Raw genomic sequence first — 57,671 nt, 5'->3', positions numbered from 1 at the left:
TCAACATTTTTAAACGATGTCTTTTTTAGATCCTGGTTTATTTGCTGTCGGACTTGATGGACAAGTCAGTATTGAGTTTTTAGGTGATGGTGGCAGTTATCATGGAGAACTCGGCCTCTTCAGTTTGAAGGGGATGGAAAATTTACAACTTGGTTCGGTTGAATTTATTCAAGAATCTGCTCGTCGGATTCTGAGCAATTCTGATGCTGGTTATCTCGCTATTTCCGATCCAACTGAGGGAGCTAAATTTAGCGGTAACTTAGGGGAAGGTGAGAAAAATGATGGTGGCTTCTTAGGCGAAAAAAGCTTTGCTTTAACTCCTGGAGAGCAGTTTGCTTTCCTGCTATTACCTGATGGAAAAATCCGAGAACTTGTCGATTCTCCTAATCAGCAAAAAAGTGCAATCTTTTCCCTATCTACTGCTAATTCCGACAAATCTGTTCATTTTTCCCAACTAGGACAGGGAACTGCAAAAGGTGCAACTTTTGGCGTAGAAGATGTACTCGCCGATCAAGGTTCCGACTGGGATTACAACGATATCATCTTTCAAATCAAGGGAGCTACGGGGAAAACATCTCCGATAGACGCATTGATTAACTCAAAAAAAGAGTGGCGGAATACAGAATTAGGAAAACAATTAATCGATTACGCGCAACAAGTTAGCCAATTTATCTCTTTGGCTGCTCCTTTTAATACTGCTTACACTGTAACTAGTCTTGGGGAAGTACCAGGACTACCAACTCCTTATGTGGGATTGGCTTTCAAAGCAGATGATCCAAATACCTTGTTTATTGGTTCTACACCCCAAGGAGAAAACAGCCAAATATTTGCGATCGCACTCAAAAGAGATGCCAATAATCACATTATCGGATTCACTGGCACAGCCACCTTGCTGGCTGACGCACCTGGGTTAAATGGCGGATTGATTGATGCAGGCTTGGACTTTGGCCCTGAAAATGTCTTGTTTTATACAACATGGAATGATAACACCGTCGGGCAAATCAAACCTGGTAGTTCTAGCCCTGATAAGCAAATCGATTTAACTTCCCTTGGTTTTGCGGCTTCATCTGGTGGGTTGACTTTTGTACCTCAAGGCTTTCCTGGTGCTGGGCGGTTAAAAATTACTTCCTACGACACTAGTAATTTTTACGACACAACGGTGACTGCTGATGGCACAGGTACTTGGAATATAGCACCTGCAAGTAAATCAGTTGCACTCAGTGGCGGTACTGATGCCTTTGTTTACGTATCTGCTTTCATGCCAGAATTTAAGAGCGATCGCTCCGCCAACGCCAAAGGCGATCGCATCTTAATGACAGAGCAAGATGCTGATAAAGTCGCCATCTACAGCATTGATGAGAATGGCGATCCGATTAGCACAACTCGCCAAGACTTTTTAACTGGAATTGACGGCCCCATAGGCGCAGCAATTGACCCTTTGACAGGCGACTTTTTCTTCTCTACCTATTCTTTTGGAGACTTTAATCCACATGGGTTTAACCAAGTCGTGGTAGTGAAGAACAATCTGGGGTGAAATAAAATCTAAGTAAAAATCCACCCTCACTATAATTTTTGATTGAGTGAGGGTGATGGTAAATTTGGGATTAGTGTTTGATTTCCAAATTGAGGATGTAGCATCCCAATTGGACTTTTTCAGCCCACAATTCGTATTCTATCCGCAAATGCTCTGGTAAAGATTGTCCAGTAAGAACCATAGCAGTTGTGAAATTCCGCAGACGGATAGGATCGCTAGGTTGTAATGACTCAGTTGGTAACCAGTAACGACTAACACCATAAACACCCTGTTCCCAGAAGTGACGATAACTCACTTGAGCGTTACCTTGCATGGTCATGATTACCCGGTATGGGGAAATCTCCAGCCACAAAATCCTAGGACTGCTGGGTGCATAAGCATTACTCCTTTTTTGGGGAGGCTTGTCCTCTGGATTTTGGGAATTTACTATTTCGCAGCTAATTAAAGGCGGTGCAGTCAACAGTAAATGAAAGCGGTCAGTATCTTTTTGATACAATGTTCCGGCAGTTTCCACCACAGACCAGACTGGTAGGTCGGTGGAAATAAGTGATAAGCACACAGGCTTGCGGTGATGGGTCAGCATGGGAGCGATAAGGGCTAAAAGCTATTGAACAAAAACAAATCAACACCAGGGTCTCTAATAGGCCAGGATCGGAAACTAACAGTAAAACATGCTTAGATATTAACTGAATCTGCTTATTTGGTAAGCCAGATAAATAAATATGAAAATAGTTAGTGTACGAATTTAAAAAGCAAAAACAGCGATTTTTATCCGGAAAGCTAATTTCAAAGTAAATTTATTGAATATATTGTAAATAATCTTTAGATTCCCGAATTAATATAACTGGAGTATTTACTGAAACACAAGAGCAACAATTTTTGTAGCTTGTATCAAAGTCAATAGTCCAGAGTCCAGAGTCTAATGACTAATGACCATTGACCATTGACCATTGACCATTGACCACTTTTGGTAGATTTAATTAAGTTTCATCGAGCAAAAGGCGATAGGATACTAGGGAGGAAGTCAACAACTGCGGTACACGCAGTAGCTTATATACTTCCGGTGTATTCAAAAGCCAGTGTATACTAATGTCGGCTGCTGTTATAACCCAAGAAACGCAAACAGATCTTTCACAGAAGTTAATTATCCAGCGACCTCCCTTTGGGCTATCCCTGCAAGGTCGTATCCGGGTTCCAGGTGATAAGTCTATATCTCATCGTGCTTTGATGTTGGGTGCTATAGCCCAAGGTGAAACGGAAATACAAGGTCTTCTTTTAGGAGAAGACCCACGCAGCACTGCTTTGTGTTTTCAAGCAATGGGCGCGGAAATTTCGGAACTAAATACGGATTTAGTCCGAGTTAAAGGTATTGGGCTGGGGAATTTACAAGAACCAGTTGACGTATTGAATGCTGGAAATTCTGGCACTACACTGCGTCTGATGTTGGGACTTTTGGCATCCCATCCAGGGCGCTTTTTTAGCGTAACAGGCGATGGTTCTTTGCGATCGCGTCCCATGTCCCGCGTAGTTAAACCTTTGCAAGAAATGGGCGCACAAATTTGGGGACGTAAAGGAAATTCTCTCGCACCCCTAGCTATTGCTGGACAAGCTCTCAAACCAATTCACTATCATTCCCCCATCGCTTCGGCGCAAGTTAAATCTTGTATTCTACTTGCTGGTTTGACTACTGAGGGAAAAACTACTGTGACTGAACCAGCCCTTTCCCGCGATCATAGTGAAAGAATGTTACGGGCGTTTGGGGCAGAACTAAGTGTAGACACTGAAACTAACAGCGTCACAATTACCGGGCCAGCCCAACTCTATGGACAAAAAGTAATAGTCCCTGGTGATATTAGTTCAGCAGCCTTTTGGTTAGTAGCTGGCGCAATTGTCCCAGGTTCAGAATTAGTAGTAGAAAATGTCGGCGTTAATCCCACCCGCACCGGGATTTTAGAAGCTTTAGCATTGATGGGAGCAGATATTCAACTGGAAAATCAGCGAGAAGTAGCCGGTGAACCAGTAGCTGATATCAGAGTGCGTTCCAGTAGTTTAACAAGTTGCACGCTCGCAGGTGATATTATACCGAGAATGATTGATGAAATTCCGATTTTGGCAGTAGCAGCTGTATTTGCCGAAGGAACAACAATTATCCGCGATGCAGCTGAGTTAAGAGTCAAAGAAAGCGATCGCATTACTGTCATGGCCCAGCAACTCAATAAAATGGGCGCAAAAGTCAGCGAACTACCCGATGGAATGGAAATTACAGGCGGTACTCCATTAGTGGGTACTGATGTAGATAGCCATACAGATCATCGCATTGCCATGAGTTTAGCGATCGCCGCTTTAGTCGCCACTGGGATCACGACAATTCACCGTGCGGAAGCAGCAGCGATTTCCTACCCCGGATTCTTTAATACCCTGAGTGCGATCGTTCACTAATATCGCACAACTAAGGCTGCGTCTCATATATTTTTGGTCAATGGTCAATGGTCATTAAACTGTTGACTGTTGACTGTTGACCTTAGCAATCAACTCAAATTTGTTGTTTCTCATAAGTTTTATTTAATTATTTTTATTTTGCCATAGATATTTTGTATAAACTGAATATAATAAAATAGAAAATAAACCTTTCCCCCTACAAAACTTTACATAGTTCGGTTTAATTGCACCTACTTACTTAAGTTAAGTATTTCGTAATTACGATATCTGCACGCTAGCGAGTATATATATAATTTTTTCAACATTCATTTGGATGATATTAGGTACAATCAATCTAAATCCAAAACAAGTTAAACTACTTGCGTAAATTCGAGATTTAGCATTGGAGAAAATACAATTATGGGCTGGTTACAAAGACTCTTTGGGATGGAGAAACCAGAAGATGCTCAAGTGAACCCTGAGCCGAGTTTAGTGGCTGAGAACTCTGCTGAAGGTGAAACCACTCCTCTAGAAAGAGTGGGACTGAATGGGGAATACGATCAAAGTGGTTTAGCAAAAAGAGTGGCTCTTGCTTTTGATGTAGATTCTAGTTTCGATGATATTGATACACTCTACGTCGCTCAGACAGGAAGTACAGTAGTTTTAAAAGGATCAGTCCCCTCTCAAGATATTTTGGATCAAATGGTTCAAATTGCTAGCGGAGTTAGTGGTGCTACCGATGTGACTACCGACCAAGTTACAGTTGGATAAAACCAGCCAAGCACTTTTCAAATAACCTCTAAGTGTGATCTCACTCTTTTAAAGACATCACTTAATTTTTTGGCAGTGAATATTCAATGAAAACCAAAATTAAACTACGTAAATTGGGAATCGGACTGACATTATTAAGTGTTTTAATGTTAGCTAGTTGTAGTAAAAAAACTGAAGAATCTGCTACTACCAACCCCGAAAAACCAACTGCGGTATCTCAAGTTAAGCCTACTGCGAATGGTGCAACTTCCACATCTGCAACTACTGCTGTGATTCCCGCAGAAGCACAAAAGTTAGGCGTTAAACCCCAAGGTGAAACTACTTGTCCTAGCAATGCACCTATCAAAGGTAATATTACTAAAAAACGAGGTAATATCTACCACCTTGCTAAGTCGCCTGATTATGCAAAAGTGAAACCAGATATCTGCTTTAAAGATACAGCAACTGCGGAAAAGGCTGGCTTCCGTGCGCCTAAGTAAGCAGATTGAAGCACTTTTGCCATTCGTCTATTGACTAATGGTTCATTGCATTAATTATGAGGGGGTAAATAAATTCGTAGTCAGTTTAGTCCTGAATTCACCAAGCACTAATGTGCTGACTACGAACTCGTCAAAACTTATGCGATGAACCATGAGCAGCATACCCCTACTTTAGATAATTGCCAGCAATGCATCAGCACATGTAGGTTTGACGTTGGCATTTCTAAATTTTGCTTTCAGCATTTGATAAAAGTATAAATAAAAGCTAGTTTAGCCTTTGCCAAAGTAAGTTAAGTGTTGGCATTCATAAGTTTTTTTTTCAAAATTTCAGAAAAATATAAATAAAACTAAGTTTGTCCTTTGCCAAAGTTAAGTGTGACTTTGGTATACATAAGTTTTACTTCAATACTTTGATAAAAGTATAAGCAAAACTTAGTTTTGCTTTCACCAAAGTAAGTTTGGCGATCGCATTTCTAAGTTTTGCATAATTTGCTCATAAAAGTTTTTTGAATTTTTAATTCCCCACAAGGATACTAGAGTTATGTTAAGTAATGAATATAAAAATTTTACTTATGCAACTACGTTTAATTACTGTCACCATCCTGCTGACATTAGCTGCTCCGTCCTTACTATATAATAGTTCAGCCGCAGTTCTCGCCCAAGCACCAACACCTACCGCTGAAGAAAAAATTACAGAAGCAATTACCTTAAACAATAATGGTGAAGGGTTGGTATATAAAGATTTAGTCGGTTTAGATGACTTACAAGCAGGGTTAGAACTGTTTCAGCAGGCGTTGGCTATTTTCAAAAAATACAATGCTAAAGCTGGCGTTGCTAACAGCCTTACCAATATTGGCTACGTTTATTTGCGTCAGGGAGAATACACCAAGGCGTTGGACTTTTTGCAACAGTCTTTAGCTATTCGCAAACAAACAGGCGATCGCCAAAATGAATGGATACCTCTCTCTTATATAGGAGAAATTTACACAAATTTAGGTCAGTATCCTAAGGCATTAGAAGCTTATCAATCAACCTTAAAGATTCTTAAAGAATTGCAAGTTGCTAACCCCAATGATTCGAGTTATGGTACCAGTCAAAAAAGTCTGCTTGCGGATACTGGGGCAGTATACTTTAGAATGGGTCAGTATCAAAAGGCTTTAGAGCTTTATCAGCAAAGTTTAGCAATCTACAAAGCTAACAGCGATCGCGTTGGTAGTGCTGAGACTTTGAATAATATTGGCGTTGTTTACATCAATTTGGGTAACTACACTCAGGCGCTAGAAGCTTATCAACAAGCGTTAACCCCAATTCAAGACTTCTGTTATCAACAAAAATCAACTTGCTTTTATGGTACAGAAGCAGCAATTTTGAATAATCTTGCAGGTGCTTTCTTTAGCTTAGGACAATATCAAAAATCTTTAGAACTTGCCGAAAAATCCGCAAATATTTACAAAAAATTCCGTACTGGTGAGTACAAGGGAACAAATAAAAAAGATATCCAGTTACTCTACGATGCACTAGGACAAAATCCTCAGGCTTTGCAACAAGTTAGCAGTCGCGCTAATGTTGGTGATGCTTTTGGTAAAGATTCTTTTCAGTTTCAAGGCGAAGCACTAAACCTGAATAACATCGGACAAATTTATTTTAGCCAAGGTAACAATGAACAAGCACTCAAGCTATATCAACAGGCTTTAGCTATCTACCAAGAAAATAAATATCCCCAAGGGATTGCTGTAACCCTGAATAATATTGGACGTGTCTACACCAATACAGGGAAGTATAACCCAGCGATAGAGTCAAATCAGCAGGCTTTGGCTAATTATAAAGCAGTAGGCGATGTCTTGCGACAAGCCGCTTCGCGTCTACGCACTGGTGAAGGTGTCACCCTGAGCAATCTGGGACAGATTTACCAACAGCAAAATCAGAATGAAAAAGCTACAAGCTTATATCAGCAAGCCTTAGCCATACATCGGGAAGTGAGCGATAAAGTTAGTGAAGCTGCTACACTAAAGTACTTAGGCGATGTGCTAGCACGACAAAATCAACCACAATTGGCGATCGCCTTCTACAAACAATCAGTAAATATTACCGAAACTATCCGTAAAAATTTGCGAGTTGTCCCTAGCGATATCCAAAAAGCCTATACGGAAACTGTTTCTGAAAGATACCGCCGATTAGCAGATTTATTACTCAAGCAAAACCGTTCAGCGGAAGCGCAACAAGTTTTAGATTTATTGAAAATACAAGAAGTACAAGATTTTATGGGTAATACTCGTGGTAGTAATCAGAAAGTAGCTAATACTCAAAGAGGAATAGCTAATAACGATTCTCAGCCACCACAAAACTTACCCTTAAAACCGCAAGAACAAGAAATCTCGCAGAAATACAGCGCCATTCAAGATAAAGTAATTCTTCTGGGTAAAGAACTTACCAATATCCGGAAAATTAATCCTAAAGAACGCACATCGACTCAAGAAAAGCGGATTGCAGAACTAGTAAAACTTGAGCAGGAAAGTACTGCTGAATTTAACAAATTTCTCAAAAGTCCTGCTGTAGTAGCATTGGTTCAGCAATTATCTGTAACATCTAGTCAAGAAAATCTCAGTTTACGACAACTCAATTCTTTGCGGGATAATTTGCGACAGTTAAATAAAAAAGCAGTATTACTATATCCCTTGGTTTTAGAAGATAGATTAGAATTAGTCATCGTCACAGCAGACGCACCACCCATTCATCGCACAGTACCAGTAAAACAGGAAGAGTTAAATACAACAATTCAGGAGTATCGGCGAACAATACAAGTTCCTCATAAAAATATTCAAGAGCCAGCATTTAAATTGTATAGCTGGCTAATTAAGCCTATAGAAAATGATTTAAAACAAGCCGATGCTAAATCAATTATTTATGCTCCAGATGGGCAATTAAGATACATTCCCTTAGCAGGATTATTTGATGGTAAAGAGTGGCTAGCACAAAGATTTGTGGTGAATAACATTACATCTGCCAGCCTCACCAAATTCGACAACCAAACCGAAAAAAATATTAATGTTTTAGCAGCTGCTTTTACACAAGGCGATTATACAATCAAATTAGCCAATCGAGCAGAAGAGTTTCAGGGATTACAGTTTGCTAAACAAGAAGTAGACAACTTAGCCAAGACAATTCCCGGTACTAAGATACTATTAGATAAACTGTTTAGCCCTTCAGCTACAATCCCCCAAATGAACGATTACAAAATTGTGCATTTGGCAACTCATGGACTGCTAGTAAAAGATAGCCCTGAAGATTCCTTTATTTTGTTTGGGGATGGAGAACGTGTAACGCTGCGAGATATAGAAAATTGGTCTTTACCAAACGTTGATTTAGTAGTGTTGAGTGCTTGTCAAACAGCCTTGGGAGGTAAATTAGGTAATGGTCAAGAAATTCTGGGTTTAGGATACCAGATTCAACTTACAGGAGCCAAGGCATCTATTGCTTCATTGTGGCCTGTATCTGATGGCGGAACACAGGCTTTAATGAATGTATTTTATCAAGGATTGCGCTCAGGGAATTTAACCAAAGCCGAAGCCTTACAAAAAGCCCAAATAGCCTTAATTACAGGTAATTATTCAGGCTCTGCTAAAACATCACATGAAAATGAATTTAGTCATCCCTTCTATTGGGCACCTTTTATTTTGATTGGTAATGGTCTTTAAAGGGAAAAACCTTTCCCCTTTAACCTTTACCCTTTATCCCTAAAAACCATTACATATTATATTGCCATTGAGGGGTCAGACCCGCAATTCGCCACCACAAAACTCTTCGATTACCTGGGCTTTGACCTCATCTAGCGGAAAACTATCGGGATAAGTCGAAAACATCAGCATAATGCCCTGTAAGGTTGAGGAAAAGTAAATGGATCTCTTCCTAGGATTTGCCACCCCCAGCTTTGTGAACATCTCAGTTTGAATTTCAAACTGCTTTGCTTGTTCATCCATCAACTTCTGACTGTATTTAGCGACAACCGGATCGAGTCTGGGTTGGGTAAAAAGGTTGAGGTAGAAACGGAAGACTTCAGGTTGTCGGCGGACATCTTCTAAAGCACCTTCGGCGATGTGCCGGATTTGCTCAGTAGGGGTTTGTTTTGCCGCCGCCGCCTCCATCACAACCAACAGATCGTTGAGTCGGACATCAACCATAGCTGCAATTAGATCCTCTTTACCTTTAAAGTAATGATAAAGAAGTCCTTTTGATATCTTCGCTTTCTTAGCAACATCATCAATGGATGTGGCGTGATAGCCTTTGTCTAAGAACAAATCCATTGCTGCTTTGAGGATTTGTTCTCTAGTGGCGCGACGGATGCGTTCGTTTTCGGCTGGGGTACGGGGCATTTTTGTCTTCAGTCGTTGAGAAAGTTGCCGATCAGACTGTACAGCTCATTCGGGTGAGTCAACGTCGGCATGTGATCCGCACCATCAATCTGGACAAAGCGGATATCAGGAACCTGCTGGAATAACTCTGCGATCGCGAAGAGGTCTTTGCTGTCCTTTGTACCAATGATAAATAAAGTCTTGACTGCAAGCTCATGCAATCTGGCGATCGCAGGTGGTTGCGGCCATATTTGCTCGGAACTCTTCCAATCAAAGTATCGCTGTGTATTATGCTTTGTCATCTCATACATCAGCTCGCTCTGTTGACTATTCATAACGGTGCTGTATATGCAGCCGTCTAACATTAGCTGGACCATTTTCTCCACATCGGGCGCAGCAGCCATGATTTGCGCAAACCGCTGTTGCATTTCTTGGGAAAATTCATAGCCTGAGAGTCCAGGCGCTACTAGCACCAGTTTAGATACTCTCTCGGGATAGGTTAGGGCGAAATCGGTCGCAATTTGTCCGCCGATTGAATGTCCCACAAGAGTCACTTTATCAATACCTATGTGGTCGAGAAGTCTAGTTAAATCTTCCACATAATTAGCCGCTTCTATAGGTGGTGGAGACTCTCCAGCACCGCGCCCATCGAAGGTGATTACCTGATATTTCTGGGCTAACTGTGGGGCGATAAATTGCCAGTCACGTAAATCTGCGCCGCCGCTATGAATTAAGGCGATCGCTTCTCCTGTACCTTGTATTTCATAATGCAAATCTGTTGACATATCCATCCTCCTTTCCACCGCCAGTCCTAGGCGGTAACGATAGATGATGTGGTTAACGATGTGCTGCTTTTTGCGCTACCACTATTGTCAATATAATTTATGACTGACTAGTTAGTCAATAAAAAAATGAACTTTTCCTGATTCATCAATGACCCTCTTAAGGGGTATGCACAAAATAGCAAAAATGTTTGCAATTTAAATTAAATTTTACAATAATTCAATCGAGGCGATCGCACAACTTTTATCCTCACTGAGGTTATGCTCAAGTTTACGAGCGATGAGATTTTGCTGATTGTGGATGGGTAGAGTTTTTACTAATGCTATTTTTTGTCAAACAATTATGCCTGATGGCAGTATCAGAGACCTTGGGGAAAATTGATTGATGAGTTTATGGGTAGAAATCTCTTAAGTGAGTTTTTCGGTTTCAATAATTTCTAACTAACTCACAGCGAAATCTGTAAAATGCCTTAGATAGCGATCGCATTCTGTTACCCTTGACCAATGACCAATGACCAATGACCAATGACTATTGACCATTGAGCATTGACCATTGACTATTGACTAGTAAGCACTGCTGACTTTTGCTCGCGGTTGATCAAAATACCTCTTAACCCTGCGGCTTTAGCACCCTGATAGTCTTCTTCCACACTATCGCCAATGTGCCATGCGGCTTCAGGAGAGCATTTATGTTTTTCTAAAGCGATCGCAAAAATTTGCGGATCTGGTTTAGCAGCACGCGCTTGGGTAGAAATGGTGATGGAGGTGAAAAAGTCTCGCAATCCCAAACTTTGCAACACCGAGTAAATGCGGGAATCAAAATTAGACAATACGCCTAACTCAATTCCCATCCGTCGCCAATTTACCAAAGCTGGTAGAACATCGGGATAGACAAACCAAGGTTCAGCAGTCCCAAAGTGAATGTAGAGTTCGCTAAAAAAAGCCGAAAAATCAGAAAATTGCTTGAGAACGCCGGCGCTGTCAAAGGTATTGAGCGCAATTATCCGCCACCAATCAAATTCCCGCTGGAGTATATCTTGTGAGTCTGCATCGGGAAATATCGGCGGTGGTGCGGCTTTAAAGCTTTCGATAAATGCTCGATTCAATGTATCAGCGCTCACCTCTACATCAAATTCCTGCGCTATCTGACGATAAACTTCACCCACACTACCTTTAACCCCGATGAGTGTGCCTACAGCATCTAAAAAAATAACTTTCGGTCGTTCCATCAAAATGTTATGCTTTTGAGTCCTGGATTTGAGATTTTACCTGATTAGAGCTTGAGTGCATAGTTATATTTACGCACTATTTGCTACCGAGAAAGCGTTTCTATAATAGGACGGACTAGCCAATTAAAACCAACGCGCAGTTGATGATCTAAAGTTGGCAATCGATACAGATAAGCTAGACGACGGGCTAGATATGCAAATGAACCATCTAACTTAATTCCTAAGCCAGTGAGAGTAGCATTATCTATACCCAATGACAACATTTCGCCTAACTTTTGATATTGGAAGGGTAGTAAGGGGCGATTGGTGAGCGAAGCCCAGATATTCCAAGCTGTATAATCTGCTTGTTGAAAAGCAGCTTGCGCAGTAGCGGGGATTTGCTGACCTTGAGCATCCACACAGTCGGCTAAATCGCCCAAGGCAAAGATTTCTGGATGATCTAGAACTTGCAGAGTTTGTGTAGTCGTGATTTGACCGCGCTGATTATGTTTGAGAGAGAGGGATTTAACTACCAAACTCACCCTTGTGCCTACAGTCCAAATCACCAAATCTACAGGAATTGTATCTACTTGATTTTTATACTCTAAGGAAATTGTATCTTTGCCAATAGATTCTATATTGGTTTCTAAATCAATAAATACGCCCCGTGACTCTAAAGCTTTTTTTGCGGCTTCACGGTTAAATTCGGGCGAAGTTCGTAAAATTTGGTCAGTAACTTCTATCAGGCGGAAGCGTCCTCTTTCCCCTAATCTATCTGCTAACTTACAAGCTAACTCTACACCGCTGTAACCTGCCCCAACAATTGCCACCCGAATTTTATCAGCATCGGATTCTTCTAAAGCTCGCAACCGTTCTTCTAAACGATAAGCATCAGCAATTGTGCGGAATGGATAGGCGTAGTCAGTCGCACCGGAAACCAAATCTAATGGTGTTTCTCCACCTAACGCTAGTACTAATCGGTCATAGGGCAATTCCGTCCCATTTTGTAAGTCAACCCGTTGCTGGTCGATATCAATTCCCGCAACGACAGCTTGACAAAAACGTACACCTGTGTTTTGCAAAAGTTCGGCGAAAGGAGGGGCAATTTCCCAACTTTGCAATTCGCCCGTGAGTAATTCGTAGAGTAGGGGAGAAAATAGGAAGCGATCGCTTTGATCTACCAGCACAATTTCGGGTTTTTGCGTAGATTCCCAAGGTAACTGGCTCAAGCGCAAGGCAGTATAGAGACCACCAAAGCCTCCACCAAGGATCACAATTCTGTGAGTTTGTTGAGTCATTTTTCTGAGGGACAGTCAATCCTAGTTAGGCAACTAACCTCAGTGTAATGATTTATTTCCATCGATTGCCATGATTGAAAAATCTAACTTGAGAATGGGGCATTGGCCAAACAGGGCATTTGCAGGAAAGTGTGTTACCAAATGTACCTGAATTGGGAACAATAAAGCTAAGCCGATCCAGGCTGCTCAATTTGCTAATATTCCCTAAACCCCTGATTGTTGGGTTTACCAGACTATTAGTCTGCCTCCAGCTAAGTAGTTTGAAAAGCATAATTTTAGGAACTGGTAGTGCCAAATTTAGATGACTCCAATCAATTTCCGCAAGCTAGTCAGCCAAAAAGAATTCCTGGCCATCCTCACTCAACTCGAAAAGGAGATGGGTACTACTATCTGCATTGAAGATATAGATGGCAAACCATTAATCGGCATTAATAATGATGTCAGCCCATATAAATACCCAGTGCAGTTGTCAGAAGAAGTTATTGGTTGGGTAATTGGTGACCAAAAAACTGCTAGCATTGCTGCTCTAGTTTCCTATTTAGCACAACAGCAATATGAGAAGAAAGCAGTTACTAAGGAATTGTTAGACAAGTATGAAGAAATTGATTTATTTCAAGACCTCTCCACACAAGTTACAGCCAGTTTAGATGTCAAAGAAATTGCGCAATTGGTAATTGAGGAAGCCAGAAACCTGATTCGGTCTACCAGTGGTGCAATTTTGTGGCTAGATGACAACACAGGTGGGCTGAAAATTCTTTGGGGATATGGCCCGGTTGACACCTGGGGGGAACCTTTGAAATTGGGTCAAGGAATCGTCGGTACGATTCTCCAATCAGGTGAAGGTGAGATAGTTAACAATGTCTCTAGCAATCCTAGGTTTATTAATTGTGCAGCTAGGGTGAGTTCTTTGATTTGCGTACCCCTAACGTCTAAAAAACAACTGATGGGGGCAATTGTCATGGGCAATGAAACGCCGATCGCATACTCTACTAAAGACTGGAAACTGCTGAGTATTTTGGCGTTGCAAGCAGCAGGCGCGATCGACAAAGCTCTACTTTACAACCAAAGCTGTGCTGCGGCACAACTCGCCCAAGAACAGGCGCAGCAACTCCAGCGCACCCTTTTTGAACTCCAGCAGACACAAACTAAGCTGATTCAAAGCGAAAAAATGTCTTCACTAGGTAATCTGGTGGCAGAAGTTGCTCACGACATCAACAATCCAATTAACTACGTTAGCGGTAACCTCAGCCATATTCAACAATATACCCAAGAACTTCTCAATTTGTTGCAACTTTATCAACAGCAATATTCCCCGCCTGTTTCAGAAATTCAAGCTGTACTTGAGAATCTAGATGTGGAGTTTCTGATCGAAGACCTCAACAAAATCCTATCTTCGATGATTTTAGGCGTTGGGCGGATGCGCCAACTTGCTTTATCTTTACGCAACTTTTCCCGCTTGGATCAGGTGGAGATGAAGCCAGTGGACATTCACGAAGGAATCGATAGCACATTACTGATTCTGCAAAGCCGACTTAAGCCCAAACAAAAGAACTTAGGCATCCAGATCGTCAAAGAGTATGGCAACATTCCCTTGGTAGAAGGCTATGCAAATCAGCTAAATCAAGTATTTATGAACTTGATTGCTAATGCGATCGATGCTTTAGAAGAGTCGATGATCAGTTGTCAATGGCCAATTGTCGCCGGAAAAACTACTAATAATTTCCAACTTCGTATTTCTACTGAGCTAGTTAACTCCAATTGGCTGAAAATTAAAATAACGGACAATGGCCCAGGTATTCCAGAAAGTCTGCAAGAGCGATTATTTGAGCCATTTTTTACTACCAAGCCTAGTGGTAAGGGTACTGGATTAGGTCTATCAATTAGTCACCAGATTATCGAGAAGCATGGCGGATTCCTGCGTTGTTTATCTCAGCCAGGAGAAGGAACCACTTTTTGTATTGAAATCCCAGTTACGCAAAATACCTTGAGAATTGGTAATTCCTAATTAAGTAAGGAGGTGCAAAAAAACTGCTATTTGGTAACGAAAAGTAAATTTACTTAACAATCTTTTTCCTGATGCTATCTACCTTCTGGCTGGTTATAAGGACAATTTTTAACAATGACCTACTTATCTTTTGGCAAAATTTACAAAAATTTCCCATGCTTAGTTTATTTATGCGATCGCTGTCATAGTTCTTACGAGCAATGCGATCGCGAATAAAGTTTCTTCAACCTTAAAAATACTGACAGACATATTCCAGACACAAGGATAAAATATTAGTGCCACATCTGACAGTCAATTTTATCTAAGATAAATCACTAACAAGTAATCACAATTGCTCTTAAGCATATCTTGTTTTGGATCGCTATATCAATTGATTGAAATTAATAGAATAAAAAATCATCATTCTAAAATTTCATTTTCTGTTGTTAGAATAAATTTCCACAACTAGGAGAATCATGAGTTTATATGAAAAATAAATTATTAATTGTTGATGATGAAACTAGTGTGCGTTTACTACTTGAAGAGGCACTTGAGAGTTTAGAAAAAGAAGAAGTAGAAATATTAATGGCTAAAAATGGCGCAGAAGCCTTGGAAATTATTCAAACAGAACAACCAAAGCTTGTGTTTCTGGATATCATCATGCCAAAAATGACAGGCTTGGAAGTTTGTAATATTGTAAAAAATGAACTAGCAATTCCAGATATTTATATCATTATGCTAACTGCTAATGGGCAGGAAATCGATAAACAGCAGGGTAGCAAGGTCGGTGCAGATTTATATATGACCAAGCCATTTCGTGCTAAAACTGTTCTAGAAATTTGTCGAGACGTGCTTGGTTTATCAGTTGCAAAGGACTAATTTACAGCACCTTCCTGTAAATGAACCACAAACAAACCTCTCTCCTAAGTAAGTCGGCGGGAATAAACCAAACTATGTTGCGCAATGTAAACATGCTTGAAACCCTTACCAATGACCAATGACAAATGACAAATGACAGACCTCGCCAGTTGTCTTTAATTGCGCCGACCTACTTAAGAGGAGAGAGGCTTTGATTTTCTCCCCAACGCTAGTAAGGAAGGGGCTGGGGGTTAGGTCTTTTCATTGCGGTCTAAATACATGAAAACTGCTGTAAAGTGAGTTCATTGTAGGTTGGCTCTCCTTCTTCAAGCCAACCTACAATATAGTCAGCAAGTCAACTATGTCCTATCAATTAAGCCCAAGTTGATTGAATGGTAGTATTCAGGTTAGCCAAACTGAGCGTACCAGCATCAAACTGACTCCAAGCATTCACCAATCCCTGGACTTGAGATTGCTGTAAACTGGCTCCGCTATTACCAATTTGGAAGGTATCGATTCGTTGGCTAACCCCAGCATTAAACCAATCCTTGAGAATAATATTGGTAGATTGATTAACAAAACTCACTTCCAAATCGGATGTACCTGATTGCTGAAAGCGGATTTTTTCTTTATTAGTTTGACCACCAAAGAGTAAGACATCTTTAGAAGTGTCATCACCCAGGTTATTAATAAAAGCAGTTTGCAGCTTGTTAGAAGAGCCTACAGAATTGAGGATGTCGTCTCCTCCCACAACATAGGTATCATTGCCTTGAGAACCTTTGAAAGTGTTCTGATTACCTAACAGAATCAAGCGATCGCTGTTATTTCCACCGTCAAAAGTGTTGTTACTTCCCCCACCAATGATAAAGTCATTACCATCGCTGCCATTAATGCTACCGCTCAGACCGACACTGAAAATAACGTCATTTCCTAATCCAGCATTAATAGTATTAGTCACACCACCAGCTAAGATGACATCATTGTCGTCACCTGCACTGACGACATTACTTACGCCACCAGCCAAGATGGTATCATTGCCGCTACCCCCATCAATAACATTACTTACACCACCAGCCAAGACGATATCATTACCAGATCCAGTGCGGATGATATTACTAGCACCACCAGTCAAGATGGTATCGTTGCCCGATCCAGACTCGATCGCATTACTTGCACCGACACTCAAGACAAAATCATTACCACCATCTGCATAGATGAAATTGCCGTAACCTCCAGCGAAGACAGTATCATTACCTTCAGCAGCCCAAATAATGTTAGCTTTGCCGATGCTGGTAATAGTATCATTCCCTGTGCCACCATAGATGCCATTAATTTCACCACCTGCTACAATCCAGTCATTTCCAGCACCTCCCTCAACTTTTTTATTGTTCTTACCAAAACCGATAATAATATCATTTCCATCACCACCATCAAAAGAATTCGATTCACCCCCTGCTAGGAGAATATCTTGACCCGCATCACCTTTAAGTGAGTTCTTTTTACCTAAGCCCACAAGAATGTCACTATCATCTCCTCCCTCAACTTTATTTTCTTCCCCTGCGGTAATCACAGTATCTAATCCCATACCCCCATAAACACGATTAGTTTTACCCGCAGCAAAAACGAGGTCGTTCCCATCCCCAGCCAGGATAAAATTATTTTTACCTGCTCCTAAGACCAAATCATTGCCACTTCCAGCCAACAGACCATTATTTACCCCTGCACTTACTAAGATGTCATCACCTAAACCTGCATTGACTAGGTTTAACTTTCCAGCAGTAAAGAGAATATCTCCATTGTTGTTGAAAAAGTCAAAATTATATCGAGATGCGTTGAGTGAAAATCCATTAAAATTGGGGACAGATACAGTGGGAAGAGAAAAACTGGGTACAGTCGGTAGACTAAAACTAGGAAGATAGAATGTAGGTAAAGTAGGTAAAGAAAAGTCAGGTAAATCTATCTTTGGTAAAGATGGTAAAGATAAGTTTGGGATAGAAAAAGTGGGTAAGGCTAACTTAGGCAAGTTAGGCAACGAAAGTGTGGGCAGACTTACATTGGGAAGCTCAATCCCTGGTAAATCAGGTAAAGAAATTGTCGGGAAGGATAAATCAGGTAGAGAAATAGTCGGTAAAGAAATATTCGGTAAGGATAGATTAGGTAGGGAAATATTCGGTAAGGATAGATTGGGTAAAGAAAAATTAGGTAAGCCTAAATCCGGTAAGGAAAAAGTAGGAAGGGAAAGATCAGGTATCGAAAAATCGACATTAAATAAGTCAAAATCAACATCAAAGGTTAAATCAGGGATAGCTACATTAACATCAGGTAGCTTGATGGCTGGCACATCGAAATTCCAAATAGCATCAAAGTTGAGATCGGGAATTATTGCCTTTATGTCGGGCAAACTGATTCCACTAAAGTCGGACAAACTGAGATCAAACAGGTCATCACCAAAAGTAAAGTTATACAACCCTCCAGTAATGACAATATCTTGACCTTTGCCAGCAACAACGGCATTGTACTGCCCAAGAGCGACCATTACATCATTTCCTGTCGCCTGTAAAGTTGCATCGACATTGCCAGCATTTTTTGCATCTACTCCAGAATTAAGTTGATCTGTCTTAGCATCTTTGCCAGCATTGTTCACTTCACTGGAACCAAAGCCATTTAACCCTATTCCCAACGAGTCTCCAAAAGCAATATTACCCATTCCCGCAGCAATCATGACATCGTTATTGCCACCACCGATCATGGCATTAACTTTACCGACAGCTACCATCACATCTTTACTGTCACCCCAAGAAGTTAAGATGTTATATAAAGCACCACTAACCATTGTGGAACTACCATCACCAACTTTGGTAATAGCACTACCGATACCAAGGGAAACCATTGTATCATTACCGTTACCAACCTTGGTGAGAGCGTTGTAAGCTCCAGCAGCGACCATTGTAGTGTTCCCGTTACCAACCTTGGTAAGAAGGTTCAGTCCACCGACAGCAGCCATTATGTCAGTACCGTCACCAGTTTTGACAAAAACGTTACCACCACCAAGACCGTAGATTTCATTATTACCACCGGAGTCGTAGACGGCGTTAGCTAAACCGCCAGTAATCACCTTATCGTTGCCAGAGCCAGAGATAATAACATTAGCTCCACCAACAGCTTCGATGTAGTCACTACCCGAACCCGTCTGAATTACATTAGCTAAACCACCAGCAATAACTTTATTATTTCCAGAACCGGCATTGATGATATTTGCTCCACCGTAGGCTATGATTTCATCATTTCCGGCATATTGCTTTTGTACTAATCCAAATTCAGGCACTTTCATTGTGCTAGATACAGTTATCCATCCCACCACATCCTCTTCCCAATAAGTTCCCCCAGAGTTAGAACCCGTAATATTATTAGCACCGCCATCTGCTTCAATGTAATTATAGTTACTCTTACCACCTGTTTTAATTTTGTTATAGCCACCGTAGGCTTTAACGGTATTATCACCGTCTCCAGCATCTATATTGTTGTATCCTCCCCAAGCTTGTACATTGTCATCACCAGAACTGGCATTGATAATATTTGCTCCACCATTGGCTATGATTTCATCATTTCCCGCATATAGTTGCTTTTCTACTAATACATATCGTTCCAGTGTAAGATTTCCCAATGAAGGAATGGAGATAGTTACATCTTCCGATTCCAACACTTCCTCTTCCCAATAAGTCTCCTTAGAACTACCCGTTATATTATTAGCGCCGCCATCTGCTTCAATGTAATTGTAGTTACTCTTACCACCTGTTTTAATTTTGTTATAACCACCGTAGGCTTTAACGGTATTATCACCGTCTCCAGCATCTATGTTGTTATATCCCCCCAAGGCTTGTACATAGTCATTGCCAGAACCAGCTACGATTTTGTTTGAACCACCGTAGGCGTAAACCTTATCATTACCGTCTCCAAGATCTACATCGTTATATCCTCCCCAAGCTTGTACATAGTCATTATCTTGTTCTGCTACAACCTTGTTAGAGCCACCATAAACATAAATACGGTCATCACCAGTCCAACCATGAGCTTCGTTTTTGCCACCGTATAGTTTAATCGTGTCGTTACCTTCATCACCATAAGCTACGTTTTTACCACCCAAGGCTTCTACATAGTCATTACCAGAACCAGCTATGATTTGGTTAAAAGCAGCGTAGGTTTTGATGGTGTCATTACCCGAACCACCATCAATATAGTTATAAGCTCCCCAAGCTTCTATAGAGTCATTACCCGAACCCCCATAAAGCTTACTTACGCCAGAATTAGATTTGATAGTGTCATTACCAGAACCACCGTCTAGTTTTACGTAAAGTGCATAGGCTTCGAGGGTGTCATTTCCTCCATTACCGTAACCTTCACCGACAACATCAATTTCAATATGATCGTCACCATTGCCACCTTCTTTACGAACCAAGTTTTTTGCGGCTTTAACACCAGCGTTATACAAGTCTTCTGAGGTATCTGCAATATATTTTCCACCATCTACAGCATCGTTATATAAATCTTCTCCGGCATCTACAGCATCGTTATACAAGTCTTTTCCGGCATCTACAACTTGTCCCACAATAAACCTCCAAAAAAATTACTATTATTTACAAGTTAAATTCAGCTAAACTGTTGATTTGAAATGAATTATGCAGTCCATTTGTAGATGGCTTTTAGAGTTCCGTCAGGATTTATTTTGAGAGACTTAGCTGGTGTTCCTTTGGGGAAAATATTGCTACGTAAATCTTTGATAATTAGACGAGCATGACCGAAGGGAGCAATAAATTCCGGAAAACACAAGTTATTTCCTCCCTTCCATTCATCAAGCCGCAAAACATATTTGCCTGTGAGAAATTTTGTCTCAACTTCATCAGTTAGCCATGCCCAGTTAACAAAACCAATGGGATTACCATCAATTTCGTAGTAGCGAAATTGATTGTGAATTAAGCTGGGGACAAATCGCTCGGCAATACTGGAAATTTTATATTTACTATGCAGTTGAGAATAAAGCATTAAATGGGTGATTGAGCCAATCATTTGTAAAGGTTGCTGAGTAGAAAATGAGATAGTTTCTTTATCTTCTAATTTTCTATTGCCTGAAAAACTGTTATCTATAGTCGATGAATCCGATAGTAAAACCATTTAATTCTGTGTAAGATTTACTTCTTGTATTTAAGCTATTAAGCATCAATCGAGATATGCTTGGTTTTGTGTAAAAGTCTGGTCTTTAAAAGATTGGTCGTCAGCTTTATCTAGTGAAACAATCAGGATGGCGATCCACGAATATAGCTATCATCTTTTTCACGCCAGAAATCTAGGGAACGAACCGAATGTGTTTATTTACTCATTCAAGATAAATTACATTTCCAGGGTTGTGCTATCCGATTTGCGAATGATTTGTTGCGGAAAATGTCTAATATCCCTGATTGTAACGATGCAAGCTAGGGTAATATGGGCTACAAAGGTGTTACCGATTTGTTTGAGGGGTTTGTATGGTATGGGATTTGAATCTGGAATTAACTGATCCGGAGCAATATGTCAAGTTACTACCAACCATCAGTAAGCATATACCCAATGCCAAGGATTATAAAATTCTGTGGCGGCTTGCTCAGTTAGAAAACTTTGACCTCCTCAATGTAGTCTGGGAAGCTGGGAGTACCTATACACAGGGATATAACCTCCCTGGTAAAATTGTTTTTACCTTTTTTGAAGGTGAGCATCTCTTCAAATTAGGCTCCGAGGAATTACTGATTAATAATCAACATTTGTGTATTGCACAGCAGGGTTTAGAACATATACGCCTCAAGCATGTGTCTTCCTACAGTGCTTTATCAATTTACATAGACGAATTTCGATATTTCAGCGAACTCAGTAAATATCTGGATAAACAAATTGATAATCCCAAATTGGTGCAAGTTTTTGACCGCACAAGTGATTATGGTCGTTCGTTGTACCAAATGGTGTTGACTCTATGGAATTTGATTGATACAAATGGACATCCAATTGCTGTGAAAAATCTAGAACTGGCGATTTTTTCCAGCTTAGTGCAAGGGCCATTTTACAAGAATTCAGAATGTGCGATCGCTCGCAAACTTGAGACGGGGTGTAACGCAAAAACTTCAGAAGTTTCGATTGCTCGTGTACGAGAAGCCGCAGATTACATCCGAGCAAATTTGAAACAAAATCTTACAATCGGGGAGATTGCAGCCGCAATACAATGTAGTAGTCGTTCTCTACAAGCAGCCTTTGCTCGTCATTACGGTTTCTCACCCAATGAATACCTGCGAAATTGCAGACTTGAAGCAGCTCATGTGGAGTTGCTGGAAGGAAACAAAACCATCACGTCTGTTGCTCTTGATTATGGGTTTTCTAATATTGGTCGTTTTGCTAAATATTTCCAGCAATACTTTGGCAAACATCCTTCCAATATTTTACGCAACAAATAATAAAATACGCGATGAAAACTTGCTTCCAAGGGAAAAATGATGGTATTAAAACCTGCCCACCAAAACCCGGATACTGTATTTTTAGTTAAGTAAAAAAATTTTCAAATCAATCCAGCAATTATATTAATGGTGATTGCTACAATGGTAGTGTTAAAAAAGAAAGATAATATGCCATGAAGTAAAGTCAAGCGTCTCATAGCGCGAGATGTTGTCTGCACATCAGAAACTTGGCTAGTCATGCCAATGACAAAAGAATAATAGAGAAATTCCCAATAATCTGGATAGTCATTATTAGGAAAATCTAACCCTCCATTTATTTCTCCACTAGTATTAGTATTCCTAGGAGTCTTATGTTGATAATAGCTATGTGCATATTGTAGGGCAAACATTGTATGCACCAGTAACCAAGAACCGACAATTGTCATAATCGAAAGTATGACGTGTACAATCAACAAAATTTCTGACACGCCTTTTTTATCAGTTAGTAAGAACCCGATCGCTAACACACTAGCACAAGCGGCAGCAATTACCAGCATAAATATAGCAAAATGACCTTCATATTCATTCTCAGCATAACGGCGGGTTTTTTCTGGGGTAGCTTTGATCATCTTCCACCAAGTTATGGCTAAAAAAAAGTCAGCACCTGAGTTCCACGCACAGAGAATACGGGTAGGTAAATGTAACCAATGAGGAAGTATTACTGAAACTAATGCAGCAATAAATATAGCCACGATTAGTCTAGGTCGAGGATCGAAGTTTTTAAATAAATTAATTGTACTAGGCACTTGAACAAAGTTGAAATTTAGTAACTATATAAAATTTTATCTGAGTGGCGATATCAAAATCACATAGTTAGTCAACACTCACGTCCTGACTACGAACTTCTGGAATATCCCTGACTTCTACCCTTGGGGAAGCCACCTGGAGGGTTTCTACAAGAAGTCGGGGATATAACTCCTCACAAACCAAGTAAATTATATGGTGAACCACTAGTTTATATAGATGCTAATGTGTAAAAGCTTAGCATCTACCAAGTCACAGTGTCTTGCCATTTGTTAATCATCTTATTACTAATACCTGGAACTTTTTCTAAATCTTGCAAAGAACTAAATTTTTGCTGTTGACGAGTAATAATTATTCGCTGTGCTAATTTCTTCCCGACACCAGGTAGAGTGACTAATTCTTCTAAAGTTGCTGTATTGAGATTTACTTTTGTTGGTGCTTGATTCGGAATTGATGTGGGAGCTTTTATTTGAGGACATTGTTTAGCTTCGGTGGCAATTTTTTGTTGAATGGCAGGTGATAACCCAAGTTTGACAGTAGTATATAGGCGGGCAAATTCTCGGACATAATGGGCTGCAACTGTCTTGCTCTCAATCACTAATAGAGTTTCGTCATTACCATTATTGGCAGCTTCTGACCAATTATGAGAACCTGTAATTACTGTTTTTCCATCAATCACAGCAAATTTATGATGGAGTAAATCTCCTTTGGGTAAGGTGGGGACACCGACGCTAGTAATTGGGTTCTGCCAAGGTTTATTATCTACTTCATATTTACATTCGTCACTGAGAGCAAATCCCATCATATCTAAGGCTTCACTATAGGGACGATAAGCAAATTGTGGTTCAATCAAAGTGCGGATTTGGACATTTTGTTGGTGACGAGTTTCTAGGATATTAGCAAGTTGTTGTTCGGAAAATACAAATAATGCCATATCAACCGATTTTGTCGCTAATTCTAAAGTATTACCGATTAAACCATTAGTACTGCTACTCCAAGGTTGAGTAGCAGAGTTCGGAGAAAATTGTACGGTTATTTTGGTTTCTCCTAAAGAGATAGTTTTTGGTAAACGTAGCGGTTTTTTCACACCAAAAAGACTATCTGGTTTTCCTCCGGGGCCATCACCCCACATGATGTTAAACTCTTCTGTAAATAATGACGCTAATTCTGGGCTGTCAATTTGTAAGAAATTATTGGCATTTCCTAAACTACTGGGATTACTAAAATCTCCAAATACATCACTTAAAGTAAAATTGGCAGAAGTGACAATCACAATCCGATTGTCTACAACCACAAATTTGTGATGCATTAAACTGCTACCGACTGTACCATCTGCTCGATCATCTAGCCAAGGAACTTTGGCATTTTGGACAATCGCTAACGCATCTCTTTGATTAATCTCTTCTGGGCTGAGTTTGTTGTCTTGGTTGATGTCGATAAATTTACGAAATTCGTTATAGCGTTCCTGTTCTCTTTTTTCTAATTTGCTAATTTCATCAGGTGTAAAGCTACTCCAAGAACGGCTATAGGTATTTTCTAAAATTAATCTGACCTTAACTCCAGCTTTTTGTCTATCTGCTAATGCTTGGGCTACTTTGGGTAAACGCAATTCTTGAACCGCTACATCTACTGTAGATTTAGCTTGGGAAATAGCATTGACAATCTGTTGTTCTAAATTATCTCCCAGACGAGTCTGCTGACGGTAAGGTTCTCTGAATTCCGAGGACTGGGAATGGTTAAAGTAAACCTGAACAAGTGGATCTTGGGGTAGAGGTGCTGGACGTTTATTGTAGGATTGGACTTGTTCGCAAGCGGCAAGGGTAAATACGAGAAAAAATGTAAAATAATACTTGAGACTAGAAGAAAGTTGCACAGTGATCTGCTAAAAGTAGATTGGGAGTTAACAGATCTATTATTCCCAAAATTGATTATGTTCCATTAGGTAGAAAAATACCTTTACAAATAAGGCAAAAAATCTATCTATTGAGGGAAAATTATTCAGAGATTCTGAGGATTAAGCGACTTATCTGTATAAGCTGAAAATATAGACAGCTCGCAGTAAGCGTGTGTCTTCACTCATTTATTGGTGATATGCAAATATATCTAGATTACAGTGCTACTACTCCCACCCGTCCAGAAGCGATCGCAGCTATGCAAAAAGTTCTCGCTCAACAATGGGGCAACCCTTCTAGTTTACATGAGTGGGGACAACGGGCAGCAACAATTTTAGAACAAGCGAGAATCCAAGTGGCGGGATTAATTAACGCCTCTAGTTTGGAGTCGATTGTCTTTACCTCTGGTGGTACTGAGGCAGATAATCTCGCAATTATGGGGGTGGCTCGGTTGTACAATGTTCCCCAACACATGATTATTTCTAGTGTTGAGCATTCCGCCATTTCCGAATCGGCGCGGTTGCTGGAAAGGTGGGGTTGGGAAGTGACTCGCTTGGCGGTAGATGGCAAAGGGAGAGTTAACCCCACAGATTTGTCCGCAGCTTTGCGAGATAATACAGTCTTAGTGTCTGTGATTTATGGTCAAAGTGAAGTCGGAACAGTGCAAGCGATCGCAAAACTCGCAGATATTGCCCACAAAAATGGGGTATTATTTCATACGGATGCAGTTCAAGCGGTAGGACGTTTGCCCATTGATGTAGCAACTTTTTACGTAGATTTGCTGAGTATTTCTAGTCATAAAATATATGGGCCGCAAGGTGCTGGGGCGCTGTATGTACGTCCGGGAGTAGAGTTAGTACCCCTATTTGGTGGTGGTGGACAAGAAATAGGGCTACGTTCTGGGACTCAAGCCACAGCGGTAATTGCTGGTTTTGGTGTAGCAGCCGAACTAGCAGCCCAAGAAATGTCTACAGAAACACCGCGTTTAATACAGTTACGCGATCGCTTATTTGCCCAGTTAGCTGACATACCGGGTTTAATTCCCACAGGCGATCGCGATCGCCGCTTACCCCATCACCTAAGTTTTTGTCTGGAATATGCCGATGGCAAAAAACTGAGTGGTAAAACCATAGTACGGCAATTAAACCTAGCTGGTATTGGTATCAGTGCTGGTGCTGCATGTCACAGTGGTAAACTCAGCCCAAGCCCGATATTATTAGCAATGGGTTATTCTGAACAAGCCGCCTTAGGTGGAATTCGCATGACATTGGGAAGGGAAACCACTGAAGCTGATATAGATTGGACAGCGATGGTTTTGAAACAGGTGTTGCAGAGGTTGTAAATATGGTCATTGGTCATTTGTCATTGGTCATTTGTCATTGGTCATTTGTCATTGGTCAGAGGGAACTCTTAACTGAAATCTGGCATCATCAAAGTATTTATACTGATGTAACTTCATTTCAATAAACATAAATTTTTCTCAATACAACGAAAAAGCAACTTTTTCAGCCTGCGTAGGCAGGCTTTGTTTGTATAGCCTCACCCTTATAGGGTGTAGGTGCAAGATATCAATTAACAGGACATAATTGGTGAATTTTGAATAGTTTGTCCTCCTTGTATTCCATGCCCAATGCCCAACTATATAATTGGCGCGATCGCAATACCCTCAACAGCAATCCCTGCTGGTATTCCATTATTTGACCCATCCCAGAAGGGGGTAAAACTACCACTGGTATTAACGCCAAGTGAGGTGGGGTTGAATACAAAGATATCAGCACCATCACCTGTTGCACCAAGAACGCTAAAAGCTCCCTCGGTAGTGAGGAAAATTTTGTTAGTATTAGCGTCGAACCAAATACCATTCACATCTTCAGTAGAGTTAGTTAGACCCACATCAGATCCATCAAACAGCATTGTCCAAGTACCGACTGTATTCTGCCCTAAACTACTAGCATTCAACTTGATCAGGTCTTCATCTGAACCGGATACTCCAGGAACGATAAAGGAACCCTTTGTACTAATGACCAAATTACCATCTCGGTCAATAGCGATCGCATCCAACTCTTCAGCGTCGGTGGTTAATCCTACATCTGAACCGTCAAAATAAAGTTCAAAGGTTCCACTAGTAAACTCACCTGTAGTTGTAGGAGTAAACTTCACTATATCCGAATCATCTACTGCCAGCTCACCAGGTAAGATGGTCGGGTTATTTAATGCAAACAAAATTGAGCCATCTGCATTAATGTGAAAATCTCGCAGGTAGGAAGTACCAAAGCCCAGATCCGAGCCATCAACATACATATACCATTTATTATTTGACTGGTCGTATGCGAGAATATCTTGCCGATTAAAGCTGACTCCGCCAATAGTACCACTACCGCCAAGGCTGACAAATTTCGTGGAAGCCGGATCTAAGACTTGGATAGTTTTCTGACTGCTACCGATTAATTCTCCATCATTTGCCAGTAATTGCAAAGTGTAAGTTCCCGGAGTAGAGAAGGTAGCAGTAGTATCCTGTGCAGATGGATCGGCAAAAAACACTTGACCAGGCCCGCTAATTGCACTCCATGTAGTGGTTAAACTTCCGGAAACAGGTAAACCATCATCACTTACAGAACCGTCAAGGTTGGCTTTGTACAACACTACTTGATTTGCACCTGCGGCTACTGCTGGTGCTTGATTGGGGACAGGAGTACCTAAAGCAAATTCGTAGAGCCGACCATCATTTTCATTGGGATTGGTATCATTATCAATAGCGCGATCGACAATGTAGAGGCTTTGCAGATAAGGATTTTGACTACTTGGTGCAATGGTGATCCCCGCTGGTTTGATGGCGTTCGCCGCAGAAATATCATAGGTACGGACAACTTGACCAGAAGTTGTCAGTTCAAACACCAAATTAGATGGGAAACCGACCATAAACAGGTTACCACTACCAGGATCAATCGCAATCCCTTCTGGATCGTGAAGTCCCAATATTTCAGTATCAAATTGGCTAATTAAAGTGCCGCTGGTAGTAACTTGATAAACCTGTCCACCCGCACCATCAACGACAAATAAAGTCCCTGTCTTCGCTGAATAGGCAATATCTTCTGGGTCAGTACTACCCCAAACAGTAGTACTAAACGAACTCACCACATCATCAGTAGTGTTGTAATTCCCATCGGCTCCGGGATTGAGTTGAAAAACTCGACCCTTGTTATCATCGGAAAAGTAGAGGAAGCGATTCGCTGGGTTATATGCAATTCCCGTCGGCTCGTTGGAAAAGTTCATCGTGGTCAAAGTCCGCTGCAAAATGCCGCTCAGACTAGTTTGAAATAGGTTCCTACCAGTGAAGTAGGTGGGCATTTCATCAACTTCAGCATCAGAAAGCAACAATGAATTCAAATGACTGATATAAACAATCCCCGATGGATCTGGACTTGGAGGCCCAAATTCAGAGGTGTAGATAGTCTGTACCAGCGTTGGAGCAGACAGAACAGATGTGGTCTCTAGCGCCTGGGCTACCATCAAGGATGAGTCCGCAGTTGTCGCTGTGAAGACGCTATCAGTAATCTGCGCTTGCCGATTGTTTAGTCCTAATCCAGAGAGATTCCGTTCAGCAGCAATTTTACCTTTGGGGGTAAATTCATACTCTACTTGATGTGAAGAGCTTTCTAAGAGAAAATTACCATTCTGAGGATTCAGTTTGATGCCACTGAAATTGGCTAAATTTCCTGGGATAGTGATCTGAGTAATTAAAGCTGGTTTCTCAAAACTACCCTGAGAGTTTGGCTCAATCTGATAAATCTGCGGTTTAGTACCTTGATCCAAAATCACCAAGCTTCCTGTAACCGGATCAATTGTCACCCCTTGCGGATTCTTTAAGCCAACTTTATTAAAATCAATTCGCTTGAGGGTTGCCAGGTCTAATCCGCCATTTTTAGTTTTCACCTCAAGCAACACAGATGAATTTTCTAAAGCGAGCCAACGATTAAACTTGCTATCAAAAACAGCGTTAATCGAATTTTTAAATTCATCAATGATAAAACTTTGTGAAGTTGCCATTATTCTTTACAGTAAATTCTTAATCAAGGTAGTGTTGCTGAGATTGTTGCGAAAAACCCGCTTGATATCAGAGATAACAAATAAGAATTTACATCGATTGCCTATATCTATAAAGTAGTTAAATATAAAATTCATAGATAATTCATCTAGATTTTATAAAAGGGCTGATTCCCAAGTGATACAACAAATGTGTGACGATTTATCAGGCTATTAATTATGTCATGTAATCAGGATAATTACTGAGAATATCAGGATTTTTTACCGACAATTCCACTCAGTTTTGAATCTTTACTACTTGATAATAAATATTTATTATAAATATCTATTTTGATAAAAGGTTTTAATTTTACGGATTGCTTTAGGAAATATTAGAATTTATAAATTTTAATGCTTGTAAAAGTTCAGTGCTAATGGGCGAGGTTGCTAAAATTGGATGCTTAATACCTCCCCAAATACTGCCTTTTTGGAGGCGAATCGAGGTTAACAATTCTGGGATTTGAGGAGAGATGAAAACCTCTGGTGGTGCAAGTTGACCGAGCGATCGCGCTAAATTATAGTGATAAGACTGTGATAAAGCTTGATCTAGTTGTTGGGCAATGATTTCTGGCTTTTGTTCGGCTGTATCGAGTAGGAGAATATAGTGAGGTGGGTTGCTAACGGGAACCAAACTCTGAAAATGAGTTCCTTGCAAGTTCAGGCGATTCAAAGCATCCTGCACAAAAGTAGCTTGCAACTTTTCCCCTACCAAATCGCTGATGGCTTGATGTCGTCCGAGAAATTCTAAACAGGGTGTGTGGCGATAGTAGTGAGTTACCCGGACGCGATCGCCTATGCGATAACGATATAAACCACCTTTCTGTGATAAAATAATTGTGTATTCCTGACCGATGCTGAGTTCATGTAATTTATATAGAGAACCAGTATCATCCTCAAACTCGAAAAAGACTTCATCCAACACCGGAACATAACCCCCCGCTGCAATTAAGGGAATTGTCATCGGTGCTTCAGTAGCTAGCAAACCCTTACCCTGAACAAACACACCCGGAAACTGCAATTTCAATCCCTTAGCTTGATCGGCGGCGTTGGCGCTATCCCAACAAGAAATCAGCTTTAAATTTGACCAGAGTTGCATCCAAGGAATATCATTTTCTTGGAGTAGTTGCAGGCGTAGGGGTGATATGAGTCCTTGTAATTCTTGCCGCAATAACTCTTGATTTTCTGCAATATATTTTAAATGTACTTGTAGGAAACTGGGACTCCAAACCGAAATAATTTCTAATTTCTCCGCCTGTAATAAAGCCAAAGCCAGTTGATGTTTAAATTGTTGCGCGTCGTTAAGACGATTCAGTCCATTTGGTATTACCAACCAAGGACGCAGCAACCAACGCAACCATCCATCTAAATAATCTAGGTCATCTTGTAAAGATTGGGAATCACCCACATTTAATTGTGGCGAGATCGAGGCATAAATTTTGCCCGTCGAGAATTTCGGCCCATGTACAATCAAATCATGGGCCCATACACAAAACATCTGATTGAACGATCGCCGCAAAGATTGAGTATAGGGAATCCATTTTACCGCCCCAGTACTGCCAGAGGTTTTTTCATAAAATAAAATCGGTTCTGGCGTGAGGGGAATTTGCTGGCGTTTTTCCTGTCCTAAAATCCAGGGTTCTAGTGCATCGTAATCCACAATGGGCACAGCTTGCCAATCTGCTAGAGAACGAATTCCCAAAGTTTTACCATACTTACTGGCTATTAGGCGATCGCAAATCTCCCTCTGCACAGAAATCTGCGTTAACTCAGGATGATCCAATGCTTGCTGAAATCGCCGGGAAGCGGCTGCAAACAGTTGCCCAAAGAGTTGAATAATCGGACGCATGATATCAAAATAAACCAGATTAACTTAAATACTAGATTATTTTTTGGGCGACACAGTTTACTGATAGTCAATTAAAGGATACAAAAAGTTGGGTTTCTGTAAACCATGCCCACTTGTCAACAACACTGGTAAAATCAGAGCGGTTTAACAGGACTTCAAAAGTTGTTTGCACGATGCTCAACTTGCCTGAAAGCAGCGATAATGGATAGGATACTGTTTTGATTGTCAGAGTGTAGTAGCTATGACTGAGTTACTTCAACGTGCGATCGCTAAGTTACAAACTTTGCCTGAAAGTGAACAAGACGCGATCGCTTCGATGATTTTGGCAGAAATTGAGGATGAGCGACGTTGGGATGAAGCATTCTCTCGTTCCCCAGATGTTCTGGCAAAACTCGCAGCTTCAGCAATGGCTGAGTACCATGCAGGTAAAACCCAAGAACTTGATCCAGAAACACTTTGAACTCACGCACTACCGCCCAGTTCCGTAAATTATTTGCTGATTTACCCGAAGAAGTTCAGAAGCAGACACGCGCAGCATATCGTCAGTTTAAGAAAGACCCAAGCTATCCAAGCCTGCGCTTCAAGAAGGTGCATCCTGAGTTGCCAATTTACTCTGCCAGAATTAGCAAAAGCTATCGAGCAGTGGGTCAGTTGGATGGAGACACAGTGATCTGGTTTTAGGTTGGTTCACACGCAGAGTACGACAGGTTACTAGAGCAGTTGTAGCAGCGCTGCATAACCCTCTTATAAGAAACTAGCCCACCAGCGTGGGCTTAAAACCTGCTTTTCGTGTAGTCCGCTTCAGCGGACTTTTTAAAGGCATTCTTACACTTTCGTCAAAGGTCTATCATTGCTATTGTTCACAGTTTGTGGTGCAACAAAAGCTTCTCTACCTGTAATTAATCTAGAGCGACGATTTCGAGTGATATAATTCCACGCCCACTGAAATACTACTAGTAATTTAGTGTCAAACTCGATTAAGAAGTAGATGTGAACTAATAGCCAAAATGCCCAAGCTAGGAAACCTGTGAGTTTGATTAAGCCTAAATCTACAACAGCTAAATTTTGCCCAATCATCGCCAAACTACCCACATGGTTGTAATGAAATGGTGGCAAATTATAACCTTGAAGCCGTCGTTGAATTAGTTTACCTACATACTCTCCTTGTTGTTTAGCTACGGGTGCAACACCAGGTAAAGGTTTAGCATCTTGATGGGAGAAGTTGGCTAAATCTCCAATTACGAAAATGTTGTCATAACCCTCGATAGACAAGTCAGGTTCTACAATTACACGCCCAGAGTAATCGCGCTCTACACCTGTCGTTTCTGCTAAGACGTTCCCCATTGGGGAACCTTGAACACCTGCTGCCCACAAGATAGTTTTTGAGGCAATTTCTGTAAATTCATTGTCTTGCTTGAAAGTAACAATATCACCTTCAATATTTGTCACCCTGGTGTGAGTGTGGAGTTCTACACCCAACGTTTGCAAAGATACTGCTGCTGATGCCGATAACTCTGGCGCCATGTGTGGGAGGATGCGAGGGCCCCCTTGTAATAGTAAAATTTTCGTTTCTGAAGTGTCGATGCTGCGAAAATCTTCTTTGAGAGTTTTGTATGCCAATTCTGCGATCGCACCTGCTAACTCTACACCAGTCGGGCCACCGCCCACAATCACAAAATTCAAATAAGCACGGCGTTGTTCGGGATCAGTTGCTTTTTCTGCTGCTTCAAATGCGCCAAATATCCGGCGACGCATTTCTATCGCATCTTCCACAGTTTTCAAGCCAGGAGCAACTTTTTCCCAGTGATCCTTACCAAAATAGGAATGGTTCGCGCCTGTAGCGATAATTAATGTATCGTATGGTACTACTTCACCACTCAGAATAACTTGTTGCGCTTTTGGATCAATATCACTTACTTCTCCCAACAACACTTTTGTATTCTTGCTTTTGCTGAATACAGAGCGCAATGGTGCAGAAATATCAGAAGGTGATAGCGTACCTGTGGCAACTTGATATAAAAGCGGCTGAAATAGGTGAAAGTTACGTTTATCAATGAGAGTAACATTTACATTCGTTGCATTCAAAGCCTTTGCTGCATACAGTCCACCAAAGCCTCCGCCAACGATGACAACTTTATGTGGTGCTTTATGCTCAAGAGAATTTTCCATAAAAATATTTCCTAGTGTTAAGAGCGTTGTAACTTTTCTTAACAAAGATGTAACAGAATGATCGGCAAGGTTGCCGTTTATTTAGAACATTTGAAGAAATCATAAAAGTAGTCATAGGTTACCGAAATTTTTGGGTTCATATATATTGCGCAAAGCGTGTCAGTTGTCAGCGATGCACTGAGAAGCTCGCACAAGTGTTGTTTTTGGATAATGTTATGGAAATCAGCAACGAAGACCGAGAAACCCTTGAACGCCTAGAAGAAGAGTTATGGCGTGAAGAGACTCGATTTGACACGCAACGCATGAACGAACTGATCGCCCAAGATTTTTTTGAGTTTGGCCGATCTGGGCGTGTCTATCCAAGAGAACATACACTTGCAGTAGCGCGTCAATCAATAGATGCTGTCTTTCCTCTGCCGGAATTTCAAGCTCGCCTACTCGACGAAAACACTGCCCAAGTCACCTATAATAGCGCAGTTACCTATGATGGCGTTGTCGAATATGCCCGCCGAAGTTCTATTTGGTCGAGAACAACAAGCGGTTGGGTACTTCGCTTTCATCAAGGCACACCGTTTCAACCATAAATATAGAGTTATAGCTGTTGACTGTTGACTGTTGACTGTTGACAAACTTGAAAGCCTTTTATAGAAATGTATTTAGAAGCTTGGCAAGCAGAAGGTGAACTTATCCCTGAACCTATGAAACTTCAAGTTGCTGGATAACCTACGAATTATCATACCTGTTGGTTAGGATAAAGGTTTGTAGCAGCCTGAAGAAATGTGCGATCGCTAATCACTACACCAGGGGCGAGAACAGATCCGGCTCCCACAAAAACATCGTTACCAATTTTGACTTTCTTGACATACAACATTAAGTTTTGCTTGCGGGGTTTGATCACATGGGAAGATATACCAACACGATGTCCCATAACTACGCGATCGCCTATTTCGATTAAACCGCGATCGGCTATCTCTAATCCTGGTGTCCAATATACATCTCGCCCCACCTTCGCACCCCACAATCGTAACCAAAACGAAAATGCCCCCGGAATCAGCCGCAGCACCGCCTCGAAAACCGGAATTGCAATATACATTACCTGAATTTGATGACTACCCCACCAAGGACTATATTCTTTACCTAGTAGATAACTAATACCCTCCTGCACAGGGTAAACCCATTGATGTAAGCGGTAAACTAGCAATGGCAACCCGTAAATTGAAAGCAACACCGCCAGAATACTAAAGATGCTAGGTGAATAGGCGAAGTAGACTATTGTTCCTCCTGTTAGCATTAATATAAAAGTCGGAAAAAATAAAAGAATTGAGCTTAAAAATGTCATTTGTCATTTGTCATTAGTCAATAGTCATTTGTCAATTTTCTCCCTTGTCCCTCCGTCCCTTGCGCGTCTCCCCTTGGGAGAAGTTCTGTTCGTCGTTCGCGCAGCGTCTCCCCTTGGGAGAAGACGTTGGCGTCCCTTGCGCGTCTCCCCTTGGGAGAAGCCAGACGCTCGTACCTCGCTACCGCTTCGCTAACGCCGGACGCCGGCGCTCAGACTTCTCTCCTTGTCCCCCGGTTGGTGAGCGCACTCGTACTGCGTTCGCGCAGCGTCTCGTAGAGAAGCAGAACCCGCAGGGTACCACATCCTCCTCATGCCCTTCATCCCGGTCACTGAGTGGAGTCGAAGTGCTATCATGAAAAAGGGAACAAGAGTTTTTGACTCAAGGTTAATGAAGAGGGAATTCCAATTGTAGATGGTAACCCTTGATTTTCATAATAAGTACCGTGTAACTTGTCCCAAAATTTTAGATTTGCACCATAGTTGCAATTATAAACTTCGCTGCAATGATGCCAAGCATGATCCTGTGGTAAGATTAACCAAGAAGATATAAATTGATATAGCCAGTTATTTGCAGAAATCATTAAGCGGCTATGTCGCCATAAATCTAGAGCAGAAGTTAGACTCACTCCTAGTAAATAACCTGTGGGATCTGCTAATAGATATAAAAATAAAGTGTGTATCCATAAATAAACAATTAGCAAACTTGTCCAAGCAGTGTTACGGGAAGTTCCTAACACATCCATCTGCGTAACGGTATGATGCACTTGATGCACTGACCAAAAAAATTTACTATGCAATAAACGATGATTCCAATAATATAAATAATCTACAAAAATAAAACTGAGAATAAAAGCCAGAATTGGTGATAATTTGATGATTCCTTGTTGATTGGGTAATAAATTATGGTAGAGCCAATACACTAAGGTAGCTTGTAGTAAGGGAATCAACATTCCTTGAATCGTTAATCCTATACCATCTATTAGCCAATCTTCACGGCTTTTCAATTGCAGTTGTTTTCTTCCGAATGGATTACTAATTGTCCATCCAACTAAGCCGATAAAAGCGACAAAAACTAAAAGTTGTACAAAGTTTTGCATAATCAATCAAATAATTCGTAATTCGTAATTGCTCTCAACCTTCAACCTAGAAGCAGCACTAATATTGTTTCGCTATACCAATCCTATATGATTTGTGAAAATTCGCTCCTTCCAGATCCCCGACTTCTCAAAGAAGTCGGGGATCTAATTACCCAGGCTAAGGGCATTAATTAAGAGGTTGTTTTAAAAGTGGTTGGCTGTGATTATAAGCACTTATTGATCCCCCCTAGCCCCCCTTGAAAAGGGGGGGAAATCTCTCAAAGTCCCCCTTATTAAGGGGGATTTAGGGGGGTCTAGAATTTTTTGCTACCGACGACAGGACTTTTAAAACATCCTCTAAGAATTACGAATTAATAATTGCTCTCGCACAGTCCCTGCGGCTTTAATTAAATCGGCAGCTTTTTCGCCAATCATAATTGTCGCTGCATTAGTGTTTCCCGTGGTAATTGTCGGCATAATTGATGCATCAACAACACGCAATCCCTCAACACCATATACTCGCAATTGTGGATCTACGACTGCTAAGGAATCAGTTCCCATTTTGCAAGTACCCACTGGATGATATGTGGTATCGCCTACTTCCCTGACATAAGCTTGAAGTGCTTCATCGCTGGATACATCAGCACCAGGAGCAACTTCTTCACCTCGGAACTCATCAAATGCTTTTGAGCGTAACAATTGCCGGATAATTGTAATTCCAGCAACTAACTTGTGCAGATCTGATTCACTTTGCAGATAGTTCATTTGGATGACGGGTGAGTCATTGGGGGAAGCAGAACGCAGACTAACATTGCCCCTACTTTCGGGTTGCATTAGGCAGGCTGTAGCCCCAAAACCGGGGCCTTCGCGAGCATAGGCTGGAGGTACCCACAAAACAGGGCCACAGAAAAACTGCAAATCTGGTGCAGTATCTAAACGACCTTCAGTATGTAGGAACAATCCAGCTTCAGCGATATTGCTAGTTGGAGCGAGTTGCAGCTCTTGAGTTGCTTGGTATCCCACTGGAACCATCAGGTGATCTTGAAGGTTCTGACCGACTCCAGGTAAATCAACGACTACAGGAATATCTAGCGATCGCAATTTTTCTGCATTACCAATCCCTGATAGCATGAGTAATTTAGGTGAATCAAACGCGCCTGCACAGAGAATCACTTCTTGGTTGACCCGGACTTGGTGGATCGTTCCCTCGTGCAGATATTCTACGCCAGCGGTGCGCGTACCTTCAAACAGTAAACGTGTGACTAAGGCTCCTGTGGTGGTTGTCAAATTCGGGCGATGAAGAATTGGCGACAGAAATGCAACGGCTGTACTTTGTCGTTTACCGTCTTTGACAGTCAACTGATAAAGTCCTGCACCCTGCTGTTGTGCGCCATTAAAATCAGGATTGCGAGGATAACCCAGTTCTGCGGCGGCTTCTACAAATTGTTGGGCGATCGCACTTGGCGCTAGGGGGTCGGTAACAGTTAATGCTCCGCCTACTGCGTGAAACTCCGATGCTCCTCGTTGTTGGTTCTCAGATTTCTTGAAGTAAGGCAATACTTCTTGATAACTCCAACCTGGATTGCCTAAATCTTGCCAATGGTCAAAATCGTCACTGTTACCCCGGATATAGATCATGGCATTGATCGAACTGGTTCCACCGAGGACTTTGCCACGGGGACAAGGGATTTTCCGCCCATTCAGGTAAGGTTCAGCTTCAGTAGAATATGCCCAGTCTACCTCAGTACCCCATAGCTGTGTCCAGGCTACCGGAACCTGAATCTCTGGTTTGGTATCCGGCCCACCAGCTTCCAGCAGCAATACAGTAGTTTCACCGTCTTCCGTGAGGCGGTTAGCTACTACACAGCCTGCCGAGCCTGCGCCAATGACAACATAATTGTACTCAGCTATCATCGCTTTCCTCTGGTTTATGTACTAGGGTAAGTATTTAGGGAATCTCTCAGAAACAATACCTAAAAAAAGTTAATTTTATTTACAAATTCGCAATTATTTACCCACCTTAAATCGTTAATGGTGTGTTGGTGCGGCGCTTGGCGATAACACACCCTTGTATATTGAAATTCTGGCGCTCCAATGACAAATGACAAATGACTATTGACTAACCAGGCAAAGTTGATTTTGTTGAAGTTCAGCTTCAAGATTCGCTTTCTTTTGTGCTAAATATTCCTTGGCGCTTTCAGCATCAAAAAACCACGAAGATAAACTTGGGGGATGGTTGAGACCGTTTAAGTAATCTCTAGTAACTTCTGCATTTTCACTCATTGCAGCCATAATATCTTGCAGATAAGCTGGAGGCGACAACAAGCAATCAGTGAAAGCATAGGTATACTGAGCATAATTCCAAAATTCATCAAATACTCTTTGCATCCATGACTCATCAAAGTGTTGGTTACCATGCTCAAGAATTCGTTGCTTCACCAAATGAGCCATTTTTGTAGCGCTATTTGCTCCCTGTCCAGTTAGGGGATCGTGTAAAATCACTGCATCACCTATACCCATCACAGTTGCACCTGATGGCAAACGACCAATTGGCTTACGAACTGTCGGTGTAATTGCACCATTGATCCATGCTTGCTCATCTGCCAATTGTATATTTTTGACAGCTTCGTAATACCAAGGTTTAAATTGCTGGATGACTTTTTTGCTCATTTCCAGTAATTCTTGACCACTTTGGACATGAGTAAATTGATCCATTGCGCCACCAGGATAGGCTTCAAAGGCAATTATGTGAGCAGAAATTTTATCCTTAGTGTAAAAAGGCATCTGAACGATTTCGCCAACTTCAGGTATCACTGTCATCTTACTGGTGCGCAAATCCTCAGAATCTCCCTGCAATCCTCTGAACATTGCTCCTGATATATGGCGCTTTGGCTTGTCATGATTAGTTTTTTGGGTGTCTGGCTCAAATAAAGTTGAGAAGGAGCCACGACCACTAGAAACCACAACTAAATCGTAGTTTTTGGTACATTCTTCTAAATCAGTGAGTGTCATTGCTTTTACAACAAGTTCACCACCAATCTTGACAAACTCTTGCATCCAGGTAAAGAATTTCAGGCGCTGATCTACAGCTTGCCAAGGCTTTTCTAAAGGATAAGATACAGTTAGAGCCAGGTTACCTTCGGGATCGCACACTTCAGAGCGGAATAAATTGCTACCAGGAAATTCCTCATGCCAAAAATTCAGTCTTTCTTCAAGTTGCAGTGAATTTGGAAACAGTACTGGCATTCCACCTGGTTTACCATTGAGAATCGCTTCTGGTGTGCGATCGCTAAACAATGTTACTGCATAACCTGCATCAACTAAACTAATACTTAAATGTAGCCCTGCTTGGCCTGCTCCGATAATAGCAATTCGGCGCATATTATTTTCTCCCAAGTGTGTTTATAGTGTTTATGCTGTATTTTTTGCGGTTAAGTTAACTTCATTTCCGCATTCACACTTTCCGAAAACATGGGGAAAGATTTATGCAAATTCCGAATTAAACCCAAAATGTTACTTTTACCGATTGATTTGGCAATAATCGCGGATCTTCTCCACGAGCGATCGCACTTCGTATGGATTCTACAAATACATGAATTGTATCAGCAGGGGTATGAGAAAATTGTGTGCCATATTTGGCGATCGCTTCTCCCTGAATGCCCAAAATATCAATGTCCTGGCTGATAATATGTTGAGCAGTCCACCACACAAACGGACGTGCTAGCTTGTTCCAAATGCCGTAATTATACGTAACATCAGTGTAAACCAGAGTTGAGTTATCGGTTTCGGGGATAGATTGACTGGTAATAAACAAATGGCGATTGCGTCCCATTTGATATTCCACAGAGGTAATATTGGGCAGATAAAAGCGATCGCAATGTTTAATCTCTGCGCCTTGACGATTAAGAAAACGGCTATACCAGCCTAAATTACTAGTTTCGTTACGATACTCGACCAAAACTGCACCCTTTTCCCGTTCTACAGTCATTTCTAACTTTTGTTGGCGGGAGTTACGGAATACACCAGGATGCACAAAAGCCGTGTGGGGAATATCAATAAAATTCTCTACACAATTGGTGACGTTGTTAGCAAAACGATTAATCACCCGCACCGTCTCCCAGCCTGGTTTTCCATAGTAAGGCATAGAAAAGGGTGCAAACTCTTCACTTGGGTTATCGGCTAACCGCACATATACATAACCATCTTGTTCTTTGGTGGCGTAACGCTTCGCTTGTCGCTGCTGCGAGGGTTTGAAATCGTCGCCTTCCGCCGGCACAGCAATTACATTACCATTGCGATCGTATACCCAACCATGATAGGGACATTGCAAAGCGCCTTGACAGACTTTACCAGTTGATAGACGACTATTGCGGTGTAAACAGCGATCGCGCAACGCCACAGGTTGTCCATCTTCGCCACGAAATATTGCTAGCCACTCGCCTAAAAGCGATCGCGCTAGTACCGTGTTAGGTTGTAGCTGTTCGCTGAGTGCGACAATATACCAAAAGTCTGCAAATTGCATAGTGAAAATTGGGGGACAGTGCGATCATATTTAAATTATGGTAATGTCTCAAGCAAACATGAGTGTATCTATAGCGAGAAGCAGCAATTTATAATTAAAGGTAAGAGAGCCTCAGATAGGAAAACTTTCATGACATTACAAGAATTGCAAAAGCAGGCATTGCAGTTACCAATTAGCGATCGCTGGCAATTAGTACAAAACCTTTTGGCATCGCTACAGCAAGAAACTAGTTCTGGATTAAAAAAGGGTAACTTATCTCGATTGCGAGGAATTGCAAAAAGTACAGAAACGCCGAGTGAAGATGTTGAAGCTGATTATATTAACTATTAATTGGAGGATTTAATCACCGCTACTATCACAACCACCACCTCCATCAGATCCCCCACTATCGCAACTGCTCGAGTCATTACTGCTGCCATCGTCAGAACTTCCACTATCTCCAAAATGCCAACTATTACTAGTGTCATTAGAGTAGGAGATTGAATTACTTGTATCTGTCTTGTAGGAAATCTTTTGAGTCGATAAACTGCTTAAAAGAGAAGGTAGCAATAAGCCAAAAATCAAACCTACTGCGATCACTACTAACGCAATCATGGGAAAAAGTTGATTAAGGTGCATAGCTTTGTTTGGTGATGTTTTCAAATTTATTAGGAAAAATTAGGTCTCAATATAAACTTCAATTCTATTAACTGTGATTTCGGATTTCAATTTTAACTCAACTTATCCTTCTAGTCGGCGAATTTCAACATTATCTGTAATACTAACCTGACAGGCTAACCGCGCATGAGGATTATGAGCTCCTAAAGTCTCCAACATTTCCTGTTCATCGGGTTGTGGGGGAGGAATTTCACCGTTCACCTCAACTAAGCAAGTTCCACAAATACCAGTCCGACAACCGAATAATACAGGTGAATTCTGAATCGTCAGATGTTCAGATAAATTTTGATGACGTTGCAGAGTCAGGGGAGGGTAATCAGTTCCCGGAAAGGATATCTTACAAAGGTCAGACATATATATAAACAATCAATAAATCGAATATTTTTTCAAGGAAAGGTTCGCCACTATCCTTTACATAAGAAAGATTAGGCACATAATTCGCATTTTGTAGGTACTACGAATCTTAGCAATGCCCAATCTCTTTTATCTACCTGGCTTGATAGTTTAATCAAACATCAACATTTATCTGTTCTATCTGTCTAGCAGCTTTATCCCAAAGCTTTGCTGAAGTTTCATCTTGCCAATGAGTTCTCAAATTTTCGGCTTTTTTGTGACATATTCGCTCTAACATTTCTAAGATTGCAGATAATGTCAATTTATCAAGTAATTTTTCTAAAATCTCCATATATTCTTTTTGCATGATAATTACCTCTTTAACGTCTACTGATATCTTCTGACAAAAGGTATGTAAATTACTTTTGTTTTATCAAATATATAGATTAAGATTTGTTTCGATGGCTGCTATGAATATTCTACTAGCTGATACACACAGTTGAGCTTGTTTTGAATATTAATTGTTAATAGATGAAAAAACAAAAAAGTCTAATTAAAATTATCATAATATAGTGACTCATTACTCGACCCCCATTTGCATCACTACTGAGATTTCTGTTTCGTCTGTTGCCGACCAAATTTGAGCATCTGCCATTAACCAAGATTATTACAAATTAAACAGAAATGGTTTGACAGATGAAATTATACGATCTAACTCAGTTTTGTTGTGTTTGAGAAGATTATGCCCCCATAATTCATTGGTGTTTTCAGCACAATCTTTTGCCAGAGCTTCTCCGATATTTTCAAAACTTTTGTTAATATCTTTTCGCAACCTCTCTGGTTCAGATAATACACCAAGAATAAATACTCTATTTTTTAAATCATTTGGAATATAATTTTTGACATAACTTAATCTGTCTTCATCTTCATCAAAATCAATCAGCAAAGCAATCATTCTGTGTGGATATTGTCTCATTGTAGAGGCATATTCATTCGTGAATTTCTCTAGAACGTCTTTCCAACCACGAGCCGCTGGTAGGACTTGAATAGCACGGCTATTGAGGTTTATATCAAGAAGAAATCCGTTTGCAATCTGGCGATTAGCATCGTCTTCGGGCAACACAAGAATATGTGGTTTATGCTTATTTATACTCATAGTTCTATATCGCCACGAATCAAGGCATTTACAAGATCACCTTGAACAAACATATCACTTAGCAATCTGAGCAAAGTTGGCTCTAAGTGGCTTTTTCGATCAAGTACAAAAGTATTTTCATTGGAAAACTTTCGGATTGCTTCATCATTATGCGAAGTCACCAAAATTTGTCCACTATTCTTAAATGAGCGTCGCAGTGATGTGACAAAAAGTCCAACTTCTGACAAAGATAGATAGTTATCAGGCTCATCCCAGAAGCAAAAAAGTGGCCCATAGAATTTGTTAGCAGCTAAAACAACAGCGCAAAGAAAAAAGCATTTTTCTCCGTCAGATAAGTCTTTAAAGTCAACATTCAAATTCGCATTATTTGCTTCAAACCTAACAATCATGCTTTTCGAGTCTTTGCCAATCTGTTCATTCAGAAAATCCTGAATGTCAGGCATAACTTCTCGGAGATATTTATCAACTTGTGTGTAAGCCGCAGGATAACGACTAAGTAACCCAGAAATCCACTCTCCAAAGTTTGAAGCATCTCGCTTTGGTTCTAAAGTTTCACCATTGGAGTCTCCAGTCATCAAGCTGGGAATTGGAGCTAAAATAATCATATGAGCAAGCCAAGTCTTGAAAATACGAAGTGGATCAGTCTCTGATTGCTCTTGAATTACTGGAAGGGCAACAAGATGCCAATCTACCAAAAACTGAGCCTCTCGATTTTGTGAGTTATTATGAAGAGTTACTTTGGCTTCTTTTCGAGAGTAGATTGGATCTCCTGAAACTAACAGTTGCTCTTCAAACACTCGAAGCTCTTTAAACTTTTCTGGTAACTCTAAAGCCAGAACATATTTGTATAGTTTATCGTTAAGTAATACTTCTATTTCAAAGCGGATCGGAACATTAAACCTGCCACGAACAAAATCCTTCGATTGGACAAGTTGTCCAATTCTATTTATACCTCTACCGATGGACTGAAGTACCTCTAATGCAATAGCAATAGTTGATTTACCTGTACCATTTTTTCCAATCAAGAGAGCAGATGACATCCCCTTTATAGGTAATTCAAAGTTTTCTAAGCATCGGAAGTTGTGTATATATAGTCTTTGGAGCATAGGACGCTTTGCTGATTGAGAGAGGAATTAGCTACATATTAGATTAAATTTACTTTGATAACAAATTTCTTTTTACTAAATTTGTATTTTTTGTTACTACTTATCTCAAGTAAATACTTTTAAAAACGCCGAAAAGCACTTTTTTGAGTCGCTAAATATCGAGAAATTGAATTACCTCCCATGAGTGACATTTCTCGGTTACGTTGCCAAAGATAATCGAGTTTTTCTACATATACTTTATAAGATGCCATCGCTTCTTGATGGGTTAAAAAACTCCGATGTAACCCTTCTGACTCTTCTGTAAAACAGCGGCGCATCATTTCTTTAGCATCTTTATCGCTCATCGAAAAAATAGGCGATCGCAACAATTTATAAATCTTGTCATAAAGCGCTGGATCATACCAGAAAATTCCATTAATTGCCGCTGAAAAGTGAAAATGATCGCGCTGACATCCCAACAAGCCTAAATTAGCAACTAATCGCTCAAATGCTGTTGGTGAAGGCAGGCAGGTAACAATATCATGAGATATAATTGTCGAACTATTAAAGTGAAAGCTTTCATCTAAAAAGTGATAATAGGATATTTTAGCAGGAATCGGGGCAGCATCTTGATGAGGATGTTTTTGATAATAATTGCTGAGTTTATGCTGTACTAATTTACCATTTAGCGTCCTTACTCCTCGGACAGTGAAATATTGACAAGCTAAAAAGGTATTATTCGCAGAAATTAACCCGAAGTATTGCAGTTGAATTTTTTTCCACCAAGTTTTTAGGGCGTTGGTGTCAGCATAAACCATTGTTTCGGTAAAGGGGCCGCGCATGGGGTAAGTAAAGATGAGTTCCCCAAATAATGCTTGTTCAACTTGTTTGGCAATTGTGCGGAAGGCGTTGATATGCGCTCTTTCTTGAGATGATTCTAAATCTAATGTGTCGCAGATTAACCGAAAATCTTCTTGAGCATAAAGTCCGGCTGCACTAGTTTGATTAAAATAAATAGTGGCAATTTCGGCGGAAACAATTTGCGAGTAGTATGCTACCCAGTAAAGTTGATTTAAAATTACACGCTGATGTTGGCTGGATTGTTCCCATAAAGGTGTACCGTAAAGTAAAGAAAATTCTTCGGGGTTCCAATACTCATTTTGACAATCTTCATAGCGAAATTTTGCTGTTACTTCATCCATTAAAGCAGTATGATCTTGCTGTTTGTTGCGGGTGTGGTTAATTTGTAATTTGCGATAAGTTGTTGGGTTATCTGACAATTTGTGAATAGTATTGTTCATAAATTATGATTTACATTGTTAATGAAAATTCAAATATAGGAATTATATTTGATTCTTGAAATACAGGTAAAATTACACGTAGCCCACCTTACATATACTAATACCAAAATCGCTATGAGTCTTTTTTGTTTAGTTCACGGTGCGTTCCAAGGCGCTTGGTGTTGGGATTTGTTAATTCCTCACTTAGAAGCGCAAGGTCACAAAACAGTAGCAATGGATTTGCCAATTGAAGATGCATCTGCAAGTTTATCGCAATTTGCTGATGTAGTGATTAAAGCGTTGCCAAAAACTGATGATGATATTGTACTGGTTGGTCATTCAATGGCTGGTACTGTTATTCCCCTAGTTGCCCAAGCGCATAAAGTACGTCAACTGGTATTCCTGACTGCGCTGATTCCATACCCAGGAACTAGTACAATTGACCAATTTTCGCATAATCTCGATGCTGCTAGTCTCAAAGCATTAAATTATGAACCAAAAGACTTAAGTCAACTCGCAAAATTCGATGATGAACCTGATATGTTTAATCCGGTTTCTGTGGGTAGAGATTTTTCAGATGAAGCAGTATTGATCGAGATTTTTTATAATGATTGTCAACTGGATGTAATGCACTGGGCACTTGCAAAAAGACGTTCGCAGCAATCATTGGCATATATTTTTGAGATCAATCCTCTAAAATCTTTACCAAATGTAGAATGTAAATATATTCTTTGTACTGATGACAGGATAATTTCTCCTGCATGGTCACGCTACGCTGCACATAAGCGTTTGGGAGTTGATGCCATAGAATTACCTGGAGGGCATTGCCCACATTTGTCTCGTCCTGCTGACCTTGCTTTAGTATTAACTAATCGTACCTAAAAGAATGAGTTATATCTTATAAATCGTTCCTGTTGCTAGTAATCCCTAATTCCTTTTTAGATTTTTTTAACTCCTTCCAAACTTGTTTAATCTGCTGATAAGCTTCATCTGGCGAAAGTTTACCGTTTGTTTCCAAGCAGGAAATATAACTAACTTTTTGAGAAAATTCTTGGAGATTCGCATCGAATACTAAATTCTCAGGTGTCATTTGACCATAGTAACGACGGCGAGGATAGAGAAAGTTATCTTTGATGATGCGTTTGGGTTCTGTCATAATATGCGCCTTCACTTTCAGAGACTGAAGTAAGAATCATTATATTCAACTACTGTCATTCATAATTGATATTGATTTGGGAGCAGTGTGAACTCTTGAGAAACTTACTCTTTTTATAACCAAGTTGAGTTAACAGCTTTCCAGATACGTCTCGCAAAGTTTTGTAACGCTCACCAATTTCTCGCCAAAACTCGAATATCTGTGTCATATTGCGCGATCGCAAATCTTGCACTTATCTATTTTTTAAGTACACACATTGATAAGCTGGGAGTGGTGCAAATGCGCCTCGTTCGTCTAAAGCTTGGACGATCGCATCTGCGGATGTTCCCCTCATAAGCGATCGCAATATCTCTAATCTGGTTCCACTGTGGGTTTGTGTATCCAGTTCTTCGAGGATTTGGATTTTTTGCGATCGCGTTAGATGTCCTTTTACCTGTTCAATGGCTGATAATACGCTTTGCGGCCCTACTTGTACCATAGATAGAAAGCTGGCTAACACATCAATTGCATCTGTCTGACTTGATGCAGACACAGGATTGCGGTTAAATAGCATTGTTCCTGTAACATGATGGCGGGCTTCTGCTTGGAGAAAACTTGCGAAAAGTTCCGCTAGAATCGGATGATGGCATTCTTTCGCTAAGCGGCGGTAATGGCTTAAGCCCCATCCTTCTAAAACTACTTGAAGTACAAACAATAATACTGTTTTATCTGCACTTTCAACTACTTCTGAAAGTAAATTCAGAAATGGATCGTTGCTGTTAGTTGCTTCTATTTCCGGTAAAAAATTAATGATTTGGCTGAGGTGAGTAGCTTCATCAGCTGTAAACAGTGCATACAGCATTCTCTCTTCAACTGTTTCGGCTAACAATACCATTTTTGCCATGTAGCCAACACCGGCTTTTTCAATAAAATAAGATTCTGCTAACAAGCTGCGATTGGTGATATGAAGTATGGCAGATTGTTCAGCTACACTGGCTTGTTGAAAAATTTTAACTTGATGCATGTTGAAAAATTCCGCATCCCAGTAATTTATTTCTTGCAGTGAATTATTATCGCTTTTATTTGGTAAGGCGGCTGTTAATATCCGCCGCAATTTATCATCAGAATTTATGTGCGGTAAATCGAGTCCAGCAATTTTATATGACATATAAATATTGTTCATGAGAATGTAGAAGCGGGACAAGGAGGACAAGGAGGACAAATGACAAATGACAAATGACGAATTACGAATTACTTTCCCATGTTCCCCAAGCTAAAGCTTTTTGCTGATTAACGTGCTGAATAAATTGCAGAATTGACTGATCTGCTTTGGTCGGTGTTTTTAAATCAAATTGAATAGTTTGAAATACTTGGGTATCACCTTTAGCGAAGTAATTACCAACCTGCTGTGTTAACCATAGCAAAGCACGATTGACAACCCATCCTAAACACCCAGTTCGTTTGGGAGTCACTAAGATTGTTTGTCCTTCGGTTTTACCACCTTCAATCATTCGCAACGCAAATATGATGTAAAAGTGCAGAAAATCCGGACCCAGTGTGACAGTCCCTGTACTGCCATACCAATAACACATACTATAGGTAACTTCATTCTTGTATAAAGGACGAATCAGGCGAATTAACCAAGAATCATCGCCTCCCCTTGTAGTGTTGCTGAAGGTAATAGCATGAGAATTGAGGTTTTGGGAATCAAAGACAATTTCTAAAGGCAGATTGTGTACAGTATTAAAGTGGTGAGCATCGATCGCATTAATCAACAACACATTGGGATGGCAGTTTTTGACAAATCGTGTGCCTAATATATAATCGCAGTCTACCTTTTCTAATTCTGGTACAAACGGCAGAGAACTTGGCTGATCCTCTCCCACCCATACCCAAATCATGCCGTATTTTTCTGCCGTTGACCAGGTTTTAATACATACAGGTAAGGGTTTTCCAAGAGAAGGAACCTCTACACAAATTCCCTGTTGATCGTATTTCCAATTATGAAAAAAGCAGCGAATAGCATCACCTTCTACCTTACCCTCAGCTAAATGTGCGCCCATGTGCGGACAATAAGCATCCACCGCTACCACCTGGCTACTAACTCCGCGATAAATAGCCAGATTTTTACCAAGTAGCGTTACAGCTTTTACCTTGCCAATTTTTAATTTTCTTGATGGCAATGCCCAGTACCATCCTGACACAAACTGTGTCGGATTGTTAAAAATTGAATTTGGGCTGATAGGATGCATAGAGTTATAAGTGGTTAGGCAAATTAAAGTTATACCTGTTGATGATGCTCTGCTGTGGGCGATAACATACCCGAAAATTTCAACCTAATTTCAATCATTTAATTCCAGCAATTCTTTTGATGCAAAATTAGCTGCTACAGCTTGAGAAGATTGAGGAGTTATGGAGTAAATCGCATCTGTTGTGGTTTCAAAACAATTTGATACCCCAATTGTTTGTAACAATCCTGAACGTTCTAGCAATTGTTGGACTTGGGGTTGTAAACCTGTGAGAATTAAGCGGCAATTATGCCTTTCCAAATCATGGTAAATATCCTCTAAAGCCACCAATCCAGTTGTGTCCATATTCGGCACAAACCGCAACCGCAAAATTAAATACTTCACTTCTGGTTGCTCTCGTAGGAAGGTAACAAACCTTTCCGCAGCGCCAAAAAATACAGGGCCATCTACACGATAAACGGCAATTTCTTTGCCTAATTCTAAAGGAATACCAGGGGGAAATACTTCGGTTTCTGGAACTTTCGCCAAACTTAAATCGCTCATGCGTTTGATAAATAAGGCTCCAGCTGCAATCAATCCGACTTCGACGGCGAGAACTAAATCAAACAATATTGTTACTAGCCAGGTGAGAATCATCACCGCAAAGTCAGAATAGGTAGCACGTAGCAATAAGCCAATAGCTTCCCACTCAATCATCCGCAGACTAACTACCATCAAAATCCCAGCTAATGCTGCTAACGGAATCTGCGCTGCTAGGGGTGCTAAAGTTAAGACAATAATGGCTAAAGCAACGCCATGAATTACCCCAGACAGTCGAGTTTTAGCGCCAGAACGGACATTAACAGCAGTCCGCGCGATCGCACCTGTGGCGGGAATGCCTCCAAAAAATGGCACAATAATATTTGCTAACCCTTGACCAATGAGTTCGCGATCGCTGTTGTGTTTCTCACTTACCGTCATACCATCAGCCACAACTGCTGAGAGTAAGGATTCAATACTTCCCAGTGCGGCTAAAGCTAAAGCCGGATTAATCAGTTCCCGAATTAAGCCAAAATCATTCCAGTGGGGAATACCTTGAAGCATCGGTAAAGCTTGGGGGATGGCTCCAATTGTCGGGACATCGAGATGGAAAAAAGATGCGATCGCAGTTGCTAACACCAGCCCCATTAAGGAACCGGGGATTGTAGTATTAATCTTGGGCCATAATATATTAGTTGCAATCACCAGCAATGCTAAGACAACTGCTGCCCAGTTTAACGCTTCTACATGAGTTACAGTTTGCCACAGCCCTGGTAAAAAATGTTCTTGGCGCGGTAGTTTTAAGCCAAAGAAATTATTTAACTGACCACAAAAAATAATAACGGCAATACCATTAGTAAAACCAGCCGTCACCGGATAAGGAATAAACTTGACTAATTGTCCCAGTTTGGCGACTCCCAAAGCAATCTGAATTATCCCGGCGATTACCCCAGCAATCCAAACTTTCTCCAATCCGTACTTGGCGACAATTCCCACCAAAATTACAGCCATTGCGCCTGTAGGGCCTGTAATCTGTACAGGAGAACCGCCAAAAATTGCGGCGACAATTCCTGCCACAATAGCAGTGTAAAGTCCCGCCTTGGGTTCCACACCACTCGCTACAGCAAAGGCTAATGCTAAAGGTAAAGCTACCACCGCTGCGGTTAGTCCTCCCGTCAAATCGCCGCGCAGGTTACTAAACAAGCGACTGACACCGAAAAGCTTTGGCGCTTCTACGGTATGAGATATTACTATTTCATCGTTTTTTACTTTCATAGACAAGTTGATGCACGCATCAATTTTAGATGAGCAAAGAATCTTGCACAAATTCTAACAATGATTCTGAATGCCACATTCTTTGTCCAGCACGGGTGAGATTGTCATAACTGATTTCAGTTAAACAAACTAATTCGTCTCCTTGGCGGTAATCTGGGTTTTTTTGCTCAAAAAATTGGATATGGGGGTTAGACTGTCTTCCTGTGGGAATTTCAATTAAACCCTCCCGCAGAATTTGGGGATTTTGGAAGCGAACGATACCAGACGCTGCTTCGTAAGCATTACCATAATATTCTTGTGCCAAAGTTGCCATTAAATTTGCTACATCGCCCGGCGTGGCGGTATCGTAGCGGGGGTAAAAATCTTGCCAAAAGGTAGGAAGAAAGCGATAGGTGCGAAAACCAGAGCAAATCAGCAGCCAGTATAGTTTATTTTCTGTATAGTATTCTCGCAGAAAATTTACAGCCGCAATCCAGGTGCGGGGTAAAGCTGTACTCGACCAAGCACTGGGATCGACAATGGTATCACCAGAATACACTACCGTAATTCGCTCGCCTTTAAAAGTTGTCGGGCGTAACATCAGCGTTGAAAACCCTTTGAGAGTATTAGTAATGTCCTCTCTCAACAACAACGCCCAGTTTTTCCGCTCCAAATCAGCCTGAAATCCTTCCCAGGTGACACCTTGAAAATGATTGCTCAGCAACGCATACATGGCTATGCGATCGCTCGGTTGCAGCTTTTGAACAGGAACCAGCCAACTTTTCATTATGGGGAAATTACCTAAAATTATTTGGGTGGATGTTCTCCATTAACACTCTATCGAGCAAATTGGTGTTGTTACGGTGTTATGTGACAGATTTCAAAATTGTCGGTTTGCAATTGAATTGCATCGGCTTGCAATGCGATCGCATCGGGCTGCAATTCAATTGCATCGGCTTGCAATGCGATTGCATCGGCTTGCAATGCGATCGCATTGGGCTGCAATTAAATTGCATCGGGCTGCAATTGAATTGCATCGGCTTGCAATGCGATCGCATCGGGCTGCAACTCAATTGCATCGGGCTGCAATGCGATTGCATCAGCTTGCAATGCGATTAGGCAGGGAGCATCTTGCTCCCACTACGAAGCGCAGGGAGCAAGATGCTCCCACTACGAAGTTTAAAACCTTCTTTTCCCTAGCCCCTAACCCCTAACCGCTACTTGACCAACGAGACGGTTCTAACTGATTCACATATTCCATATACTGAGCCAATGGCTGATCAATACTCAAAAGTAACTTTGGCTGAAAGCGAATATTATCGTAAATCTTGCCGTCTTCATCTCTGAGCATATAGTAAGCCAAGCGAGTACAGAATAGCAAAAACTTACTCAGCAAATATCCCCCGATTCCTGGGCGTTTTGCAGTGACATAAATCGGTTGAATGCGCGTTCTTCCAGGTGCGATCGGCGTATATGCATATATCATGTGCAATGGTGGAAAAAGCTTAACTTTTTTCATCATTGTTAACATACCGATACAACCATCAGCATAACGCATGGAATATTCATAACTAGAACCGAGAAATCTTTGCCCTAACCGTTCTCGCCAAGTTGTTTGCGGAAATTGTCCCTGCATTGTAAAGTCAATTTGAGTACCATTATCGCTGCGATGTAGGGACAAATCCATTTTGATATCTAAATGATGAATTGTTTTTAGATGTTGAGCATCAATTCCATTCATCATACAAATATGATGATGGCAACTTCTTTCAAATGCAGTATCAGCTTGGGCAACAATTTCCTTACCCTTTAATTCATCAAAATCAGCCACTTTCTCTGGTGCTTCGGCTTCTGGGTAAATCCAGATAAAACCATACTTTTCATCCGTTGCATAAGCTTGTACTTTCGCTTTACTAGGAATGTCTGTTTGGCAAGGAATATTTTGACACATTCCTGTTTCATCAAATGCCCATTGATGAAACACACAACGAATCCAATTACCATCAACCTTTCCAATGCCTAAATCTGTTCCCAAATGCGGACAGTAAGCATCCAAAGCACGAACTTGTCCATCTTCACCGCGAAAGATAGCAATTTTTTGACCACAAATTTCTACAGATTTTGCTTGTCTTTGAGATAATGCATTGCTAGGACAAGCAATATACCAACCTTTGGCAACTATATTCCAATTATTAAATATTTGCATATTTATTACTGAAAAATTTCACCTAATTTAACTTCATACTTCATCCTTCATACTTCATCCTTCATTAATATTTCTTGGCGTTGGCGAATATCATCTTGATATTTACCCATGATTACCCTGAGTAGCAGTTTACCCAAACAGTAAGAAGCCCGCCAAGAAAATACAGCATCTTGTAAATCGATATGGCTACGCTCAAATAGAAAATGTCCGGTTAATCCAATTAACTGAGTTAATGGTAAGCCTAGGAGTAACCAGAAGTTTTGCAACTTCCAGGTAGCAAAGAGCAAGCCGTAAAAAAAGAAGATTCCTACAATATGGAAAGCGATATTAATTGGATGTTGATGTTTAAGAACAAAAATATCCCAATAATCTGTAAAAGGATGCTCAAGAATTTGATTATTAATCCGATTTCTTAAGTTTTGTTGAAAATTGGCATTGATGTTACTCATAAGAGGATGTCTAAACAGATAGAATTTTGTTAACTATTTTTACACTACTTACCTAATAGTAATGCTTATGATTACGAGGTAGATGAAAGTCACTGTTATTTTTGCAAGGGTTCGTATTCTTTGTTAGAAGATGTTTGAAAATGAGCTTTGGTTCTCACATTTAGCACAGCAAAGCATGTCAATTCCTCGCTAACAGACTGATTTTTGTTGTACCTCAGTGCGTATCAATAAGATGATATCTTCTGCCAATTTAAAAAAATCCTCTAACATACTGATACGAATTCAAGCACCCAAAGATGCGAGTAACTGTGTTTTTATACCACGGTTTTACTTATTAAGACAGTTTAGTTTAATTACTAATCATGTCTAATCTAAGGGACTCAGCCAGATCTTATTGGCTATAAGTAACAAATTATTTGCTCGTTCCTCAATTTCTGACGCTCCCCAACTCGTCTGCTGAAGAATCCAACGGTTTAACTCGATATGAGTATTTTCGAGTTTAGCTTTCTTTTCCGAAAAGGGGAGGTTGCTCAACTCCGAGTTATAACTAGTCAGAGTCAAGTTGCCAAATGTATTAACTAAGGTAGTATGAACTTTCTCTGCTTCTGAACCTAACTCACTTCTCCATTCTTGAGTCAGTGTTTGAGGCAAAATGTGTTCTATTGTTGCCGTCGAAAGATCCACGGTTTCTTTGTGGTTAAAAGATTTTTCGAGACGGCAAAGAATGAAACGAGTAGTTGCACGTCCATACTGTGGTTGGTTCATAAAAGCTGTAGCAAATTCAGCATCTTTTGGAAAACGGCGATTGCTACCAGATGATGATAAGGAACGATGCAACCACTGGGCATGATCTGTATCAGGAAAGTTTTTAGCCAACTGGATAAAAAGTTTATTCAAAGGATTAGTTGGCACTCCGCAAACAACACGTCGAACTACGAAGGACTCGACTAATCTAAGACATTTCTCCAAGTCAACTTCGCTGAGATGTCCAGTCTGACGCACATTAAACAGTCGGAGCAACAGTGGGTAGGAGGTTGTTACTTTAAGTTCTTTAATATTATCTAAGCAGTCACGAATGCTCAGTGTTTCTTCTTGATCTGGCAAGAGAAATCTAGTATAAAACTCTCCAAATCTTTGCATGAAATGAACTTCTGCTTCGACATCTTCCGTTGATTTCATACTTTTTAACTTTGCTTTAATAGCCGCATAAATGCCACCTTGTTTAATATCATCCCCATCCTTCATCAAGTAGTGGCGAAGAAACTCTGTGAGGTTGGATTTAAGCATACTCTCAAGTGGCATCCAATATTTTGAGTAAACCCGCTCCTGCTCTCCTCCAGGAGAAATCGAGTGGCGAAAGCACATCAGCAAATAATTCCTCACCAAATCAGCTTGGGTGAGTGGTTCACCCTTGAAATTTAGGCTCTCAAAAATTAAATATGGATCGTCATCGTCGCCAAGGTTGATCATCACAACTTGGAGACATTGCTCCAGGGTAATTAGCACTTTGGCAGGATCTACTGCATTATCATTAGAATCCGTGCTTTTGAGCAATTTGTTTTTAAAGAAGTGATAAGCAGCAGCCATCCGAACATCCTCATCCTTGCTATTTGGTGGAACCCGACGATCAAGGACAATGGTGCGGTATACATCCCGGTCAGCTTGTGTTGGCACAAACTTCAAGGTGTCCTCCAAATCGCGGAAGCGATTGGTCAGGTAAACTTCCTGTATACGTGAGGCTGAGTTTGAATCAAGACAATCACGCAGAGCGCAGAGAAGTAATGATACGGTTGTGAGGCGTTGTTGTCCATCAATGATGAGATACTTACTAACTCCCACAGGCACACTTCGTGCTGAGACAGAGACAATCGCCCCCATAAAGTGGGTTCCAGTATCGCCCACTTCATACTGCACCATCAGATCATCCCAGAGAGTTTGCCAATTGTCCTCACTCCATTTATACCGACGTTGAAATAGGGGAATTAAATTTTGTTTTTCACCGTTGAAATACTGAATAACTTTAGCAGGCGAGGCTTCCATTGAATTTACTGTGTCCTTTAATCTGCGAAAATCACTTACTCAAGTAATATTATGCTTCTTACTGAAGGAGATGAGCATCTTTATTACACCAAGCCGCATCGTAATTGCATCTTAATCAAACCGCCAAACTTTGACTACAAACTAGTATAAACACTTAGTTGATAACTATTAACATGGAGACAAAACAGTTCTCAATCTTTCGCGCTCCAAGCGATCGCTCATTTCTTAGCAACTAACCTTCACGACTCATACACCTCACCGCGATGGGCGATCGCCAAACACCTTCCCATTACCTCAAGCCCCAATGCTGTAATATAGGTAAAAGCCAAACCCTAACTCTTTTATCATGAGTTCCCATCCCTTGTTGAAAGTTGACATTTCTGAACTCAGCGTTGCAGAACGTATCCAACTAGCTGAAGATTTATGGGACAGCATTTTAGAACAGCAAGAGGAACTTCTCTTGAGCGAAGCGCAACAACAAGAATTAGATAGACGGTTAGAAAGTTACCAGAAAAACCCCGCAAACGGTTCTAGTTGGGAAGAAGTTAAAAAACGGTTAGGCTTCTGACGATGAACTATAACCTGATTATCCAACCAGAAGCAGAATACGATATTCAGGATGGGTTTGAGTGGTATGAATCCCAAAATCCAGGTTTGGGTTCCGAGTTTGTGCGTGCAGTTGATGCTTGTTTATCGGGAATTGGGCGGAAACCCCTTGCTTACCAAGTCATCCACAAACAGGTAAGAAGAGCATTAATCCGTCGATTTCCATATATAATTCTCTACATTTTTGAGCAAGATACGGTTTTTGTACTTGCTTGCTTTCATGCAAAACGCGATCCAAAACAGTGGTTGGATAGAATTTAATACAACTTCTCTGTGCGCCTTTGCACGCCAGTTGCTTCAAGTCGGCGGAGCCGCCCAACGCACTGGCTCGTCTTTGCGTGAGATACCCTCATGAAAACGGAGACAAAACGCTTCCCAACTTTTCCCGCCCTAAGCGATCGCTCACTTTACCCTGACTCACAACCCGAACTCCATTAATATACACTGCTTGCACAATTTCATCGGAACCACGCTTTACCATTCGCGGTTCACCATCTAATACAGGATCTAATATTTCTACTTGGGGGCTAATGGGCTGATTTAAACCATTGGCATCGAGTAAAACTATATCTGCTTTCGCACCCACTTTCAGCACTCCTGTATCTAGGCGAAACCAAGCTGCTGGTTCTCCGGTAACGCGAGAAATCGCCGCTTCTGGGGTGAGAAACTTTGTTGCAACCGCCTGCTTGAGCAAAGATAAAGCCCCATCATAGTATCCCAGGTTACGCACATGAGCGCCTGCATCAGTAAATCCAGGGAAAATGTAGGGATGTTTCATCATTGCTAAACGGGGCTTTAAGCGATCGTTAGCGCCTGTTGCTACCCAACGCAAATCTGTATCGTATTCCTGCAACGCTTCCATAAATAAATCTATCGGTTCCTGTTGCTGGCGGCGGGCAATTTCTGCAAAACTTAATCCTTGCCAACTTGTTTGGGGACAGTCAACAACTTCCATTAAATCTAATTGACGATGAAATGATGTGCGCCATTTACTGTTCCATTCTTGGCGAAACTGCTGGCGAAAGCTTGGAGATTTCCACAAATTTTGTCTTTCTTGGCGTGATTTACAGCCATTTAGCTGTGCGCCTGTGGCGAATTCTTCAAATAAAGGCGTAACGGAACCATCTGAGTAAATGGTGAAGGGTTCGGTTAATGTTTGAAAGCGCACATTACCGTTGAGAAGTCGGTTCCAAATAAATAAGATCGGGGAAAATATGCGCCAGAGTTTGCGATTGTGTACTGCGTCTAAAGCTGAGAGGACAGTTAGCCGTAGTGGTTTGCCAATCCCCGAACCCATACGCAGAATATCGACAAAGGAAGCTAGCTTTTGTAAATTGGGTGTGACTTGAAACACGCGATCGCGTTTTCTACACAAATTCGCTAACATCGCATATTCTTTAAATTTCCCATGTTGCGAGGGAATTGTGCAACCTTGCCATTCGCCACTCATCCGATGCCAAGGAAACATATCAATTGAAACGCCCACAAATCCAGCGTCTAAAGCATCGGCGGTAATTCGCTGCATGATTTTTAGATCAAATTTGCTGGGCTGAACACTTAAGCTGCGTTCTAATCCCATCACGTAAGCGCGTAAAGCACTATGCCCAAACAAAGGCGCAACATTAGGCCCTAGCGGTAACTGTTGCAAATGCTGTAAATATTCTGTTGGTGTTTGCCAAGAAACCGACTTTTTCAACCATTTACCAATTAGCCGATGGGAAAGCGTTTCTACCCTTTGAAAAATATCTGCTAGCATCTGGGGTTCACCGATGGCAATTGACAAACTACAATTGCCAATGACAACGCTGGTTACTCCATGACGCACTGATTCACTCAGTCCTGGTGCAATTTCTAATTCTAAATCATAGTGGGTATGAATATCGATGAATCCTGGTGTCACCCACAACCCAGACGCATCAACCACTTCCCGCGCTGGGATAGATAATGAAGGAGCGTTGGCTTTGCCCGCCGCAGGCATCGCTACAATTTTGCCATTTTCAATCCCAATATCAGAGCGAATCGGCGCAGATCCTAAACCATCGAAGATTAACCCGTTTTGAATTAGCAAATCCAACATGATTATTTGTTGCTCTTTGGTTATTATAAGCTTTTAATTTGGGTAAATAGCGATCGCCTGTTGTCAGCTTAATGGTAATCTCTGGTTATTTGGCAATTAATATTTGTATCGTGGTGTTATCTCAAAGCGATCGCCTGCAATGTTAAAGCATAGTAATACTCAATCTCAGTCAACAAAACTGAGAAGATAATAGGTTTTATCTGACTTGTACGGGTATAAAAGTCAGATAATGAACTACCTCTGACTGTGCAAAAGTTTGAGCCAGGGGTCGTTCATAGTAAATTTGGATCAATTCCTTGTTGTTGTAATCTGGCTAAAAGTTCTTGAAGCTGTTGCTGAGTTTGTTCTAGTTGTTGTTGCTGTTGTGCGTTTACCTCTTCAGGGGTTTGGTATCTGTTACCATCTTGGTCATACCAAAAAAGCCATTCTCGTGTTCTTCCTTGATAAGTACCCTGTTCGCGTCCAATCCCTAAACCAATTTCTGGCATCCAAATTTTATCGCCGAGTTGTAAAACATACTTATCTTCAACTAAGCGATAAACTTCTAAACGTTGACGCTTACGACGTAGCCGCGTTGGTGCATAAATGACGTAATATAAAATGCCTAATTGGGCATAATCTATTTTCTTTTGTTCATATTCGCCATTGTAGGTTTGAGAAACAACTTCTAAAGCTAAAATGGGCGTAATCCCTTCTTCTTCCCAGAAAACGTAACTAGAACGTCCGTTTTCTCCAACAAAACGTTCAACACCTAAACTCAA

General features: G+C 40.9%; 50 protein-coding genes (1 of these 50 cut by a window edge). 16 read left to right on the top strand and 34 right to left on the bottom strand.

The genetic code is table 11. The features are described from left to right. Nucleotides 1–16: 16 nt before the first annotated feature. A complete protein-coding gene (locus AACU32_RS05045) occupies nt 17–1,534 on the top strand; it encodes a DUF4114 domain-containing protein (RefSeq protein WP_096598420.1) in 1,518 nt (505 codons plus the stop codon). A 70-nt stretch (nt 1,535–1,604) separates the two neighbouring features. Here the strand turns inward: AACU32_RS05045 and AACU32_RS05040 are convergent, their stop codons facing one another. Beyond that, nucleotides 1,605–2,117: a hypothetical protein gene (locus AACU32_RS05040; RefSeq protein ID WP_096598418.1), complete on the bottom strand. Its 513-nt coding sequence runs from the start codon at nt 2,115–2,117 to the stop codon at nt 1,605–1,607. 506 nt (nt 2,118–2,623) lie between these two features. Here AACU32_RS05040 and aroA point away from each other — a divergent pair. The 4 genes from aroA (at nt 2,624) to AACU32_RS05020 (ending at nt 8,897) form a co-directional block, all read left to right on the top strand. Next, entirely contained in the window at nt 2,624–3,973 is a 1,350-nt protein-coding gene (gene aroA, locus AACU32_RS05035) for a 3-phosphoshikimate 1-carboxyvinyltransferase (RefSeq protein ID WP_096598416.1), read from the top strand. Nucleotides 3,974–4,372: 399 nt separating this feature from the next. Continuing rightward, nucleotides 4,373–4,723, top strand: a complete 351-nt coding sequence (locus AACU32_RS05030; protein ID WP_096598414.1) for a BON domain-containing protein — start codon at nt 4,373–4,375, stop codon at nt 4,721–4,723. Nucleotides 4,724–4,809: 86 nt separating this feature from the next. Continuing rightward, nucleotides 4,810–5,202, top strand: coding sequence for a sunset domain-containing protein (locus AACU32_RS05025; protein ID WP_096598412.1), 393 nt, complete (start codon nt 4,810–4,812; stop codon nt 5,200–5,202). A 572-nt stretch (nt 5,203–5,774) separates the two neighbouring features. Continuing rightward, on the top strand, nt 5,775–8,897 hold the full coding sequence (locus tag AACU32_RS05020; RefSeq protein WP_096598410.1) for a CHAT domain-containing protein: 3,123 nt from the start codon (nt 5,775–5,777) through the stop codon (nt 8,895–8,897). A gap of 75 nt (nt 8,898–8,972) precedes the next feature. Here AACU32_RS05020 and AACU32_RS05015 read toward each other — a convergent pair whose 3' ends face one another. The 4 genes from AACU32_RS05015 to AACU32_RS05000 all read right to left on the bottom strand — a co-directional run bounded on the left by AACU32_RS05015 (nt 8,973) and on the right by AACU32_RS05000 (nt 12,839). Continuing rightward, a complete protein-coding gene (locus AACU32_RS05015) occupies nt 8,973–9,572 on the bottom strand; it encodes a TetR/AcrR family transcriptional regulator (RefSeq protein WP_096598408.1) in 600 nt (199 codons plus the stop codon). An 8-nt stretch (nt 9,573–9,580) separates the two neighbouring features. Continuing rightward, complete coding sequence (locus AACU32_RS05010; protein ID WP_096607863.1) at nt 9,581–10,336, bottom strand: alpha/beta fold hydrolase; 756 nt, start codon at nt 10,334–10,336, stop codon at nt 9,581–9,583. 554 nt (nt 10,337–10,890) lie between these two features. Further along, nucleotides 10,891–11,562 carry an HAD-IA family hydrolase gene (locus AACU32_RS05005; protein WP_096598406.1) on the bottom strand — a complete coding sequence of 224 codons (672 nt, stop codon included), beginning with the start codon at nt 11,560–11,562 and terminating at the stop codon, nt 10,891–10,893. An 83-nt stretch (nt 11,563–11,645) separates the two neighbouring features. Then, nucleotides 11,646–12,839, bottom strand: a complete 1,194-nt coding sequence (locus tag AACU32_RS05000) for an NAD(P)/FAD-dependent oxidoreductase (RefSeq protein WP_096598404.1) — start codon at nt 12,837–12,839, stop codon at nt 11,646–11,648. Nucleotides 12,840–13,140: 301 nt separating this feature from the next. On the opposite strand from AACU32_RS05000, the gene AACU32_RS04995 reads away from it, so the two are divergent. After that, nucleotides 13,141–14,844 (top strand): GAF domain-containing sensor histidine kinase, encoded by a 1,704-nt coding sequence (locus AACU32_RS04995; protein WP_096598402.1) that lies wholly within the window; start codon nt 13,141–13,143, stop codon nt 14,842–14,844. Nucleotides 14,845–15,309: 465 nt separating this feature from the next. Beyond that, the gene (locus AACU32_RS04990) at nt 15,310–15,702 is read left to right on the top strand and encodes a response regulator (protein ID WP_096598400.1); all 393 of its coding nucleotides are present in this window, start codon (nt 15,310–15,312) and stop codon (nt 15,700–15,702) included. Nucleotides 15,703–16,054: 352 nt separating this feature from the next. On the opposite strand, the gene AACU32_RS04985 is transcribed toward AACU32_RS04990, so the two are convergent. Both AACU32_RS04985 and AACU32_RS04980 read right to left on the bottom strand, forming a co-directional pair. After that, nucleotides 16,055–20,287: a calcium-binding protein gene (locus AACU32_RS04985; RefSeq protein WP_096598398.1), complete on the bottom strand. Its 4,233-nt coding sequence runs from the start codon at nt 20,285–20,287 to the stop codon at nt 16,055–16,057. A gap of 68 nt (nt 20,288–20,355) precedes the next feature. Beyond that, on the bottom strand, nt 20,356–20,850 hold the full coding sequence (locus tag AACU32_RS04980; protein WP_096598396.1) for a toxin-activating lysine-acyltransferase: 495 nt from the start codon (nt 20,848–20,850) through the stop codon (nt 20,356–20,358). A 350-nt stretch (nt 20,851–21,200) separates the two neighbouring features. Between AACU32_RS04980 and AACU32_RS04975 the strand changes: the two genes are divergently transcribed. Beyond that, nucleotides 21,201–22,154, top strand: a complete 954-nt coding sequence (locus AACU32_RS04975; protein ID WP_096598394.1) for a helix-turn-helix transcriptional regulator — start codon at nt 21,201–21,203, stop codon at nt 22,152–22,154. 101 nt (nt 22,155–22,255) lie between these two features. Here the strand turns inward: AACU32_RS04975 and AACU32_RS04970 are convergent, their stop codons facing one another. Both AACU32_RS04970 and AACU32_RS04965 read right to left on the bottom strand, forming a co-directional pair. Then, nucleotides 22,256–22,885 carry a DUF1345 domain-containing protein gene (locus tag AACU32_RS04970; RefSeq protein WP_339377521.1) on the bottom strand — a complete coding sequence of 210 codons (630 nt, stop codon included), beginning with the start codon at nt 22,883–22,885 and terminating at the stop codon, nt 22,256–22,258. A gap of 296 nt (nt 22,886–23,181) precedes the next feature. Next, the gene (locus tag AACU32_RS04965; protein ID WP_096598392.1) at nt 23,182–24,810 is read right to left on the bottom strand and encodes a phospholipase D-like domain-containing protein; all 1,629 of its coding nucleotides are present in this window, start codon (nt 24,808–24,810) and stop codon (nt 23,182–23,184) included. Between the two features lie 218 nt (nt 24,811–25,028). Here AACU32_RS04965 and AACU32_RS04960 point away from each other — a divergent pair, with 218 nt between their 5' ends. Continuing rightward, nucleotides 25,029–26,171, top strand: a complete 1,143-nt coding sequence (locus AACU32_RS04960) for a cysteine desulfurase family protein (RefSeq protein ID WP_096598390.1) — start codon at nt 25,029–25,031, stop codon at nt 26,169–26,171. A 296-nt stretch (nt 26,172–26,467) separates the two neighbouring features. On the opposite strand, the gene AACU32_RS04955 is transcribed toward AACU32_RS04960, so the two are convergent. Next, the gene (locus AACU32_RS04955) at nt 26,468–28,876 is read right to left on the bottom strand and encodes a hypothetical protein (protein WP_096598388.1); all 2,409 of its coding nucleotides are present in this window, start codon (nt 28,874–28,876) and stop codon (nt 26,468–26,470) included. Nucleotides 28,877–29,234: 358 nt separating this feature from the next. After that, complete coding sequence (locus AACU32_RS04950; protein WP_096598386.1) at nt 29,235–30,758, bottom strand: GH3 family domain-containing protein; 1,524 nt, start codon at nt 30,756–30,758, stop codon at nt 29,235–29,237. Between the two features lie 241 nt (nt 30,759–30,999). On the opposite strand from AACU32_RS04950, the gene AACU32_RS04945 reads away from it, so the two are divergent. Together AACU32_RS04945 and AACU32_RS04940 are read left to right on the top strand one after the other, a co-directional pair. After that, nucleotides 31,000–31,218: a hypothetical protein gene (locus tag AACU32_RS04945; RefSeq protein ID WP_096598384.1), complete on the top strand. Its 219-nt coding sequence runs from the start codon at nt 31,000–31,002 to the stop codon at nt 31,216–31,218. Continuing rightward, on the top strand, nt 31,215–31,439 hold the full coding sequence (locus AACU32_RS04940; RefSeq protein WP_096598382.1) for a ParE family toxin-like protein: 225 nt from the start codon (nt 31,215–31,217) through the stop codon (nt 31,437–31,439). The genes AACU32_RS04945 and AACU32_RS04940 overlap by 4 nt, the downstream gene beginning before the upstream one ends. Nucleotides 31,440–31,583: 144 nt before the next feature. Here AACU32_RS04940 and AACU32_RS04935 read toward each other — a convergent pair whose 3' ends face one another. Continuing rightward, complete coding sequence (locus AACU32_RS04935; protein ID WP_096598380.1) at nt 31,584–32,927, bottom strand: NAD(P)/FAD-dependent oxidoreductase; 1,344 nt, start codon at nt 32,925–32,927, stop codon at nt 31,584–31,586. A gap of 215 nt (nt 32,928–33,142) precedes the next feature. Here AACU32_RS04935 and AACU32_RS04930 point away from each other — a divergent pair, with 215 nt between their 5' ends. Further along, nucleotides 33,143–33,511, top strand: coding sequence for a nuclear transport factor 2 family protein (locus AACU32_RS04930; protein WP_096598378.1), 369 nt, complete (start codon nt 33,143–33,145; stop codon nt 33,509–33,511). 149 nt (nt 33,512–33,660) lie between these two features. Here AACU32_RS04930 and AACU32_RS04925 read toward each other — a convergent pair whose 3' ends face one another. From AACU32_RS04925 to AACU32_RS04905, 5 genes are all read right to left on the bottom strand, one after another. Beyond that, nucleotides 33,661–34,266 (bottom strand): acyl transferase, encoded by a 606-nt coding sequence (locus AACU32_RS04925; protein ID WP_096598376.1) that lies wholly within the window; start codon nt 34,264–34,266, stop codon nt 33,661–33,663. Between the two features lie 350 nt (nt 34,267–34,616). Further along, nucleotides 34,617–35,363 (bottom strand): sterol desaturase family protein, encoded by a 747-nt coding sequence (locus AACU32_RS04920; protein ID WP_096598374.1) that lies wholly within the window; start codon nt 35,361–35,363, stop codon nt 34,617–34,619. A 336-nt stretch (nt 35,364–35,699) separates the two neighbouring features. Next, nucleotides 35,700–37,256, bottom strand: coding sequence for a GMC family oxidoreductase (locus AACU32_RS04915; protein WP_339377520.1), 1,557 nt, complete (start codon nt 37,254–37,256; stop codon nt 35,700–35,702). 198 nt (nt 37,257–37,454) lie between these two features. Next, complete coding sequence (locus tag AACU32_RS04910; RefSeq protein WP_096598372.1) at nt 37,455–38,723, bottom strand: styrene monooxygenase/indole monooxygenase family protein; 1,269 nt, start codon at nt 38,721–38,723, stop codon at nt 37,455–37,457. 118 nt (nt 38,724–38,841) lie between these two features. Continuing rightward, a complete protein-coding gene (locus AACU32_RS04905; RefSeq protein WP_096598370.1) occupies nt 38,842–39,864 on the bottom strand; it encodes an aromatic ring-hydroxylating dioxygenase subunit alpha in 1,023 nt (340 codons plus the stop codon). A gap of 129 nt (nt 39,865–39,993) precedes the next feature. On the opposite strand from AACU32_RS04905, the gene AACU32_RS04900 reads away from it, so the two are divergent. After that, nucleotides 39,994–40,194 (top strand): hypothetical protein, encoded by a 201-nt coding sequence (locus AACU32_RS04900; protein ID WP_096598368.1) that lies wholly within the window; start codon nt 39,994–39,996, stop codon nt 40,192–40,194. Nucleotides 40,195–40,203: 9 nt separating this feature from the next. Here the strand turns inward: AACU32_RS04900 and AACU32_RS04895 are convergent, their stop codons facing one another. The 6 genes from AACU32_RS04895 to AACU32_RS04870 form a co-directional block, all read right to left on the bottom strand. Then, nucleotides 40,204–40,482 carry a hypothetical protein gene (locus tag AACU32_RS04895; RefSeq protein ID WP_096598366.1) on the bottom strand — a complete coding sequence of 93 codons (279 nt, stop codon included), beginning with the start codon at nt 40,480–40,482 and terminating at the stop codon, nt 40,204–40,206. Between the two features lie 102 nt (nt 40,483–40,584). Beyond that, nucleotides 40,585–40,875: a 2Fe-2S iron-sulfur cluster binding domain-containing protein gene (locus tag AACU32_RS04890; protein WP_096598364.1), complete on the bottom strand. Its 291-nt coding sequence runs from the start codon at nt 40,873–40,875 to the stop codon at nt 40,585–40,587. 154 nt (nt 40,876–41,029) lie between these two features. Then, nucleotides 41,030–41,221 carry a hypothetical protein gene (locus AACU32_RS04885; RefSeq protein ID WP_096598362.1) on the bottom strand — a complete coding sequence of 64 codons (192 nt, stop codon included), beginning with the start codon at nt 41,219–41,221 and terminating at the stop codon, nt 41,030–41,032. A 300-nt stretch (nt 41,222–41,521) separates the two neighbouring features. Next, nucleotides 41,522–42,010 carry a hypothetical protein gene (locus AACU32_RS04880; RefSeq protein ID WP_096598360.1) on the bottom strand — a complete coding sequence of 163 codons (489 nt, stop codon included), beginning with the start codon at nt 42,008–42,010 and terminating at the stop codon, nt 41,522–41,524. Then, on the bottom strand, nt 42,007–43,116 hold the full coding sequence (locus AACU32_RS04875) for an AAA family ATPase (protein WP_096598358.1): 1,110 nt from the start codon (nt 43,114–43,116) through the stop codon (nt 42,007–42,009). The genes AACU32_RS04880 and AACU32_RS04875 overlap by 4 nt, the downstream gene beginning before the upstream one ends. 119 nt (nt 43,117–43,235) lie before the next feature. Next, on the bottom strand, nt 43,236–44,396 hold the full coding sequence (locus tag AACU32_RS04870; protein ID WP_096598356.1) for a P-aminobenzoate N-oxygenase AurF: 1,161 nt from the start codon (nt 44,394–44,396) through the stop codon (nt 43,236–43,238). A 114-nt stretch (nt 44,397–44,510) separates the two neighbouring features. Between AACU32_RS04870 and AACU32_RS04865 the strand changes: the two genes are divergently transcribed. Beyond that, on the top strand, nt 44,511–45,257 hold the full coding sequence (locus AACU32_RS04865) for an alpha/beta fold hydrolase (RefSeq protein WP_096598354.1): 747 nt from the start codon (nt 44,511–44,513) through the stop codon (nt 45,255–45,257). Between the two features lie 16 nt (nt 45,258–45,273). Here the strand turns inward: AACU32_RS04865 and AACU32_RS04860 are convergent, their stop codons facing one another. From AACU32_RS04860 to AACU32_RS04820, 9 genes are all read right to left on the bottom strand, one after another. Further along, entirely contained in the window at nt 45,274–45,531 is a 258-nt protein-coding gene (locus AACU32_RS04860) for a DUF7219 family protein (RefSeq protein WP_096598352.1), read from the bottom strand. Nucleotides 45,532–45,763: 232 nt separating this feature from the next. After that, nucleotides 45,764–46,678, bottom strand: coding sequence for a ferritin-like domain-containing protein (locus AACU32_RS04855; RefSeq protein WP_339377519.1), 915 nt, complete (start codon nt 46,676–46,678; stop codon nt 45,764–45,766). Between the two features lie 76 nt (nt 46,679–46,754). Next, nucleotides 46,755–47,762, bottom strand: a complete 1,008-nt coding sequence (locus AACU32_RS04850) for an aromatic ring-hydroxylating dioxygenase subunit alpha (RefSeq protein WP_096598348.1) — start codon at nt 47,760–47,762, stop codon at nt 46,755–46,757. Between the two features lie 90 nt (nt 47,763–47,852). Next, complete coding sequence (locus AACU32_RS04845; protein ID WP_339377518.1) at nt 47,853–49,553, bottom strand: SulP family inorganic anion transporter; 1,701 nt, start codon at nt 49,551–49,553, stop codon at nt 47,853–47,855. A 25-nt stretch (nt 49,554–49,578) separates the two neighbouring features. Continuing rightward, nucleotides 49,579–50,319, bottom strand: coding sequence for a hypothetical protein (locus tag AACU32_RS04840; protein ID WP_096598346.1), 741 nt, complete (start codon nt 50,317–50,319; stop codon nt 49,579–49,581). A 71-nt stretch (nt 50,320–50,390) separates the two neighbouring features. Beyond that, complete coding sequence (locus AACU32_RS04835) at nt 50,391–50,537, bottom strand: hypothetical protein (RefSeq protein WP_339377517.1); 147 nt, start codon at nt 50,535–50,537, stop codon at nt 50,391–50,393. A 205-nt stretch (nt 50,538–50,742) separates the two neighbouring features. Continuing rightward, the gene (locus AACU32_RS04830) at nt 50,743–51,738 is read right to left on the bottom strand and encodes an aromatic ring-hydroxylating oxygenase subunit alpha (protein WP_096598344.1); all 996 of its coding nucleotides are present in this window, start codon (nt 51,736–51,738) and stop codon (nt 50,743–50,745) included. 47 nt (nt 51,739–51,785) lie between these two features. Continuing rightward, on the bottom strand, nt 51,786–52,187 hold the full coding sequence (locus AACU32_RS04825; RefSeq protein WP_096598342.1) for an Mpo1-like protein: 402 nt from the start codon (nt 52,185–52,187) through the stop codon (nt 51,786–51,788). Nucleotides 52,188–52,553: 366 nt separating this feature from the next. Continuing rightward, nucleotides 52,554–54,227, bottom strand: a complete 1,674-nt coding sequence (locus AACU32_RS04820) for a DUF262 domain-containing protein (protein ID WP_096598340.1) — start codon at nt 54,225–54,227, stop codon at nt 52,554–52,556. Nucleotides 54,228–54,573: 346 nt separating this feature from the next. Between AACU32_RS04820 and AACU32_RS04815 the strand changes: the two genes are divergently transcribed. Then, nucleotides 54,574–54,795: an addiction module protein gene (locus AACU32_RS04815; protein ID WP_096598338.1), complete on the top strand. Its 222-nt coding sequence runs from the start codon at nt 54,574–54,576 to the stop codon at nt 54,793–54,795. 2 nt (nt 54,796–54,797) lie between these two features. Further along, the gene (locus AACU32_RS04810; protein ID WP_096598336.1) at nt 54,798–55,094 is read left to right on the top strand and encodes a type II toxin-antitoxin system RelE/ParE family toxin; all 297 of its coding nucleotides are present in this window, start codon (nt 54,798–54,800) and stop codon (nt 55,092–55,094) included. An 88-nt stretch (nt 55,095–55,182) separates the two neighbouring features. Here the strand turns inward: AACU32_RS04810 and AACU32_RS04805 are convergent, their stop codons facing one another. Both AACU32_RS04805 and AACU32_RS04800 read right to left on the bottom strand, forming a co-directional pair. Next, entirely contained in the window at nt 55,183–56,910 is a 1,728-nt protein-coding gene (locus AACU32_RS04805) for an N-acyl-D-amino-acid deacylase family protein (protein ID WP_096598334.1), read from the bottom strand. A 272-nt stretch (nt 56,911–57,182) separates the two neighbouring features. Further along, a protein-coding gene (locus AACU32_RS04800; protein ID WP_096598332.1) for a Uma2 family endonuclease crosses the window boundary here: on the bottom strand, nt 57,183–57,671 show its 3' portion. It continues 216 nt past the right edge of the window; the window shows 489 of its 705 coding nt (coding positions 217–705); its start codon lies beyond the right edge, outside the window — the gene reads right to left on this strand; its stop codon occupies nt 57,183–57,185.

The organism is Calothrix sp. NIES-2100 (assembly GCF_963875285.1).
Lineage (GTDB): Bacteria > Cyanobacteriota > Cyanobacteriia > Cyanobacteriales > Nostocaceae > Aulosira.
The sequence above is the reverse complement of the archived record's forward strand: the minus strand, read 5'-3'. Positions and strand labels throughout refer to the sequence as shown.

Excerpts from the sequence above, each read along its gene's own strand:
- AACU32_RS05045 (WP_096598420.1), top strand. The coding sequence starts at position 17 with ATGTCTTTTTTAGATCCTGGTTTATTTGCTGTCGGACTTGATGGACAA.
- AACU32_RS05040 (WP_096598418.1), bottom strand. The coding sequence starts at position 2,117 with ATGCTGACCCATCACCGCAAGCCTGTGTGCTTATCACTTATTTCCACC.
- aroA (WP_096598416.1), top strand. The coding sequence starts at position 2,624 with ATGTCGGCTGCTGTTATAACCCAAGAAACGCAAACAGATCTTTCACAG.
- AACU32_RS05030 (WP_096598414.1), top strand. The coding sequence starts at position 4,373 with ATGGGCTGGTTACAAAGACTCTTTGGGATGGAGAAACCAGAAGATGCT.
- AACU32_RS05025 (WP_096598412.1), top strand. The coding sequence starts at position 4,810 with ATGAAAACCAAAATTAAACTACGTAAATTGGGAATCGGACTGACATTA.
- AACU32_RS05020 (WP_096598410.1), top strand. The coding sequence starts at position 5,775 with ATGCAACTACGTTTAATTACTGTCACCATCCTGCTGACATTAGCTGCT.
- AACU32_RS05015 (WP_096598408.1), bottom strand. The coding sequence starts at position 9,572 with ATGCCCCGTACCCCAGCCGAAAACGAACGCATCCGTCGCGCCACTAGA.
- AACU32_RS05010 (WP_096607863.1), bottom strand. The coding sequence starts at position 10,336 with ATGTCAACAGATTTGCATTATGAAATACAAGGTACAGGAGAAGCGATC.
- AACU32_RS05005 (WP_096598406.1), bottom strand. The coding sequence starts at position 11,562 with ATGGAACGACCGAAAGTTATTTTTTTAGATGCTGTAGGCACACTCATC.
- AACU32_RS05000 (WP_096598404.1), bottom strand. The coding sequence starts at position 12,839 with ATGACTCAACAAACTCACAGAATTGTGATCCTTGGTGGAGGCTTTGGT.
- AACU32_RS04995 (WP_096598402.1), top strand. The coding sequence starts at position 13,141 with ATGACTCCAATCAATTTCCGCAAGCTAGTCAGCCAAAAAGAATTCCTG.
- AACU32_RS04990 (WP_096598400.1), top strand. The coding sequence starts at position 15,310 with ATGAAAAATAAATTATTAATTGTTGATGATGAAACTAGTGTGCGTTTA.
- AACU32_RS04980 (WP_096598396.1), bottom strand. The coding sequence starts at position 20,850 with ATGGTTTTACTATCGGATTCATCGACTATAGATAACAGTTTTTCAGGC.
- AACU32_RS04975 (WP_096598394.1), top strand. The coding sequence starts at position 21,201 with ATGGTATGGGATTTGAATCTGGAATTAACTGATCCGGAGCAATATGTC.
- AACU32_RS04960 (WP_096598390.1), top strand. The coding sequence starts at position 25,029 with ATGCAAATATATCTAGATTACAGTGCTACTACTCCCACCCGTCCAGAA.
- AACU32_RS04955 (WP_096598388.1), bottom strand. The coding sequence starts at position 28,876 with ATGGCAACTTCACAAAGTTTTATCATTGATGAATTTAAAAATTCGATT.
- AACU32_RS04950 (WP_096598386.1), bottom strand. The coding sequence starts at position 30,758 with ATGCGTCCGATTATTCAACTCTTTGGGCAACTGTTTGCAGCCGCTTCC.
- AACU32_RS04945 (WP_096598384.1), top strand. The coding sequence starts at position 31,000 with ATGACTGAGTTACTTCAACGTGCGATCGCTAAGTTACAAACTTTGCCT.
- AACU32_RS04935 (WP_096598380.1), bottom strand. The coding sequence starts at position 32,927 with ATGGAAAATTCTCTTGAGCATAAAGCACCACATAAAGTTGTCATCGTT.
- AACU32_RS04930 (WP_096598378.1), top strand. The coding sequence starts at position 33,143 with ATGGAAATCAGCAACGAAGACCGAGAAACCCTTGAACGCCTAGAAGAA.
- AACU32_RS04925 (WP_096598376.1), bottom strand. The coding sequence starts at position 34,266 with ATGACATTTTTAAGCTCAATTCTTTTATTTTTTCCGACTTTTATATTA.
- AACU32_RS04920 (WP_096598374.1), bottom strand. The coding sequence starts at position 35,363 with ATGCAAAACTTTGTACAACTTTTAGTTTTTGTCGCTTTTATCGGCTTA.
- AACU32_RS04915 (WP_339377520.1), bottom strand. The coding sequence starts at position 37,256 with ATGATAGCTGAGTACAATTATGTTGTCATTGGCGCAGGCTCGGCAGGC.
- AACU32_RS04910 (WP_096598372.1), bottom strand. The coding sequence starts at position 38,723 with ATGCGCCGAATTGCTATTATCGGAGCAGGCCAAGCAGGGCTACATTTA.
- AACU32_RS04905 (WP_096598370.1), bottom strand. The coding sequence starts at position 39,864 with ATGCAATTTGCAGACTTTTGGTATATTGTCGCACTCAGCGAACAGCTA.
- AACU32_RS04900 (WP_096598368.1), top strand. The coding sequence starts at position 39,994 with ATGACATTACAAGAATTGCAAAAGCAGGCATTGCAGTTACCAATTAGC.
- AACU32_RS04895 (WP_096598366.1), bottom strand. The coding sequence starts at position 40,482 with ATGCACCTTAATCAACTTTTTCCCATGATTGCGTTAGTAGTGATCGCA.
- AACU32_RS04890 (WP_096598364.1), bottom strand. The coding sequence starts at position 40,875 with ATGTCTGACCTTTGTAAGATATCCTTTCCGGGAACTGATTACCCTCCC.
- AACU32_RS04885 (WP_096598362.1), bottom strand. The coding sequence starts at position 41,221 with ATGCAAAAAGAATATATGGAGATTTTAGAAAAATTACTTGATAAATTG.
- AACU32_RS04880 (WP_096598360.1), bottom strand. The coding sequence starts at position 42,010 with ATGAGTATAAATAAGCATAAACCACATATTCTTGTGTTGCCCGAAGAC.
- AACU32_RS04875 (WP_096598358.1), bottom strand. The coding sequence starts at position 43,116 with ATGCTCCAAAGACTATATATACACAACTTCCGATGCTTAGAAAACTTT.
- AACU32_RS04870 (WP_096598356.1), bottom strand. The coding sequence starts at position 44,396 with ATGAACAATACTATTCACAAATTGTCAGATAACCCAACAACTTATCGC.
- AACU32_RS04865 (WP_096598354.1), top strand. The coding sequence starts at position 44,511 with ATGAGTCTTTTTTGTTTAGTTCACGGTGCGTTCCAAGGCGCTTGGTGT.
- AACU32_RS04860 (WP_096598352.1), bottom strand. The coding sequence starts at position 45,531 with ATGACAGAACCCAAACGCATCATCAAAGATAACTTTCTCTATCCTCGC.
- AACU32_RS04855 (WP_339377519.1), bottom strand. The coding sequence starts at position 46,678 with ATGTCATATAAAATTGCTGGACTCGATTTACCGCACATAAATTCTGAT.
- AACU32_RS04850 (WP_096598348.1), bottom strand. The coding sequence starts at position 47,762 with ATGCATCCTATCAGCCCAAATTCAATTTTTAACAATCCGACACAGTTT.
- AACU32_RS04845 (WP_339377518.1), bottom strand. The coding sequence starts at position 49,553 with ATGAAAGTAAAAAACGATGAAATAGTAATATCTCATACCGTAGAAGCG.
- AACU32_RS04840 (WP_096598346.1), bottom strand. The coding sequence starts at position 50,319 with ATGAAAAGTTGGCTGGTTCCTGTTCAAAAGCTGCAACCGAGCGATCGC.
- AACU32_RS04830 (WP_096598344.1), bottom strand. The coding sequence starts at position 51,738 with ATGCAAATATTTAATAATTGGAATATAGTTGCCAAAGGTTGGTATATT.
- AACU32_RS04825 (WP_096598342.1), bottom strand. The coding sequence starts at position 52,187 with ATGAGTAACATCAATGCCAATTTTCAACAAAACTTAAGAAATCGGATT.
- AACU32_RS04820 (WP_096598340.1), bottom strand. The coding sequence starts at position 54,227 with ATGGAAGCCTCGCCTGCTAAAGTTATTCAGTATTTCAACGGTGAAAAA.
- AACU32_RS04815 (WP_096598338.1), top strand. The coding sequence starts at position 54,574 with ATGAGTTCCCATCCCTTGTTGAAAGTTGACATTTCTGAACTCAGCGTT.
- AACU32_RS04810 (WP_096598336.1), top strand. The coding sequence starts at position 54,798 with ATGAACTATAACCTGATTATCCAACCAGAAGCAGAATACGATATTCAG.
- AACU32_RS04805 (WP_096598334.1), bottom strand. The coding sequence starts at position 56,910 with ATGTTGGATTTGCTAATTCAAAACGGGTTAATCTTCGATGGTTTAGGA.